Annotated in this window: 51 protein-coding genes and 1 pseudogene (1 of these 52 running past the window's edge); 16 read left to right on the top strand and 36 right to left on the bottom strand. The window is 57.1% G+C overall.

Going from position 1 to position 56,894, the window contains the following annotated elements; translation table 11 throughout:
• Window positions 1–124 carry the start of a gamma-glutamyltransferase gene (ggt, locus tag UTM25_RS20810; RefSeq protein ID WP_194401644.1) on the bottom strand. 1,622 nt of this gene lie to the left of the window's left edge, so the window shows 124 of its 1,746 coding nt (coding positions 1–124); its start codon is at window positions 122–124; its stop codon lies beyond the left edge, outside the window.
• Window positions 125–247: 123 nt separating this feature from the next.
• Here ggt and UTM25_RS20805 point away from each other — a divergent pair, with 123 nt between their 5' ends.
• Entirely contained in the window at window positions 248–625 is a 378-nt protein-coding gene (locus tag UTM25_RS20805) for a DUF2756 family protein (RefSeq protein WP_063440727.1), read from the top strand.
• Here UTM25_RS20805 and ugpQ read toward each other — a convergent pair.
• The 10 genes from ugpQ to livK all read right to left on the bottom strand — a co-directional run bounded on the left by ugpQ (window position 609) and on the right by livK (window position 10,683).
• Window positions 609–1,355, bottom strand: coding sequence for a glycerophosphodiester phosphodiesterase (gene ugpQ / locus UTM25_RS20800; RefSeq protein ID WP_194401645.1), 747 nt, complete (start codon window positions 1,353–1,355; stop codon window positions 609–611). The genes UTM25_RS20805 and ugpQ overlap by 17 nt on opposite strands.
• Window positions 1,352–2,422: a sn-glycerol-3-phosphate import ATP-binding protein UgpC gene (locus UTM25_RS20795; RefSeq protein ID WP_194401646.1), complete on the bottom strand. Its 1,071-nt coding sequence runs from the start codon at window positions 2,420–2,422 to the stop codon at window positions 1,352–1,354. Before UTM25_RS20795 ends, ugpQ begins: the two co-directional genes overlap by 4 nt.
• Before the next feature lies 1 nt (window position 2,423).
• Window positions 2,424–3,269 (bottom strand): sn-glycerol-3-phosphate ABC transporter permease UgpE, encoded by an 846-nt coding sequence (ugpE, locus tag UTM25_RS20790; protein ID WP_194401647.1) that lies wholly within the window; start codon window positions 3,267–3,269, stop codon window positions 2,424–2,426.
• A complete protein-coding gene (ugpA, locus tag UTM25_RS20785; protein ID WP_023310026.1) occupies window positions 3,266–4,153 on the bottom strand; it encodes a sn-glycerol-3-phosphate ABC transporter permease UgpA in 888 nt (295 codons plus the stop codon). The genes ugpE and ugpA overlap by 4 nt, the downstream gene beginning before the upstream one ends.
• 120 nt (window positions 4,154–4,273) lie before the next feature.
• Entirely contained in the window at window positions 4,274–5,590 is a 1,317-nt protein-coding gene (gene ugpB, locus UTM25_RS20780; RefSeq protein WP_320715281.1) for a sn-glycerol-3-phosphate ABC transporter substrate-binding protein UgpB, read from the bottom strand.
• A 257-nt stretch (window positions 5,591–5,847) separates the two neighbouring features.
• The gene (livF, locus tag UTM25_RS20775; protein WP_008500102.1) at window positions 5,848–6,561 is read right to left on the bottom strand and encodes a high-affinity branched-chain amino acid ABC transporter ATP-binding protein LivF; all 714 of its coding nucleotides are present in this window, start codon (window positions 6,559–6,561) and stop codon (window positions 5,848–5,850) included.
• Between the two features lies 1 nt (window position 6,562).
• The gene (livG, locus tag UTM25_RS20770) at window positions 6,563–7,330 is read right to left on the bottom strand and encodes a high-affinity branched-chain amino acid ABC transporter ATP-binding protein LivG (protein WP_023310024.1); all 768 of its coding nucleotides are present in this window, start codon (window positions 7,328–7,330) and stop codon (window positions 6,563–6,565) included.
• A complete protein-coding gene (locus UTM25_RS20765; RefSeq protein ID WP_194401649.1) occupies window positions 7,327–8,604 on the bottom strand; it encodes a high-affinity branched-chain amino acid ABC transporter permease LivM in 1,278 nt (425 codons plus the stop codon). Before UTM25_RS20765 ends, livG begins: the two co-directional genes overlap by 4 nt.
• Window positions 8,601–9,527 (bottom strand): high-affinity branched-chain amino acid ABC transporter permease LivH, encoded by a 927-nt coding sequence (gene livH, locus UTM25_RS20760; protein WP_320715279.1) that lies wholly within the window; start codon window positions 9,525–9,527, stop codon window positions 8,601–8,603. The genes UTM25_RS20765 and livH overlap by 4 nt, the downstream gene beginning before the upstream one ends.
• A 46-nt stretch (window positions 9,528–9,573) precedes the next feature.
• Entirely contained in the window at window positions 9,574–10,683 is a 1,110-nt protein-coding gene (livK, locus tag UTM25_RS20755; RefSeq protein WP_039264148.1) for a high-affinity branched-chain amino acid ABC transporter substrate-binding protein LivK, read from the bottom strand.
• Window positions 10,684–11,107: 424 nt separating this feature from the next.
• On the opposite strand from livK, the gene panM reads away from it, so the two are divergent.
• Window positions 11,108–11,497, top strand: a complete 390-nt coding sequence (panM, locus tag UTM25_RS20750) for an aspartate 1-decarboxylase autocleavage activator PanM (protein WP_023310021.1) — start codon at window positions 11,108–11,110, stop codon at window positions 11,495–11,497.
• A 90-nt stretch (window positions 11,498–11,587) separates the two neighbouring features.
• On the opposite strand, the gene livJ is transcribed toward panM, so the two are convergent.
• The 6 genes from livJ to ftsY all read right to left on the bottom strand — a co-directional run bounded on the left by livJ (window position 11,588) and on the right by ftsY (window position 18,573).
• Complete coding sequence (livJ, locus tag UTM25_RS20745) at window positions 11,588–12,688, bottom strand: branched chain amino acid ABC transporter substrate-binding protein LivJ (RefSeq protein ID WP_074147346.1); 1,101 nt, start codon at window positions 12,686–12,688, stop codon at window positions 11,588–11,590.
• Between the two features lie 197 nt (window positions 12,689–12,885).
• Window positions 12,886–14,151 carry a 4-aminobutyrate--2-oxoglutarate transaminase gene (locus UTM25_RS20740; RefSeq protein WP_194401651.1) on the bottom strand — a complete coding sequence of 422 codons (1,266 nt, stop codon included), beginning with the start codon at window positions 14,149–14,151 and terminating at the stop codon, window positions 12,886–12,888.
• Between the two features lie 136 nt (window positions 14,152–14,287).
• Window positions 14,288–15,145: an RNA polymerase sigma factor RpoH gene (gene rpoH / locus UTM25_RS20735; RefSeq protein WP_023310018.1), complete on the bottom strand. Its 858-nt coding sequence runs from the start codon at window positions 15,143–15,145 to the stop codon at window positions 14,288–14,290.
• Between the two features lie 251 nt (window positions 15,146–15,396).
• Window positions 15,397–16,452: a permease-like cell division protein FtsX gene (gene ftsX / locus UTM25_RS20730; RefSeq protein WP_023334142.1), complete on the bottom strand. Its 1,056-nt coding sequence runs from the start codon at window positions 16,450–16,452 to the stop codon at window positions 15,397–15,399.
• A complete protein-coding gene (gene ftsE / locus UTM25_RS20725; RefSeq protein ID WP_023310016.1) occupies window positions 16,439–17,110 on the bottom strand; it encodes a cell division ATP-binding protein FtsE in 672 nt (223 codons plus the stop codon). Before ftsE ends, ftsX begins: the two co-directional genes overlap by 14 nt.
• A 2-nt stretch (window positions 17,111–17,112) precedes the next feature.
• Complete coding sequence (gene ftsY / locus UTM25_RS20720) at window positions 17,113–18,573, bottom strand: signal recognition particle-docking protein FtsY (RefSeq protein ID WP_194401652.1); 1,461 nt, start codon at window positions 18,571–18,573, stop codon at window positions 17,113–17,115.
• Between the two features lie 127 nt (window positions 18,574–18,700).
• Between ftsY and rsmD the strand changes: the two genes are divergently transcribed.
• Both rsmD and UTM25_RS20710 read left to right on the top strand, forming a co-directional pair.
• Complete coding sequence (gene rsmD / locus UTM25_RS20715) at window positions 18,701–19,303, top strand: 16S rRNA (guanine(966)-N(2))-methyltransferase (RefSeq protein WP_194401653.1); 603 nt, start codon at window positions 18,701–18,703, stop codon at window positions 19,301–19,303.
• Window positions 19,287–19,568, top strand: a complete 282-nt coding sequence (locus UTM25_RS20710; protein WP_010436509.1) for a DUF1145 family protein — start codon at window positions 19,287–19,289, stop codon at window positions 19,566–19,568. The genes rsmD and UTM25_RS20710 overlap by 17 nt, the downstream gene beginning before the upstream one ends.
• A gap of 95 nt (window positions 19,569–19,663) precedes the next feature.
• On the opposite strand, the gene UTM25_RS20705 is transcribed toward UTM25_RS20710, so the two are convergent.
• Window positions 19,664–20,023, bottom strand: coding sequence for a DUF2500 domain-containing protein (locus UTM25_RS20705; protein WP_047743106.1), 360 nt, complete (start codon window positions 20,021–20,023; stop codon window positions 19,664–19,666).
• 129 nt (window positions 20,024–20,152) lie between these two features.
• Here UTM25_RS20705 and UTM25_RS20700 point away from each other — a divergent pair, with 129 nt between their 5' ends.
• Window positions 20,153–20,779, top strand: a complete 627-nt coding sequence (locus tag UTM25_RS20700; RefSeq protein WP_023310011.1) for a lysoplasmalogenase — start codon at window positions 20,153–20,155, stop codon at window positions 20,777–20,779.
• Window positions 20,780–20,855: 76 nt separating this feature from the next.
• Window positions 20,856–23,027 (top strand): Zn(II)/Cd(II)/Pb(II) translocating P-type ATPase ZntA, encoded by a 2,172-nt coding sequence (zntA, locus tag UTM25_RS20695; protein WP_194401654.1) that lies wholly within the window; start codon window positions 20,856–20,858, stop codon window positions 23,025–23,027.
• An 87-nt stretch (window positions 23,028–23,114) separates the two neighbouring features.
• On the opposite strand, the gene ubiA is transcribed toward zntA, so the two are convergent.
• The 5 genes from ubiA to malK all read right to left on the bottom strand — a co-directional run bounded on the left by ubiA (window position 23,115) and on the right by malK (window position 28,258).
• On the bottom strand, window positions 23,115–23,984 hold the full coding sequence (gene ubiA / locus UTM25_RS20690) for a 4-hydroxybenzoate octaprenyltransferase (protein ID WP_194401655.1): 870 nt from the start codon (window positions 23,982–23,984) through the stop codon (window positions 23,115–23,117).
• A gap of 12 nt (window positions 23,985–23,996) precedes the next feature.
• Window positions 23,997–24,494, bottom strand: coding sequence for a chorismate lyase (gene ubiC / locus UTM25_RS20685; RefSeq protein ID WP_023334136.1), 498 nt, complete (start codon window positions 24,492–24,494; stop codon window positions 23,997–23,999).
• Between the two features lie 180 nt (window positions 24,495–24,674).
• Complete coding sequence (gene malM / locus UTM25_RS20680; RefSeq protein ID WP_194401656.1) at window positions 24,675–25,649, bottom strand: maltose operon protein MalM; 975 nt, start codon at window positions 25,647–25,649, stop codon at window positions 24,675–24,677.
• A 114-nt stretch (window positions 25,650–25,763) separates the two neighbouring features.
• Entirely contained in the window at window positions 25,764–27,077 is a 1,314-nt protein-coding gene (locus UTM25_RS20675) for a maltoporin (RefSeq protein ID WP_029740620.1), read from the bottom strand.
• A 71-nt stretch (window positions 27,078–27,148) separates the two neighbouring features.
• Window positions 27,149–28,258 (bottom strand): maltose/maltodextrin ABC transporter ATP-binding protein MalK, encoded by a 1,110-nt coding sequence (gene malK / locus UTM25_RS20670; RefSeq protein ID WP_023310005.1) that lies wholly within the window; start codon window positions 28,256–28,258, stop codon window positions 27,149–27,151.
• A gap of 370 nt (window positions 28,259–28,628) precedes the next feature.
• Here malK and malE point away from each other — a divergent pair, with 370 nt between their 5' ends.
• The 3 genes from malE (at window position 28,629) to malG (ending at window position 32,394) form a co-directional block, all read left to right on the top strand.
• On the top strand, window positions 28,629–29,819 hold the full coding sequence (gene malE, locus UTM25_RS20665) for a maltose/maltodextrin ABC transporter substrate-binding protein MalE (protein ID WP_033144384.1): 1,191 nt from the start codon (window positions 28,629–28,631) through the stop codon (window positions 29,817–29,819).
• A 125-nt stretch (window positions 29,820–29,944) separates the two neighbouring features.
• Complete coding sequence (gene malF, locus UTM25_RS20660) at window positions 29,945–31,489, top strand: maltose ABC transporter permease MalF (RefSeq protein WP_063440313.1); 1,545 nt, start codon at window positions 29,945–29,947, stop codon at window positions 31,487–31,489.
• A 14-nt stretch (window positions 31,490–31,503) separates the two neighbouring features.
• Window positions 31,504–32,394, top strand: coding sequence for a maltose ABC transporter permease MalG (malG, locus tag UTM25_RS20655; RefSeq protein WP_023310002.1), 891 nt, complete (start codon window positions 31,504–31,506; stop codon window positions 32,392–32,394).
• A 97-nt stretch (window positions 32,395–32,491) separates the two neighbouring features.
• On the opposite strand, the gene psiE is transcribed toward malG, so the two are convergent.
• Window positions 32,492–32,902 carry a phosphate-starvation-inducible protein PsiE gene (gene psiE / locus UTM25_RS20650; protein WP_000202963.1) on the bottom strand — a complete coding sequence of 137 codons (411 nt, stop codon included), beginning with the start codon at window positions 32,900–32,902 and terminating at the stop codon, window positions 32,492–32,494.
• A gap of 96 nt (window positions 32,903–32,998) precedes the next feature.
• On the opposite strand from psiE, the gene UTM25_RS20645 reads away from it, so the two are divergent.
• Window positions 32,999–33,451: an acyltransferase gene (locus UTM25_RS20645; RefSeq protein ID WP_045355214.1), complete on the top strand. Its 453-nt coding sequence runs from the start codon at window positions 32,999–33,001 to the stop codon at window positions 33,449–33,451.
• Between the two features lie 77 nt (window positions 33,452–33,528).
• On the opposite strand, the gene UTM25_RS20640 is transcribed toward UTM25_RS20645, so the two are convergent.
• From UTM25_RS20640 to pgi, 5 genes are all read right to left on the bottom strand, one after another.
• Window positions 33,529–35,625 carry a YjbH domain-containing protein gene (locus tag UTM25_RS20640; protein ID WP_194401657.1) on the bottom strand — a complete coding sequence of 699 codons (2,097 nt, stop codon included), beginning with the start codon at window positions 35,623–35,625 and terminating at the stop codon, window positions 33,529–33,531.
• Window positions 35,625–36,362 (bottom strand): capsule biosynthesis GfcC D2 domain-containing protein, encoded by a 738-nt coding sequence (locus tag UTM25_RS20635; protein WP_194401658.1) that lies wholly within the window; start codon window positions 36,360–36,362, stop codon window positions 35,625–35,627. Before UTM25_RS20635 ends, UTM25_RS20640 begins: the two co-directional genes overlap by 1 nt.
• On the bottom strand, window positions 36,359–36,997 hold the full coding sequence (locus tag UTM25_RS20630; protein ID WP_194401659.1) for a YjbF family lipoprotein: 639 nt from the start codon (window positions 36,995–36,997) through the stop codon (window positions 36,359–36,361). The genes UTM25_RS20635 and UTM25_RS20630 overlap by 4 nt, the downstream gene beginning before the upstream one ends.
• A 63-nt stretch (window positions 36,998–37,060) precedes the next feature.
• Window positions 37,061–37,303: an exopolysaccharide production protein YjbE gene (gene yjbE, locus UTM25_RS20625; protein WP_008503423.1), complete on the bottom strand. Its 243-nt coding sequence runs from the start codon at window positions 37,301–37,303 to the stop codon at window positions 37,061–37,063.
• A 367-nt stretch (window positions 37,304–37,670) separates the two neighbouring features.
• The gene (gene pgi, locus UTM25_RS20620; protein ID WP_048977787.1) at window positions 37,671–39,320 is read right to left on the bottom strand and encodes a glucose-6-phosphate isomerase; all 1,650 of its coding nucleotides are present in this window, start codon (window positions 39,318–39,320) and stop codon (window positions 37,671–37,673) included.
• Window positions 39,321–39,693: 373 nt separating this feature from the next.
• Between pgi and lysC the strand changes: the two genes are divergently transcribed.
• From lysC to UTM25_RS20605, 3 genes are all read left to right on the top strand, one after another.
• Window positions 39,694–41,043 carry a lysine-sensitive aspartokinase 3 gene (gene lysC, locus UTM25_RS20615; protein ID WP_023309996.1) on the top strand — a complete coding sequence of 450 codons (1,350 nt, stop codon included), beginning with the start codon at window positions 39,694–39,696 and terminating at the stop codon, window positions 41,041–41,043.
• 93 nt (window positions 41,044–41,136) lie between these two features.
• Window positions 41,137–42,081, top strand: a complete 945-nt coding sequence (gene panS / locus UTM25_RS20610; RefSeq protein WP_029740629.1) for a ketopantoate/pantoate/pantothenate transporter PanS — start codon at window positions 41,137–41,139, stop codon at window positions 42,079–42,081.
• Between the two features lie 50 nt (window positions 42,082–42,131).
• Window positions 42,132–42,404, top strand: a complete 273-nt coding sequence (locus UTM25_RS20605; RefSeq protein WP_023309994.1) for a DUF3811 domain-containing protein — start codon at window positions 42,132–42,134, stop codon at window positions 42,402–42,404.
• Here UTM25_RS20605 and rluF read toward each other — a convergent pair whose 3' ends face one another.
• On the bottom strand, window positions 42,405–43,277 hold the full coding sequence (gene rluF, locus UTM25_RS20600; protein ID WP_023309993.1) for a 23S rRNA pseudouridine(2604) synthase RluF: 873 nt from the start codon (window positions 43,275–43,277) through the stop codon (window positions 42,405–42,407). It lies immediately after the preceding gene.
• A gap of 197 nt (window positions 43,278–43,474) precedes the next feature.
• On the opposite strand from rluF, the pseudogene UTM25_RS20595 reads away from it, so the two are divergent.
• Together UTM25_RS20595 and UTM25_RS20590 are read left to right on the top strand one after the other, a co-directional pair.
• A pseudogene (locus UTM25_RS20595) lies at window positions 43,475–43,776 on the top strand (type II toxin-antitoxin system RelE/ParE family toxin).
• Between the two features lie 6 nt (window positions 43,777–43,782).
• Window positions 43,783–44,070, top strand: a complete 288-nt coding sequence (locus tag UTM25_RS20590) for an addiction module antidote protein (RefSeq protein ID WP_194401660.1) — start codon at window positions 43,783–43,785, stop codon at window positions 44,068–44,070.
• Here UTM25_RS20590 and UTM25_RS20585 read toward each other — a convergent pair.
• Both UTM25_RS20585 and metH read right to left on the bottom strand, forming a co-directional pair.
• Window positions 44,067–45,698 carry a Na/Pi cotransporter family protein gene (locus tag UTM25_RS20585; protein WP_023309990.1) on the bottom strand — a complete coding sequence of 544 codons (1,632 nt, stop codon included), beginning with the start codon at window positions 45,696–45,698 and terminating at the stop codon, window positions 44,067–44,069. The two genes, UTM25_RS20590 and UTM25_RS20585, sit on opposite strands and share 4 nt — an antisense overlap.
• A 216-nt stretch (window positions 45,699–45,914) precedes the next feature.
• Window positions 45,915–49,598 carry a methionine synthase gene (gene metH, locus UTM25_RS20580; protein ID WP_194401661.1) on the bottom strand — a complete coding sequence of 1,228 codons (3,684 nt, stop codon included), beginning with the start codon at window positions 49,596–49,598 and terminating at the stop codon, window positions 45,915–45,917.
• Window positions 49,599–49,791: 193 nt separating this feature from the next.
• Here metH and iclR point away from each other — a divergent pair, with 193 nt between their 5' ends.
• Window positions 49,792–50,622 carry a glyoxylate bypass operon transcriptional repressor IclR gene (gene iclR, locus UTM25_RS20575; RefSeq protein WP_194401662.1) on the top strand — a complete coding sequence of 277 codons (831 nt, stop codon included), beginning with the start codon at window positions 49,792–49,794 and terminating at the stop codon, window positions 50,620–50,622.
• Between the two features lie 127 nt (window positions 50,623–50,749).
• Here iclR and aceK read toward each other — a convergent pair whose 3' ends face one another.
• The 4 genes from aceK to metA all read right to left on the bottom strand — a co-directional run bounded on the left by aceK (window position 50,750) and on the right by metA (window position 56,678).
• Window positions 50,750–52,489, bottom strand: a complete 1,740-nt coding sequence (gene aceK / locus UTM25_RS20570; protein ID WP_194401663.1) for a bifunctional isocitrate dehydrogenase kinase/phosphatase — start codon at window positions 52,487–52,489, stop codon at window positions 50,750–50,752.
• 51 nt (window positions 52,490–52,540) lie between these two features.
• Entirely contained in the window at window positions 52,541–53,845 is a 1,305-nt protein-coding gene (gene aceA / locus UTM25_RS20565; protein ID WP_029742132.1) for an isocitrate lyase, read from the bottom strand.
• 31 nt (window positions 53,846–53,876) lie between these two features.
• Complete coding sequence (gene aceB / locus UTM25_RS20560) at window positions 53,877–55,478, bottom strand: malate synthase A (RefSeq protein ID WP_194401664.1); 1,602 nt, start codon at window positions 55,476–55,478, stop codon at window positions 53,877–53,879.
• A gap of 270 nt (window positions 55,479–55,748) precedes the next feature.
• Window positions 55,749–56,678 (bottom strand): homoserine O-acetyltransferase MetA, encoded by a 930-nt coding sequence (metA, locus tag UTM25_RS20555; protein ID WP_024906663.1) that lies wholly within the window; start codon window positions 56,676–56,678, stop codon window positions 55,749–55,751.
• Window positions 56,679–56,894 lie beyond the last annotated feature (216 nt).

Raw genomic sequence — 56,894 nt, 5'->3', positions numbered from 1 at the left:
AAACATCTTCCTCAACGCCGTAAGAGACCGGAGGTGCCGCTGGCGGGTTGGCCGCCACGCTAAATGTACCTCCTGCCATCAGCGCGGCGATGGCGACCCAGCGCAAAAACGTTGGTTTCATCATTATTGTTCTCCAGGTGAAGGGATCCATATTCCCCGCTTAAGCCTGGTTCACAACTCCTAAAAAATCATCGTCATGGTGAAATCGGGGTAAACTTAAGAGAGACCTCAAAAGGAGGAAATGACAATGAAACGCTTATGGATCCTTACGGCGCTGATCCCGTTTGCCGCGCTCGCACAGCCGCTTAACACCATGAACAACCCAAACCAGCAGGGTTATGTCATCCCGAGCCAGCAGCGTATGCAGACGGAGATGATGAGCCAGCAACAGCAGCAGAAAGGGATGCTTAATCAGCAGCTTAAAACGCAGACCCAGATGCAGCAGCAAAGCCTGCAAAATCAGATGAACGCCAACACCCAGCGGGTGCAGCAGGGGCAGATGCGCGAGCAGCCGCTGCCGAATAAAAACGGCGGGATGTTAGGGGGAATGACGTCGTCAGGCAGCGGACAGCAGCACATGCTGCCGCCGCAGTCGAATGGCAGTATGCTTAATCCGCAGAACTAAAGTCCGGGCCGATCAGGTCGATTGCATCGGTACAGATGCTGTCCACGCCCCAGCGCAGCAGTTCGGCTGCGCGCTGGGGTTTGTTAACCGTGTAGACCAGAATATGCAGACCCGCGTCCTTCAGCATCTTCACCCGCGCCTCATCCAGCAGCCTGTGGTTGAGATGGATAGAAACGCACGCTAAGCGTGTCGTCAGCTCGCGCCAGTCCTCGCGCCACTCATCAAGCAGCAGCCCGCGCGGCAGCTCCGGTACGGCCGTCTGTGCGGCCTCCAGCGCATCGATTTCAAATGATGACAGCAGCGGAGCGGTCATCCCTTCCCACAGCTCGCGCGCGGCCAGGGCAATCACTTTGCCCGTCAGCGGCCCGGTGCCGGTGGTCGGTTTGATTTCGATATTGGCCATCATGCCGTGCTGGCGACAGCGATCGGCCACTTCCGCCAGCAGCGGCAGCGGTTCGCCTTTGAATTCGCCGCTGTACCAGCTTCCTGCGTCCACCTTCAGCAGATCGCGCCACGGCAGTTCACCCGCCACGCCCCAGCCGTTGCTGGTGCGTTCGAGATTATCGTCATGCAGCAGGAAAATTTCGCCGTCTTTCGACAGCTTGGCGTCGAACTCGATCATCGTGTGACCGTAGCGCGCGCCAACGTCAATTGCCGCCAGGGTGTTCTCCGGCGCCAGCTTACCGCCGCCCCGGTGGGCGACGACGTGGGGATAAGGCCAGTTGCTCATACTCGTTGTCCTGTTTCACCGTCAAACAGGTGCAGATGGTTTTCCGGCAGGTGCAGCCACAGTGTGCTGCCTGCTTTCGGACGCTCCTGATGCGCCAGGCGCACCACCATTTTTTGCTCACCCCAGCGCCCGTGCGCCAGGTTATCTGCACCCAACATCTCCAGCGTGTCCATCACCAGCGGCACGCCGCCGTCCGCCTGAGCGGTTAAAACGATATGCTCGGGGCGGATACCGAGCGTCATCTTACGCCCGGCGTAGCCACGATAGTACCAGTTGATCGGCAATGCCATCCCGCTTTCCAGCTCAAAATGCGTGCCCGTGTTGCTGATACGCCCTTCCAGCAGATTCATTGCCGGGCTGCCGATAAAGCTCGCCACAAAGCGGGTGGCCGGTTTCTCGTACACTTCCACCGGCGTGCCAATCTGCTCGGCGATGCCTTTGTTCATCACCATTACGCGCTGGGCGAGCGTCATGGCTTCAACCTGATCGTGGGTGACGTACAGAGAGGTGGTTTTCAGACGACGGTGCAGCTGCTGCAGCTCAAGGCGCATCTGCACGCGCAGCTTGGCGTCGAGGTTAGACAGCGGCTCGTCGAACAGGAATACCGCCGGGTCGCGCACGATGGCGCGCCCCATTGCCACGCGCTGGCGCTGGCCGCCGGAGAGCTCGCGCGGGCGGCGCTTCAGCAGGCCGTCCAGCTCGAGAATGCGGGCGGCTTCTTTCACGCGCTCCTCGATATGGCCTTTGCCCATCCCGCGGATCTTCAGCCCCCAGGCCATGTTCTCTTCCACGCTCATGTGCGGATAGAGGGCGTAGTTCTGGAATACCATCGCGATGCCCCTGTCTTTTGGCTCCATTTCGGTGACGCGCTGACGATCAATCCAGATATCCCCGGAGGTCACGCGCTCCAGCCCCGCCACCATGCGCAGCAGCGTGGATTTGCCACAGCCGGACGGGCCGACCATCACGATGAACTCCCCGTCCGCCACGTCGAGCGTCAGCGGCTGAATCACCTGGGTTTTGCCATCCCAGCTTTTGGTTACTGCCTGAAGTTTTAAACCTGCCATCTTATTTCTCGCTATCGACCAGGCCGCGGACAAACGCGCGCTGCATGGCTAAAACAATGACTACGGGTGGGATAAGGGTGAGCAGCATCGCCGCCATCACCTGGTTCCAGAGGGTGGTGCCTTCGCCGGTGGCGATCATGCCTTTGATGCCCGCCACGGCGGTGCCGAGGTTGACGTCCTGAATAATCAGCAGCGGCCACAGGTACTGGTTCCAGCCGTAGATAAAGGTGATCACAAACAGCGCCGCGAGGTTGGTTTTCGACAGCGGCAGCACGATGTCGCGGAAGAAGCGCATCGGCGACGCGCCGTCGATACGCGCCGCTTCAATCAGCTCGTCCGGCAGGGTCATAAAGAACTGGCGGAACAGGAAGGTGGCGGTCGCCGAGGCCATCAGCGGCAGGGTTAAGCCCGCGTAGCTGTCGAGCATCTTCAGGTTGGCAATCACCTCCACCGTCGGGAAGATACGCACCTCCACCGGCAGCATCAGGGTGATAAAAATCATCCAGAAGAAGAGGTTACGCAGCGGAAAGCGGAACCAGACGATGGCGAAGGCCGAAAGCATCGACACCGTAATTTTGCCGACCGTAATGCCAAACGCCATGATGAAGCTGTTGAGCATCATCAGCCAGAACGGCGCGCTGTTGGCGCCCACGCCCTGGGTCCAGATGGTCTTCATGTTTTCGAACAGATGTGTGCCTGGGATCAGCGTCATCGGCATGTCGAACACCGCTTTGGTGTCCAGCGTGGCGGCGACAAACGCCACGTACAGCGGGAAGAGGATGACGATAATCCCTAAAATCAGCATGGTATGGCTGAAAATCGTCAGCCCGCGACGGTTCTCAATCATTGGTAGCGCACCTTACTTTCGACATAGCGGAACTGCACCACCGTGAGGATGATGACGAGGAACATCAGTACGACCGACTGCGCGGCGGAGGCGGAGAGATCCAGACCGGCGAAGCCTTCGCGATAGATCTTATAGATAAGCGTCGTGGTCGCCTGCACCGGACCGCCTGCGGTCGCCGCGTCGATCACCGGGAAGGTGTCGAAGAAGGCGTATACGAGGTTAACCACCAGCAGGAAGAAACTCACCGGGGCGATCAGCGGCAGCGACAGCCTGAAGAAGCGACGAATGGGCCCTGCGCCGTCAATTGCCGCGGCTTCCACCAGCGAGCGCGGGATGGACTGCAGCGCGGCAAAGAAGAACAGGAAGTTGTAGCTGATCTGCTTCCACACCGAGGCGAACACCACCAGGAACATCGCCTGGCCGCTGTTCTGGGCATGGTTCCAGTCGTAGCCCAGTTCGGCCAGGAAGTGGGTAATCAATCCGCGCCCCGGGTTAAACAGGAAGATCCACAGCACGGCGGCGACGGCGGGAGCCACGGCGTAAGGCAGCAGCATCAGGGTTTGATAAATACGGCTGCCGCGCACCACGTAGTCCACCAGCGCGGCGAAAAACAGCGAGGCAACCAGACCGCTGACGGTCACCAGCGCGCTGAACTTCATCGTCGTCCAGAAGGAGTCCAGGTAGTAGCTGTCGTGGAACAGCGCAGTAAAGTTGTCCAGGCCAACAAACTGGCTGGAAAGCCCGAACGGGTCGACGCTTTGTACCGAGTACCACAGCGCTTCGCCCGCAGGCCAGATAAAGAAAATAACGGTGATGACCAGCTGCGGCGCGACCAGAAGATAGGGCAGCCAGCGGGAACGGAACACCGGACGGGATGATGACATTGAGATTTGGTTCCTGGCGATTTCTGTTTTCTCCCTCTCCCTGTGGGAGAGGGTTGGGGTGAGGGCATCAGGCCGCATTAATCCGTAGGCCCGGAACGCTGCGCGCCACCGGGCATTTTTTTACGATTTGGTCGACTGCTCAAAGCGGCGCAGCAGCTGATTTCCGCGCTCTACCGCAGAGTCCAGCGCCTGCTGTGGCGTTTTCTTCCCGCTCCACACGCTTTCCAGCTCCTCATCCACGATGGTGCGGATCTGCGGCATATTGCCCAGACGCAGGCCTTTGGTGAACGGCAACGGCGGCTTGTTCAGCATCTGACGCGTCGCGATGTCCGCGCCCGGGTTCTTGCTGTAGAAACCCTGCTCGCGGGTCAGGTCGTACGCGGCTTTGGTGATCGGCAGGTAGCCGGTCTTCTGGTGCCACTCGGCGGCGTTTTCAGGCTTGGCCAGGAAGTCGAGGAACTCGGCTACGCCTTTGTAGATGCCCTTGTCTTTACCCTGCATGACCCACAGGCTCGCCCCGCCGATGATGGCGTTCTGCGGCGCGCCCTTCACGTCAGCGTCGTACGGCATCATGCCCACGCCGTAGTTGAATTTGGCGTAGTGACGGATATCCGCCAGCGAGCCGGACGAGGCGGTGGTAATGGCGCAGTCGCCGTTGTAGAACTTCTCGGTGGATTCGTCTTTACGCCCGAAGTAGCTGAAATCGCCCTTCTTGTTCAGATCGGCAAGCAGCGCGATGTGCTTCACCTGCTCCGGCTTGTTGAACTCCAGTACCGCATCGGTGCCGTCGAAGCCGTTGTTTTTGGTCGCCACCGGCAGTCCGTGCCAGGCGCTGAAGTTTTCAATCTGGATCCAGCCCTGCCAGCCGCTGGCGTAGCCGCACTTCATCCCCGCCGCTTTCAGCTTCGCGGTGTACTCCGCCAGGTCCTGCCAGGTTTTTGGCGGCTGCTCCGGGTCTAAACCGGCTTTTTTGAAGGCGTCTTTGTTGTAGTAGAGCACCGGAGTAGAGCTGTTAAACGGCTGGGACAGCAGATGGCCGGTTTTGGAATCGGTGTAGTAACCCGCTACGGTCGGCACGAACTGCGACTCGTCGAAGTTGATGCCCGCTTCTTTGAACACTTCATAGACCGGCTTGATGGCTTTGGAAGCCATCATGGTGGCGGTACCCACTTCATAAACCTGCAACAGGGCCGGTGCGTTACCGGTACGGAAGGCGGCGATGCCCGCGCTCAGGCTCTGCTCGTAGTTGCCTTTGTACACCGGCACAATTTTGTAATCCGGATGGGTGTCGTTGAAACGCTGCGCCAGGGAGTCAACTTCTTTACCCAACTCCCCTTCCATGGAATGCCAGAACGGAATGGTGGTCACAGCCATTGCGTTCGTCGCAAAAGCCAGACCCAGTGCCAGACCCAAAGCTGTGTGTCGTAACGATGTCATTGTCATCTCTCTTATTGTGCCGGATGCGCGATATCACGCGTTTTATGCTCGCGAGGTAACATGACATGCTCGAATTACAGAAAAATAACTGTTTGTTTACAGATAAGTGACAGCCAGGCGTCAGGGGGATGATGGTTGTGTGAAGGGGGCTGGGGGTGTGGTTTGGGTGCGGTCTGGTGCCCTCACCCCAGCCCTCTCCCACAGGGAGAGGGAGAAAACATTAAAAAAGGCAACTTGCGTTGCCTTTTTGCTTTTACCTATCCGCCCAGATACGCGCTCCGCACCGCCTCGTTCGCCAGCAGCGCGTCGCCGGTATCCTCCAGCACCACGCGGCCGTTCTCCAGCACGTAGCCACGGTCGGCGAGCTTCAGCGCCTGGTTGGCGTTCTGCTCGACGAGGAAGATGGTCATCCCCTCTTTGCGCAGCTGTTCGATGGTGTCGAAGATTTGCTGAATGATGATCGGCGCCAGACCGAGCGACGGTTCGTCCAGCAGCAGCAGGCGCGGCTGGCTCATCAGCGCGCGGCCAATCGCCAGCATCTGCTGCTCACCGCCGGACATGGTGCCCGCACGCTGGATGCGGCGCTCCCACAGGCGCGGGAAGAGTTCATATACCCACTTGATGCGGGTCTGGTATTCATCACGGTGAGCGAAGAACCCGCCCATCGCCAGGTTCTCTTCCACCGTCATGCGGGAGAAGACGCGGCGCCCTTCCGGAACAATCGCCACCGCCTCGCGCATGATTCTGGCAGTCTGCCAGTCGGTAATGTCTTTACCATCGAATACAATCCGCCCGCTGGTGGCGCGCGGGTCGCCGCACAGGGTGCCGAGCAGCGTGGTTTTGCCCGCGCCGTTGGCGCCAATCAGGGTCACGATTTCCCCCTGATTGATATGCAGGCTGACGTCGTGCAGCGCCTGGATCTTGCCGTAGTGCGCGTTGACCTTGTCGAACGTTAACATCGCTTTTTCCATCTTATGCCTCACCAAGGTATGCGCGGATCACGTCCGGGTTGTTGCGGATCTCTTCCGGCGTGCCGTTTGCCAGCGGCGTGCCCTGGTTTACCACGTAGATACGGTCCGAAATGCCCATCACCAGCTTCATGTCGTGCTCAATCAGCAGGATGGTGGTGTCGTGACTATCGCGCAGCTCGGCAATCAGCTCGTCCAGCTCTTTGGTCTCTTTCGGGTTGAGCCCTGCCGCCGGTTCGTCGAGCATCAGGATTTCCGGCTGCGTCACCATGCAGCGCACGATTTCCAGGCGACGCTGGTCACCGTAGGCCAGGTTGCTCGCCTGACGGTTGGCGTGCTGCAGCAGGCCAATTCGGTCGAGCCAGGTGGCGGCGCGGTCAAGTGCTTCATCCTGCGCGCGGCGGAAGGCCGGGGTTTTAAGCAGGCCGGAGAACAGCCCGGTTTTCAGCTGCTGATGCTGTGCCACCAGCAGGTTCTCAATCACCGTCATCTCGCGGAACAGACGTACGTGCTGGAAGGTACGCACCACGCCCATGCGGGCAATCTGCTGGCCCGGCAGCCCCTCCAGGTGCTGATCGCGCAGCATGATGGTGCCGCCCGTTGGCTTGTAGAAGCCGGTCAGGCAGTTAAAGACCGTGGTTTTCCCCGCGCCGTTCGGACCAATCAGCGAGACAATCTCTTTCTTGTGCAGATCCAGATTCACGTTGTTGACCGCCAGCAGGCCGCCAAAACGCATCATCAGACCGTTAACGGATAATAATGGCTGACTCATGCCTGCTCTCCTTTCGCTTGCCCGTTCTTCAGCTTCAGCTGTGGACGGGTCATCGGCAGCAGACCCTGCGGACGCCAGATCATCATCAGCACCATCAAACCACCCAGCATCAGCATGCTGTATTCGTTAAAGTCGCGCATCAGCTCGCGCGAGACCACCAGCAGGATGGCCGCGAGGATAACGGCAAACTGCGAGCCCATCCCACCGAGCACCACAATTGCCAGCACAAAGGCGGATTCGGCAAAGGTGAACGATTCCGGGCTAACGAAGCCCTGACGAGCAGCAAACAGCGTTCCGGCGAAACCGGCAAACGCGGCGCTGATGGTGAACGCGGTCAGCTTGATGCGGGTCGGGTTCAGGCCCAGGGAGCGGCAGGCGATCTCATCTTCACGCAGCGCTTCCCACGCGCGGCCCAGCGGCATGCGCAGCAGACGGTTGATCACGAACAGGGTAATCACCACCAGCAGCAGCGCCACCAGATAGAGCCAGATCACGCGGTCGGACGGGTCATACTTCACGCCGAAGAAGTTGCTGAAGGTATCCCAGCCGCCTTCGCGGGCGGTGCGGCTGAACTCCAGGCCGAAGAAGGTCGGTTTCGGGATCTGGCTGATACCGTTCGGGCCTCCGGTCACTTCGGTGTTGTTGAGCAGCAGGATACGAACGATTTCGCCGAAGCCTAAGGTCACAATCGCCAGGTAGTCACCGCGCAGGCGCAGCACCGGGAAGCCAAGCAGGAAGCCTGCAGCGGCAGAGACCAGCCCTGCCAGCGGCAGGCAGGTCCAGAAGCCGAGACCGTAATAGTGGTTCAGCAGCGCGAAGGTATAGGCGCCGATGGCGTAGAAGCCGCCGTAGCCCAGCACCAGCAGGCCCGAGAGCCCCACGACCACGTTCAGACCGAGGCCGAGAATCACGTAGATCATGGTCAGAGTGGCAATATCCACGGTGCCGCGAGACACCACGAACGGCCACGCCACGGCAGCCACCAGCAGCGCCACGAGGAACAGCTTCTGCTTAACCGTAGAACCGTCGATTGCCGGCAGCACGAATTTCGGACCGGAGACGTTTCTCAGCGTCTTCTGGAACAGCGGACGCAGCAGCTGGAACAGGAACACCACGGCCGTACCGATAAATACCCACTGCCAGCGGATGTCAGCTGCGGTATCGACAACCAGTTTGGTGCCATTCAGCTCAAGCTGGACGCCCATAAAGACGCTGGCCAGCACGAAGAACATGGCGGCAGAGAGCAGCGCCATTGCAAAATGCATCGGTTTCATACTTTCTCTACCTCCGGACGGCCCAGAATACCGGTAGGCATCACCAGCAGAACCAGAATCAGCAGAGCAAACGACACCACGTCTTTATACTCCGTGCTCAGGTACGCCGAGGAGAGCGCTTCCGCCACGCCCAGGATCAGGCCGCCGATCATCGCGCCCGGAATACTGCCGATACCGCCCAGAACCGCCGCGGTGAAGGCTTTCATCCCGGCCATAAAGCCGATGTACGGGTTGATCACGCCGTAGAACTGGCCGAGCAGGACACCCGCCACCGCCGCCATCGCGGCGCCAATCACGAAGGTCAGGGCAATCACGCGGTCGGTGTTGATGCCGAGCAGGCTCGCCATCTTCAGGTCTTCCGCGCAGGCGCGGCAGGCGCGTCCCATACGCGAGTAGCGGATGAACAGCGTCAGGGCGAGCATCGCAATAAAGGTCACGACCCAGATAACCAGCTGCATGGTGGTGATAGAGGCCGCGAAGTTTTCGCTGGCCCCCACGATCCACTGGCCGTTAAACAGGATTGGCAGCGCCACGTCGCGCGAGCCTTCGGTCAGGCTGACGTAGTTTTGCAGGAAGATCGACATCCCGATCGCGGAAATCAGCGCAATCAAACGCTTGGAGCTGCGCACCGGCCGGTAGGCCACGCGCTCAATGCTCCAGCCGTAGGCGCTGGCAATCACGATCGCGCCGACAAACCCGGCGGCGACCAGCAGCCAGCTGCTGTCGATGCCCATCATCATCAGGGCGGCGATAATCATGAAAGAGACGTAGCTACCGATCATGTACACCTCGCCGTGGGCAAAGTTGATCATGCCGATAATGCCGTAAACCATCGTATAGCCGATGGCGATCAGCGCGTAGGTGCTTCCCAGCGTAACGCCGTTAAACATCTGCTGCAGGAAATAGAGAAACTGCTCGGACATATGCAAACCTTTTTATACCCGCCCGTCATGCCGGGCGGTGGGATAATTATTTGGCGGCCGAGGATGAACCGTCGGCGTGCCACTTAAAGACACCAAACTCAAATCCCTTCAGATCGCCTTTCTCATCCCAGTTCAGCGGCCCAATCACGGTGTTCGCCCCGTGCGCTTTTAAATCTTTAACCAGATCCAGCGGTTCTTTGCTGCCGGAGCGATCCAGCGCGGTGGCCAGAGACTGTACGGCCGCGTAGGTGATCCAGACGTACGGACCACTCGGATCTTTCTTCTGCGCCTTGAGCGCATCCACGATAGCCTTGTTGGCCGGATCCTGGTCATAGCGTTTTGGCATCGTCACCAGCATGCCTTCGGCAGAATCCCCCGCGATATTTGACAGGGAGGCATTGCCCACGCCCTCTGGCCCCATAAACTGGGTTTTCAAACCAGTGGCGCGCGCCTGACGCAGCATCTGTCCCATCTCCGGGTAATAGCCGCCGTAGTAAACGAAATCGATATTCTCTTTTTGCAGACGGGCAATCAGCGCGGAGAAGTCTTTCTCACCGGCGGTAATGCCGTCGAAGAAGACGATGTTCGCGCCGCCTTTTTTCAGACCGTCCTGCACGGAGCGCGCCAGGCCTTCGCCGTACTGCTGTTTGTCATGAATAATGGCAATGCGCTGTGGCTTAACGGTCTCGAGGATGTATTTGGCGGCGGTGGGGCCCTGCGAGGAGTCCAGACCGGCGGTACGCATAATGTGCTGGTAGCCGCGCTGGGTCAGTTCAGGGTTCGTTGCGCCAGGGGTGATCATCAGAATGCCTTCGTCTTCGTAGATATCAGACGCCGGCTGCGTGGAGGATGAGCACAGGTGGCCGATCACATACTGAATACCGTCGTTGACGATTTTGTTGGCGACCGCGACGGCCTGTTTAGGATCGCAGGCGTCGTCATATTCCACGCCCACCAGCTTGTCGCCTTTGATGCCGCCCTTAGCGTTGATGTCTTTGATGGCCTGGCGCGCGCCGTTGAACTCCATGTCACCCCACTGGGCAACAGGGCCGGACATCGCCCCCACTACCGCAACCTTAATGTCGTCTGCCATAGCGGCATGCGAGATCGACAGTGCGACCATCCCCGCGATTAACGTCTTCGCGTTCCTTTTCATCTCTGAATCCCCATTCGTGATGTCGTGTTTATATTTTGTTTTATTATGGTTAAAAAGCATTCTGTACTTTTAATGAACAACGCTATTTTTACCAGTGCCTTTAATGGTTTAGCGCAGGTTTTTGTCAAAAACCAGACTAAAATCTCTATTTTTCAGGCGATTAAGCAAAGATAATATTCTGAAATCAGGCAGAGATAAACAAATAAAAGTGCAGTTTGCAGCATAAAATAACGGCACAAAGCGCCGAATAAATCACTACCAATCAGGTTAAAATTCTGCTTATTTTTCGATCCATGTGTTTTCAAACTGCCCATCGCGTTGCCAAAAAACTAATCACCTGGTTAATGAGAATAAAAAGAGGAAGCCGCTGGGTGAATAAATTGAGTACACTGCCCCTACTCAATCTGATTTGGACAAGTGGCTAATGAAACTGACTATCGTGCGTCTGGTGACCTTTAGCGACCAGGATCATATCGACCTGGGCAAGATCTGGCCGGAATATTCCCCTTCGTCTCTACGCGTTGATGAGACCCACCGCATTTATGCCGCGCGTTTTAACGAACGCCTGCTGGCTGCGGTTCGCGTAACCCTGAGCGGTACAGAGGGAGCGCTGGACTCGCTGCGCGTTCGTGACGTCACCCGTCGTCGCGGTGTGGGACAGTATTTAATTGAAGAAGTGATCCGCGAAAACCCGAGCGTGACCTCATGGTGGATGGCTGACGTGGGCGTGGAAGACCGCGGCGTGATGGCGGCGTTTATGCAGGCGTTAGGGTTTACGGCGCAGGAGAGCGGGTGGGAAAAGCGCCAGGGCTGATTTGTGCTGCCTGATGCCCTCACCCCGGCCCTCTCCCACGGGGAGAGGGAGAAAACATTAAAAAAGGCAACTTACGTTGCCTTTTTGCTTTTATTTTGCGTCTGTCGCCGTACCGTTAGCATGCCAGTCAAACACGCCGAACTCGAAGCCCTTCAGGTCACCCTTCGCGTCCCAGGAGAGTGGCCCCATGACGGTCTGGACCGTGTTTGCTTTCAGCCAGGTGGCAATCTCAGCCGGATCGGCTGACTGGTTCAGGCCCGCCTGCAGAGACTGCAGCGCCGCGTAGGTGGTCCAGACGAACGCGCCGCTTGGATCCTGTTTCTTCGCCTTGATGGCATCTACGATAGGTTTGTTCGCAGGGACCTGGTCGTAGTTCTTCGGTTTGGTTACCAGCAGGCCTTCGGCTGATTCACCCGCAATATTAGACAGGGAAACGTTCGCTACGCCTTCCGGCCCCATAAACTGGGTTTTCAGGCCCGCAGCGCGCGCCTGGCGCAGGATCTGGCCCATTTCCGGGTGGTAGCCACCATAGTAAACGAAATCAATATTCTCTTTCTTCAGACGCGCTACCAGGGTGGAGAAGTCTTTCTCACCGGCGGTGATCCCGTCGAAGAACACCACGTCGGCATTCGCTTTCTTGAGGTTATCCTGCACTGAACGCGCCAGACCTTCACCGTACTGCTGCTTGTCATGAACGATGGCAATGCGCTTCGGCTTCACTTTTTCAACGATGTATTTCGCCGCGGTTGGGCCCTGGTCAGAGTCCAGGCCGGTGGTGCGCAGGGTCAGCTTGTAGCCGCGCGCGGTCAGCTCTGGTGCGGTCGCTGCCGGGGTGATCATCAGAATACCTTCGTCTTCGTAGATGTCAGACGCTGGCTGAGTAGAGGAAGAGCACAGGTGACCAATAACGTATTTGATCCCGTCGTTCACCACTTTGTTCGCGACCGCGACCGCTTGTTTCGGGTCACAGGCATCATCATATTTTACGATCTGCAGTTTTTCGCCTTTGATACCGCCCTTAGCATTAATGTCTGCAACCGCCTGTTCAGCGCCGGTAAATTCCTGGTCGCCGTACTGTGCTACCGGACCGGACATTGCGCCAACTACAGCCACCTTGATGTCTGCCTGTGCCATGGTGCTGAATGCCAACGCGATACATCCTGCCAGTAACGCTTTACCCTTCATGTTCATCCTGAGATTCCCCATTATTATGGTTATTACGATTGTTGTGATGTTGTTGTGCAGCGCTTTATGTCAGTTATAGGTGTGCTGTCCGCGCTTTTTCAGCATACTCTGCTAAAACATACCCGATTTTTATGATTTTGGAATAGCTAATTTGAAATGAATATATGATAAGCCCGGCAGGGATTTTCGCCGGGCATATGGCTTTAACGTGTCAGCGACGCGGAGATAATGTCCAGCGCTTTACGGAATTGCGCTTCAGGAATAGTCAGCGGGTAGAGGAAACGAATGACGTTGCCGTAGACGCCGCAGCTCAGCAGCAGCAGCCCTTCCTGCAACGCGCGCTCCTGCACCTGGCGGGTAAATTCCGGCGAAGGCTGCCCCGTTTGCGGGTCGTTAAACTCCACCGCCACCATCGAGCCCTGCGCGCGAATGTCAGCGATATACGGGCAGCGTTCCTTCGCCTTATTCAGCACTTCCACCAGGTGGTGGCCAAGATGCGCCGAGCGCGTGCAGAGATCCTCTTCATCAATCACGTCGAGCACGGCATGTGCCGCCGCAATCGCCAGCGGGTTTCCGGCGTAGGTACCGCCCAGCCCGCCAGGCGCGGGTGCGTCCATCACCTCCGCACGGCCAGAAACCGCCGAAAGCGGCATCCCGCCCGCCAGGCTTTTCGCCATGGTGATCAGATCGGGCTTAACGCAGTGGTGTTCCATCGAGAACAGCTTGCCGGTACGGGCAAAGCCGCTTTGCACCTCGTCGGCAATCAGCAAAATACCGTGGGTGTCGCACAGGGCGCGCAGCGCCTGCATAAAATCAGCTGGCGCAATGTTGAAACCGCCCTCTCCCTGAACCGGTTCGAGAATAATGGCCGCGACCTGGTCGGGTGCGATATCCGCTTTAAAGATGCGTTCCAGGCTTTTCAACGCTTCCGCCGTGCTGACGCCGTGCAGTTCATTCGGATACTGCGCGTGATACACCGAACCGGGGAACGGGCCAAAGCCGATCTTGTACGGCGCAACTTTGCCGGTCAGCGCCATGGTCATAAAAGTGCGGCCGTGGAACGCGCCGCCAAAGGTGATAAGGCCAGGACGTTTGGTGTACGCCCGGGCAATTTTGACCGCGTTTTCGACCGCCTCTGCCCCCGTGGAGAAGAACGCGGTTTTGGCCGGACCGTCAACGGGCACGCGCTGGTTGATGCGCTCGGCAAGCGCCACATAGCCTTCGTACGGCACAATCTGGTACGCCGTATGGGTAAACGCGTGGAGCTGTTTTTCAATAGCGGAAATGACTTTTGGATGGCGATGGCCGGTATTCAGCACCGCGATCCCGGCGGCGAAGTCGATGTACTCGTTGCCTTCCACGTCCCACACCGTGGCGTTTTCAGCTTTATCGGCATAGAAGTTACACATCACGCCGATGCCGCGCGGCGTCGCCTGTAAACGCCGGTCGTTCAGTTCGTTATTTTTCACCCTGTCCCCCTGAGAAAGTCGCCTGCTTAGCGCATCAGTAAGTGTTTGCCAGGGGGAGGGAATTCGCCAGAGCGGGCGCTAAAAAAACAAAACCCCCGGACTTTCATCCAGGGGTTCTCGGTGTACTTCGCGAAAATTACGCTTCGATAGCGGCGCGAAGTTTTTTCATGGCGTTCTTTTCAAGCTGACGGACACGTTCCGCAGAAACGCCGTAGCGGTCGGCCAGCTCCTGCAGCGTGGACTTGTTGTCTTCGTCCAGCCAGCGGGCGCGGATAATATCCTGGCTACGCTCGTCGAGGCCTTCCATCGCATGGGTCAGCTTGTTCGCGGCCTGATCTTCCCAGTTATCCTCTTCGATGCCGTCAGCAAAGTTAGAGGTTTTATCCTGCAGATACAGAACCGGCGCCATCGGCTGGCTGTCAGATGCGTCGTCGTCGGAGGACATATCAAAGGTCATGTCCTGCGCGGCCATACGGGATTCCATCTCACGCACGTCTTTGCTGGTTACGCCCAGCTCGCGCGCCACCATTTCCACTTCATCCTGGTTGAACCAGCCCAGACGCTGCTTGGCTTTACGCAGGTTGAAGAACAGTTTGCGTTGCGCTTTTGTCGTGGCGACTTTCACGATACGCCAGTTGCGCAGCACGTATTCATGAATTTCTGCTTTGATCCAGTGCACAGCGAAGGAGACGAGTCGCACACCCACTTCCGGGTTAAAGCGACGCACAGCCTTCATCAGGCCGATGTTACCTTCCTGAATCAAGTCCGCCTGCGGCAGGCCATAGCCCGCATAGTTACGAGCAATGTGAACAACAAAGCGCAGGTGAGACAGGATCAGCTTTTTCGCTGCTTCCAGATCGCCCTGGTAATGCAGCTTTTCAGCAAGCTCCTTTTCTTCCTCGGCCGTTAACATCGGCCAGGTGTTCGCAGCCCGGATATAAGATTCCAGGTTACCAACAGGGGCTAAAGCTAAAGTTTGCATTTCTTTGGTCATTCATTCCTCTCAATGTTTCTTCTGGTCCAGGTTGTCCCCGTCAGGCAACAACCATGCCAAAGCGTTTGAGCAACGAGATTAGCATTCACTCTTTTATCAGACAGTGATTTTATCCACAAGTTCCAGGTGCAACGGTGAATAAATTACGCACAAATTGTGACATGAAGATGATAACAGGGGAAGCGACAACAAGGACGCTTTCCCTGCAGAGCGAACTTATCGGTGCAGGGAAAGATTATATCACGCTTTTATTAGTCGGGAGTAAAGTGACGTAAATGTTGAACGGTTGCCAGCCAGGCTGCCACCCACCCAATCATCGAACAAACCAGCAGCAGCAACAGGCACTCATCGAAGCCTAAGCCACTGATATCAAACTTCGTTCCGAAAACCTGCGCCACTTCAGTCACGGCGGAAGAAAGCCGCATCACCAAAATTTCTGACAATATCAGTGAAAGAAATGCGCCAGAAAAACCGAGCAGTGCGCCACCGTAAAGGAACGGTCGGAGGATGAAACCATCCGTTGCACCAATCAGTTTCTGCACGTTAATGGTATCGCGACGGGCGAAAATGCTCAGGCGCACGCTGTTACCGATGACGAGGAAGACCGCCGCCACCATCAGCACGCCAATCATCGCCGCGACGCGTCCGACCAGCCCGGTCAGGGCAGAGAGACGCGCAAACCAGCTGTCGTCCATGCGCACTTCATCAATGCCCTTAATGCGCGTGATGCGATCGCGCAGGGTGTTAAGCGAATCGGTCCCCTGGAAATCCAGCTTCGGGATCACCACCGCAACGGCGGGCAGCGGGTTCTCTTCGAGCATATCCAGCGCGCCGCCAAAGCCAGACCAGTTACGGAACTCGCCCAGCGCGTCTTCACGTGATAGATAGTTGACCTTCTCCACGCCCTGCTCGGCCTGGATTTGCCCAACCACCTGCGCCGCGGCGTTATCGTCGAGCGCTTTATCCATATAGACCGTGATCTGCGGGGACGGATAATACTGCGAAGCCGCCTGGTTGACGTTTTTATAGACCATATAGCAGACGCTTGGCAGCGTCAGGGAGATGGCAATTACCATCACCGTCAGGAACGTCGCCAGCGGTTTGCTTTTCAGGTCCTGCAGCGCGCCGTGGAAGGCGTAGCGCACCTGCTCGTTAAACACGTTGGTTTTACGGGAGGCCGGTTTTGGCGCGGCCTTCTGGCGCTTCGGCGCATTACGATTGCCGTCACCACCGCCCTGCGGCTTACGGAAACGGTCAAACCGGTTCCCGAACTGCCGAATCTGGTTCATTGCATCACGCTTGTTCACCGTGGCCTCCGTGCAAATGCCCGTCGCTCAGGGTCAGCATGCGGTACGAACGACGGGAAATGAGCCCGATGTCGTGCGTCGCCATCAATACCGTGACCCCTACGCGGTTGAATTCCTCAAACAGACGCAAAATCCCTTCGGACAGGGCATCGTCCAGGTTACCGGTCGGTTCGTCCGCCAGCAGTACGGCAGGCTTGTTCACCACCGCGCGGGCGATGCCCACGCGCTGCTGTTCACCGCCGGACAGCTGGATCGGGAAGTTCTTCGCTTTGTCCAGCAGCCCGACCTTATCCAGCGCCGCAGAAACGCGACGGCGGATATCGTCATAGCTGGCGCCGGCAATAATCAGCGGAATGGCCACGTTATCGAAAACGGTGCGATCCATCAGCAGGTGGTGATCCTGGAAAATCATGCCGATCTGACGACGCAGGAACGGCACTTCGCGGTTTTTCAGGCGGCTGATCTCATGACCGCCGAAAAAGATTTTCCCGGCGCTTGGCCGCTCGATCCCACAGATAAGCTTGAGCAGGGTACTTTTCCCCGCGCCGGAATGGCCGGTCAGGAATGCCATCTCGCCCGGCTGCAGGTGGAATGTCACCCCCTGCAGCGCTTGTCTCCCACCGAGATAGGCCTTGCTGACGTGTTCAAAGCGAATCATTGTTAGTCCTCTCGGGCAAATAATGCCTCAATAAAGTCGTCCGCTTTAAACGGACGCAAATCCTCAATACGCTCGCCCACACCGATGTAGCGGATAGGAATGCCGAACTGATCGGCCACGGAGAAGATCACCCCGCCTTTCGCGGTGCCGTCCAGCTTGGTCAGCGCGATCCCGGTCAGTCCTACCGCTTCAGTGAACAGCTTCGCCTGGCTGATGGCGTTCTGTCCGGTGCTGGCATCAATGGTCAGCATAATTTCATGCGGCGCGTCTTCGTCCAGCTTCTTCATGACGCGGACGATTTTCTTCAACTCTTCCATCAGGTGCGATTTGTTCTGCAAACGCCCTGCGGTATCGGCAATCAGCACGTCCACGTTGCGCGCCTTCGCCGCCTGGATGGCATCGAAGATCACGGACGCGGAATCCGCGCCGGTATGCTGGGCAATCACCGGAATGTTGTTGCGCTGGCCCCAAACCTGCAGCTGCTCAACCGCCGCCGCACGGAAGGTATCCCCCGCCGCCAGCATCACCGATTTGCCCTGCTGCTCGAATTGACGCGCCAGCTTGCCGATGGTGGTGGTTTTACCCACGCCGTTCACGCCAACCATCAGAATAACAAATGGCGTTTTGCCTTCAATATTAAGCGGTTCGTCAACTTTTGCGAGAATTTCACCCATCTCGTCTTTCAGCAGGCCGTACAGCGCTTCGGCGTCGCGCAGCTGTTTGCGGCTCGCCCCTTCGGTCAGGTTGGCGATGATCTTACGGGTGGTTTCCACGCCAACGTCCGCAATCAGCAGCTGTTCTTCCAGCTCTTCAAAGAGATCGTCGTCGATCTTTTTGCCGCGGAACAGACTGATAAATCCGGAACCTAAGTTTTCTTTGGTTTTGAGCAGGCTGCGCTTCAGGCGCGCGAAGAAACCTTCTTTGGTCGGTTTTTCCTGCTCCTGGACGATCTCTTCTTCGGCCTGCTCTTCTACCGGCACGACGATGACCGCTTCTTCCGCGGCTTGTGCTGCCAGCGCCTGAGCTTCCAGCTCTTCGTCGGTCAGCTCTGACTCGAGTACCGCTTCTTCTTCCACCGCCTCAACAATTTCAACGGTTTCCGCTTCCGCCTGCCACTCTTCGGCAGACACCTCTTCGGCTTTCACCTCTTCCGGCAGCGGCAGCTCTTCATGTTCGATAACGGCCTGTGGCGCTTCGGTAATGTCCTCAACGATAATCGGTTCTGGCTTCTCGCTCTCCTGAACCTGTTCCGTGACTTCAACCACCTCTTGTGCAAAGGATTCAATCTCTTCTTTGCTGTGCGCTGTCTCTTCCGCGTCGACAACCGCGGCGGTTTCTACAGGCGTTTCAGGCTGTGACTGCTCTTCAACGGCTTTTTGCTCTTCGGTTTTCTGTTCTGTTTCTTGCTCTTTTTCACCGAAGCCCAGCCAGGAAAAGAAGCCACGTTTTTTTTGTTTTGCCATCTGCGACTACACTCCTCGCGGCGCTATATACATGGAAGCTAAAAAAATGATGAAATAGTCTAACACTTTACTTAATTGACATCACCGCCCGCAATCGCAGGCCAATTGTTAACAGAGCTTTCCTGAGATGAAGAAACCCAACCGTGCCCCGGCCGGTCAAATTCGTATTATCGGCGGTCAGTGGCGAGGCCGGAAATTACTGGTGCCGGACAGCCCCGGTTTACGCCCTACTACCGACCGCGTGCGCGAGACGCTGTTTAACTGGCTGGCCCCGTCAATGGTAGACGCCCACTGCCTGGACTGCTTCGCCGGAAGCGGGGCGCTGGGGCTTGAAGCGCTGTCGCGCTATGCCGCCAGCGCCACGCTGCTGGAGATGGAGCGCGGCGTTGCGCAGACGCTGCAGCAAAATCTGGCGACGCTAAAGGCGAGCAACGCCAAAGTTGTGAACACCAACACGCTGAGTTTTCTTGCGCAGAAAGGCACGCCGCATAACGTGGTGTTTGTCGATCCGCCGTTCCGCAAGGGGCTGCTGGAAGAGACGTTATCCCTGCTGGAGCAAAACGGCTGGCTGGCGGATGACGCGCTAATTTACGTTGAAAGCGAAGTGGAAAACGGTTTACCGCCGGTTCCCGCCCACTGGGATCTGCACCGCGAAAAGGTCGCTGGTCAGGTGGCCTATCGTCTTTATCACCGTCTGGCACAAGGAGGCTCCGATGCCGGTACTGATTAACCTGGGACGTTTGCTGATGCTGGGCGTCTGGGCATTTTTGATTTTAAATCTGGTGCACCCGTTCCCGCGCCCGATGAATATTTTCGTTAACGTCGCGCTGATTTTCACGTCGTTCATGCACGCCCTGCAGATGGTGATGCTGAAAAACGGTCTGCCGAAAGACGGCCCGCAGATGACGGGCTGGCAGCAGCTGCGCGTGTTTATTTTCGGCGTGTTTGAGCTGCTGGTATGGATGAAGAAGTTTAAGGCGCAGGTGAAGAAGTAAGGTGCGGCCTGATGCCCTCACCCTAACCCTCTCCCACAGGGAGAGGGAACGATTACACCCTCTCCCCTTGGGAGAGGGCCGGGGTGAGGGGAAAATTACCGCTCCGGTTCAAACCCTTCAAACCGCGACCCTTTGTAGCTCAACGTCCCTTTCTCCCCCACCGTCAGCTGATGGTACTGCTGCGCCTCCAGGCGGAAGGTTATCTCCAGGCCGCCCGCTTCCGGCCTAAAGCTCGCTTCATAGCGCATTGCTGTGCCCGCAGGCGTCACCTGCTGCTGGCGCGAGCGTCGGTCGTTGAGTGGTTTCTCGCGTTTGTTGGTCACCTCCACGCGCTTTTGCATCAGCGGCGCGGCATCGTTATCCGCCTTCTCGCGGCGCTGCTGCACGAAACGGAACGAGGCGGCAATGACGATAATCGCCACCACGATAATGAAAAAAAGCGGCATCTTGCTCATTCGACAATCCCATCAGATTTTGCGGAATTCAGGATACCTTGCCTCCCCCGCCATTGCCAAACGCCCGCCCGCGTCACTACACTGGATCAGAAACTGATTATTCAGACTTAACAGATACAGGGAGTTAATATGCTTTGGTCATTTATCGCTGTCTGTTTTTCCGCATGGCTTTATGTCGATGCGTCGTACCGCGGTCCTACCTGGCAGCGCTGGTTGTTTAAACCGGTCACGCTGTTGCTCCTGCTGCTGCTGGCCTGGCAAGCGCCGATGTTTAACGCCGTCAGCTATCTGGTGCTCGCCGGGCTGTGTGCATCCCTGATAGGCGATGCCTTAACCCTGCTGCCGCGCCAGCGCCTGCTCTACGCCGTTGGGGCGTTCTTCCTGTCTCATCTGCTCTATACCATCTACTTTGCCAGCCAGATGACGCTCTCCTTCTTCTGGCCGCTGCCGCTGGTGCTGCTGGTGATTGGCGCGCTGCTGATTGCGGTGATCTGGTCACGTCTGGAAGAGATGCGTTTGCCGGTCTGTACCTTTATCGCAATGACGCTGGTGATGGTGTGGCTGGCGGGCGAGCTGTGGTTCTTCCGTCCGACCGCTCCGGCGATGTCCGCGTTCTTCGGCGCCGCGCTGCTGCTGATCGGGAATATCGTGTGGCTGGGCAGCCACTATCGCCGCCGCTTCCGGGCGGATAACGCGATAGCCTCCGCCTGTTACTTTGCCGGGCATTTCCTGATTGTGCGTTCGCTGTATATCTAAATAGCGCTTGACTCTGGAGTCGACTCCAGAGTGTATGCTGCGGTTAATGAGAAAATTATCATTGCCGGAGACTGCCATGTCGACTCCAGAAATACCTAAAAAAGTTCCTCAATTCTCGGCACTTAAGCTCAGCCCGGCTCCGTCGAAAGACGACTGCTGCTGCGAAGGCGCGTGCGAAACGCCAACTCAACCCCTTCCTGAAAGCGGGAACCGCTTCAGCTGGGTCGTCAACGGCATGGACTGCGCGGCCTGCGCCCGCAAGGTGGAAAACGCCGTCAAGCAGGTGCCGGGCGTGAGCCACGTTCAGGTGCTGTTTGCCACCGAAAAGCTGCTGGTCAGCGCCGATATCGACGTCAGCAAACAGGTTGAAGCCGCCGTCAGCAAGGCGGGCTATACCCTGCGCAGCGAAACGGCGCCCGTTGAAAAAGCCTCCTCACTGAAAGAAAACCTGCCGCTCATTACCCTCATCATCATGATGGCCCTGAGCTGGGGTCTGGAGCAGATTAACCATCCGTTCGGCAATCTGGCGTTTATCGCCACCACGCTGGTCGGGCTGTTCCCGATTGCCCGTCAGGCGCTGCGCCTGATGAAAAGCGGCAGTTGGTTTGCAATCGAAACGCTGATGAGCGTGGCGGCAATCGGCGCGCTGTTCATTGGCGCGACGGCAGAAGCGGCGATGGTGCTGCTGCTGTTCTTAATAGGCGAACGCCTTGAGGGCTGGGCGGCGAGCCGGGCGCGTAAAGGGGTCAGCGCGCTGATGGCGCTGAAGCCGGAAACCGCCACTCGCGTGATAAACGGCACGCGTGAAACGGTCGCCATCACTACGCTGCGCCCGGGCGACGTGATTGAGGTGGCCGCAGGGGGGCGTCTGCCCGCAGACGGCGCGCTGCTTGCCGCCACCGCGAGCTTTGATGAAAGCGCCCTGACCGGGGAATCCATTCCGGTAGAGCGTGCCGCGGGTGAAAAAGTGCCTGCTGGTGCCACCAGCGTCGACCGTCTGGTGCAGCTCACCGTGCTTTCAGAGCCGGGCGACAGCGCCATCGACCGTATCCTTAAGCTGATTGAAGAGGCAGAGGAACGCCGCGCGCCGGTCGAACGCTTTATCGATCGCTTCAGCCGGATTTATACCCCTGCCATCATGCTGGTTGCCCTGCTGGTCACCGTCGTCCCGCCGCTGTTATTTGGCGCGCCGTGGGAGGGCTGGATTTATAAAGGGCTGACGCTGCTGCTGATTGGCTGCCCGTGCGCGCTGGTGATTTCCACCCCGGCTGCGATTACCTCAGGTCTGGCGGCGGCGGCGCGTCGCGGCGCGCTGATTAAGGGCGGCGCGGCGCTGGAGCAGCTGAGCCAGGTTCAGCATATCGCCTTCGATAAAACCGGTACGTTAACCGTGGGTAAGCCGCAGGTGACCGGCGTGTATCCGCAGGACATCAGTGCAGATGAACTGCTGACCCTGGCCGCCGCCGTTGAGCAGGGGTCCACTCACCCGCTGGCGCAGGCGATTGTGCGAGAAGCACAGTCGCGCGGGCTGGACATCCCTCCGGCAACCGCCCAGCGGGCGCTGGTCGGGTCAGGGATTGAGGCCATCGTTGACGGTAAAAAGGTACTGATTGTCACGGCGGGCAAGTCTTCTAATCCAGAGGTTGAGGCGTTAGAACAGACCGGACAAACCGTCGTGACCGTTATGCAGGACGGCGTCGCGAAAGGGATGCTGGCACTGCGCGATACCCTGCGCGATGACGCCAAAGACGCCGTGGCGGCGCTGCACAAGCTGGGCGTGCAGGGCGTTATTCTTACCGGCGATAACCCTCGCGCGGCGGCAGCGATTGCCGGTGAGCTGGGGCTGGAGTTTAAAGCCGGACTGTTGCCTGCGGATAAGGTCAGCGCCGTGACGGCGCTGAACGCTCGCGCGCCGCTGGCGATGGTCGGTGACGGGATTAACGATGCCCCGGCGATGAAAGCGTCTACCATCGGTATAGCGATGGGCAGCGGCACCGACGTGGCGCTGGAAACGGCCGACGCGGCATTGACGCACAACCGCCTGACCGGGCTGGCGCAGATGATTAGCCTGGCGCGCGCGACGCGGGCCAACATCCGTCAAAACATCGGCATTGCGCTCGGGCTGAAAGGAATTTTCCTCGTGACGACCCTGCTCGGCATGACCGGATTGTGGCTGGCGGTGCTGGCGGATACCGGGGCAACGGTACTGGTGACGGCGAACGCGCTTCGGCTGCTGCGTCGCCGATAAAAAAAGCCCGGTGGCGCTAACGCTTACCGGGCCTCCATGTCCTGCTAACTCGTAGGTCGGGTAAGGCGAAGCCGCCACCCGACTTTTTTATAAGAAATAGCTCATCGCCAGGCCTAAAAAAAGCACCAGACCGACGTAGTTATTGTTCATAAACGCTTTAAAACAGGCGTCACGTTCACGCCTGGCGATCAACTTCTGCTGATAAGCAAACAGCAGTCCCGCCACCAGCACGGACCAGTAAAACTCCCAGTTCAGCCCGTTCAGGCGACCGATCGCAACCATCAGCGCCAGTACCGCGACCTGCAGGAGACCGATAATCAGCTTGTCCTGACGACCAAAGAGGATGGCGGTGGATTTGATGCCAATCTTCAGGTCATCGTCGCGGTCTACCATCGCGTATTGCGTGTCATACGCCACGGTCCAGAGAATGTTCGCCAGGAACATCAGCCAGCAGCTGAGCGGTAAGGACTCACCAACCGCCGCAAACGCCATCGGAATCGACCAGCCAAACGCCGCGCCCAGCACCACCTGAGGCAGGTGGGTATAGCGCTTCATAAACGGATAAACCCAGGCTAACGCCAGCGCCGCAACGGAAAGCAGAATGGTCATGGTGTTAAGGGTTAACACCAGCAGGAAAGAGAGCAGCACCAGAACAATGAACAGCACGCGGGCTTCTTTCCCGGTGACCTGCCCGCTGGGTAACGGACGACCGGCAGTACGCTTAACATGACCGTCGAATTTACGATCGGCATAGTCATTCACCACGCAGCCCGCCGCGCGCATCAGCCAGACGCCGGCAACGAACACGGCCAGGATCCACAGCGGCGGCACGCCCGGCGTGGCGAGCCACAGCGCCCACAGGGTCGGCCACAGCAGCAGTAACGCGCCAATGGGTTTATCGGTACGCATTAAGCGGTGATACGCCAACAGCTTATTCTGCGTCAGGCTCCACTCCATTTTTTCTTCCTCTTAGTACAACGGTGATGCCGGTAAAAAAAGCTCCGTCAGTATTAACGGTTTACCGCTCAGGCGAAGGCGGGAACGACGCCCCCAGAGTTCGGCATCACGACCAATCTCAATAAAATCCCGGGTAAGCTCAGACGAGGTGAAAAGGTAGCGCCCCAGCGGCGTTTTCCCCAGACGTTGCAGCGCCAGCTCTGGTCCGGAAAGGGTGGACTCGGGTACCACCGTCCGCCCGGCAAGCCAAGGCTCACCATCAGCACAGAGTAAAATTTCGCGCAGCCAGTAACGTGGCTCTTGCGGCAGCAGCGGCAGCTCGCTGGCGATCTCATCGCCAGAGACAAACCCTTCCTGAATCAGGGTCACCGTGACCGTTTTACCCTGTTGCTCAAAACGTTTCGTCATGGAATCTTCCAGCAACAACCAGTCCAGTTGCTGCGGATCAAGCGCAGGTATTTGGTCGAAATAGCGCAGCGCACGCAGTTGCGTTAGCGCAGGGTGTGACATGCCAGACTCTCCGATACATAACGTAATGGCATTGTATCGCAGAAACACGGATTGAGGGGGGCCAAACGTTATTTAACGATCACGATCGCAACACGGGCGCAACAGCCTGGCGGCTACGAAAAAAAGTGCGCCCACTCAGGCGCACCAAACTACTAACAAATCAGCACTGTGGGGAAACGGTTACCCCTTGCCTTTTACACTGCTGATAAAGGTGGAACGGGCAGTGGTTGAACCTAAACGTTCGGCTTCATCAAGCAGTTTCAGCGCTTTATCGACATCGCCGCGCTTCACCGCCTGCTTAATGGCGTTGTTGAAGTACTCTTCGGTGTCGTTCAGTACCGGCTCGGCTTTCTTCGCCGGGGCAGGTGCTGCGGTCGCTACCGGTGCGGTTGCCGTGGCAGCTGGCGCGGTTGCCGTGGCAGCTGGCGCGGTATAAACAGGTGCAGCAGTGTTACCTACGGTGACAGGGCCGGTGCCGGAGGAGCCAAACAGCGGGCCGACCAGCACGCTGGACGCATTGTTAGTTGAGACTTTCAGTTTGAGCAGGCCGTCGGTGACGTGGCGCGCTAACGGATCCGGGATATCCGGAACAGAGTTACCCGTTCCTTTGGCGTAGGCTTTTGCCGGATCGATAAGCTTAGTGGTCTGCTGTAGATCTTTTTCAGTCGTGAAAACCAGAACATAAATCTTCTGCTGTCCCAACGCTGGCGTCAGGCGCATTTTTCCTTCCAGACGGTCGGCGCTCATGACGCCAGGCTCCTGGTAGCTAAAGTACTCGCTTGGGAAGAAGGCAGACGGCGTCAGATTCTGATCCAGAATCAGCACGTTCGGTGCAAATACGCTGGTTTGCTTGTTCACTTCGCTGGTCAGCGTCAGGGTTAGCTCGCCAATGTTAGCCGGCACGCTGTAGGCGGCAACCGGCCCGGTGATACCCGGTACGTTCAGCTGCTGGCCGCCCGTAGAAAGCTGTGTCGACTGGGTTTTGGATTGATCAACTGGCGTCCACGTCAGCTGCTGGAGGGCCGCCGCCGGGATAGCCGGCGCAGCGCTGGTATTTTGTGGTACGAAATTCACGTCTGCAAAGGAGACCGCCGGAACACAGGCCATCAGCCCCGCAGAGAGGCACAGCGCGACGAGACTTTTCTTCATTTTCATTGTTATTACCTCTGATAGCGTGAGCACTGCGGTGGCCAGGCAATAGCGCGCAGCACCCTAAGGATAGAGGGGCTTACGCCCCTCTTTTTAGGTCATTACGTCAGGTCTAACGAATTACCACCAGATTTCCATCTGGGCACCGAAGGTCCACTCATCAGAGTCGCCGCGGCTGAAGGTTTTTGCGGACGTGTCGCTGTACGCAATACCAGAGTCATAGCCTGCACCGGAGTCGCCGTTCGCGTAGCCCCATTTCTCATCCCATTTCGCGTAGGTTGCGAAGACACGGATAGCCGGACGGGACCAGATGCTATCGCCAGCCTGCCATTGCTGTGCCAGGGTAATTTTGTACTGGCTGTTAGTGTCGTCAGTTTTCTGAGACTTGACGTTGTCGTAGCCCACTTCCAGCAGGGTGCTCATGATTGGCGTCCATTTGTACATAGGACGAACACCGACAGTCCACCATTTGGTGCCGTTGTTGTTATCCAGGTTGATGTCCTGGTACATACCCACGTACATCAGATCCCAGGAGTCGCCCAGAGAGATCGCACCGTGGTCCAGCACACGCCACATGTCGCCGTTGTTGTTGATGCTACCACCTTCCGCACGGCCCTTGCCGTTGGAGGTCATAGAGTCAGTTGCGTACTGCAGCACAAATTTGTTAAAGCCCTTCAGCATGCTCTGGGTATGTTCAGCAGTGAACATCCAGCCGTCTTTAGACGCGCCAGGCTGCAGGTAGTAATCATCAGGAATATTGGTGTGACCATAATCAACACCGAACTCCAGCGTACCGCCTTCGTTGACCTGCATCTGTGCTAAACGGACGTCGAAGACATCGTTCGGTACCAGGTTGTCATAAATACGGTTACCCAGCGCGTCACGATCGGCAAAGGTCGCTGAGCCGCCCGCTTCAGAAGAACGGGTTGCGGCCAGAGAGAGCTTACCGAAGCCCAGGTCGATGTTTTCGATACCCGCACCAGGACCTGAAATATCCCAGTAGTAGAAGTCGATCATGTGAACGTCATGACGCTGATAGAAGCGCTTACCGGCCCAGATGGTGGAACCTGGCAGTGCTTCAATGAGGTTTTTACCCTGCACGTTAGCTTCACGGAAGGCCGGGCTGGTGGATTCCCAGTCGTTCTGCTGAGAAACGGAATACGCGACGTTGGTGTCGAAGTAGAAGCTCTTATCGCCCTCTTTCCACACTTCCTGGCCCAGTTTCAGTTCAGCGTAGGTCTCACATTCGTTACCGAGACGGTATTTACTTTGAGCACCTGTTGCCTGGAAGCATTGCTGCTCACCGCCACTCCCGGTCCAGCCAATACCGGAACGAGCATAACCTTTAAAGTCCACGGCGCCTGCCTGGGCAGACAGGATGCCTGCCGCAATGGCGATTGCCAGAGGGACTTGTTTGCGCAGAGTAATCATCATTCTATCTCCTGAGATCATTGCTTTTCTTTGAACACTTCACCTGTCGGTTTCGTGTCTTCTTTTGGGATTGCTTAAACGCCTGGCTCTTTGTGCAACCGACGACATGCAGTGCCATCCTCACGGAACAGATGGCAACGCTCTGGCGGCAAGCCGATAGCGAATGTGGCACCCTCTTCTACCAACACCACGTCGTTCTGGCGGTAGACCAGGTTCTGACGGATGGCGGGGATCTGGATATGAATCTGTGTTTCGTGACCAAGCTGTTCGACGACCTGAACGTCACCTTCCAGGGTCACATCAGCGATGTGGCTCGGCAGCAGGTGCTCAGGACGAATACCGAGGGACATGTTTGCCCCGACCTGTACGTTGGCGCTGTCGACCGGTAGCCAGACCTGCTGGCGGTTTGGCAGCTCCACCTGTACCTGTTCAATGGCTGTCGCGGTCACTTTGACGGGCAGGAAGTTCATCTTTGGCGAGCCAATGAAGCCCGCAACAAAGCGGTCTGCCGGGTAGTGGTACAGCTCCAGCGGTTTACCCACCTGCGCCACGCGGCCGGCATCCAGCACCACGATTTTGTCGGCGAGGGTCATCGCTTCCACCTGATCGTGGGTGACGTAAATCATCGTGCGGCCAAGACGCTTGTGCAGACGGGAGATTTCAATGCGCATCTGGACGCGCAGGGCGGCATCCAGGTTAGAGAGAGGTTCATCGAGCAGGAACACGCGCGGTTCGGCCACCAGCGTACGGCCAATCGCCACACGCTGACGCTGACCACCGGAAAGCGCTTTTGGTTTACGCTCCAGCAGGTGGGCCAGCTGTAACACTTCCGCCACCTGCGTCACGCGCTGGTTAATGACTTCTTTCTTCGCGCCGGCCAGCTTCAGGCCAAAGGACATATTTTCGGCAACGGAAAGGTGTGGATAGAGTGCATAAGACTGGAACACCATACCGACGCCACGTTCGGCAGGCGGGATGTCGTTCATTCGGGTATCACCAATCAGCAGGTCGCCGCTGGTAATCGTTTCAAGACCGGCAATCATACGCAGCAGAGTAGATTTACCACAGCCTGATGGGCCAACAAACACCACGAATTCGCCTTCGTTGATGTCCAGATTGATGTCTTTCGACACCACAACGTCACCCCAGGCTTTCGTTACATTACGCAGCTGTACGCTCGCCATGCCCTTCTCCCTTCGTTACAACCTGTCACCGACAGAAACATTCAAGATAAGTTCACTATGGGGTATCCATTACTTTCCCGAATCCTCCACCCCCCGCCTTTTTTATGGGGGAGGAGGCGGGAGGATGAGGGAGCAGGCTCTGCGACCGCCGCGGGCGGGCTGAGGCAAAATTCGTGAAGCCGCCTGCAAAATTCGGTGGGTTTTTATGTGCGCCAGCACTCATAACTTAAATTTATGCAACGGAGATCACACAAACGGGGGGTGGGGCGTAGGGGTTGGGAGGATGGAAAGAGGATGTCAAATAAGGAGACTGAGTCACGTTGAACCACCTTATGTATCCACGAGCACATCACCAAAAAGGATGGCAGATATGAATATCAAGACTGGCGCACGCGTTTTCGCATTGTCCGCCCTTGCAGCAATGATGGTTTCCGCCCCAGCGCTCGCCAAAATTGAAGAAGGCAAGCTGGTTATCTGGATTAACGGCGATAAGGGCTATAACGGCCTTGCCGAAGTGGGCAAAAAATTCGAAAAAGATACCGGCATCAAAGTTACCGTAGAACACCCGGACAAGCTGGAAGAGAAGTTCCCGCAGGTTGCAGCAACCGGCGACGGCCCGGACATCATCTTCTGGGCGCATGACCGTTTCGGGGGTTACGCGCAGTCTGGCCTGCTGGCAGAAGTGACGCCAGATAAAGCCTTCCAGGACAAGCTGTTCCCGTTCACTTGGGATGCCGTTCGCTATAACGGCAAGCTGATCGCTTACCCTATCGCGGTTGAAGCCCTGTCTCTGATTTACAACAAAGACCTGGTACCAAACCCACCGAAAACCTGGGAAGAGATCCCGAAACTGGATAAAGAGCTGAAGGCGAAAGGTAAATCCGCCCTGATGTTCAACCTGCAAGAGCCGTACTTCACCTGGCCGCTGATTGCTGCCGACGGCGGTTACGCGTTCAAGTTTGAAAACGGCAAATATGACGTGAAAGACGTGGGCGTGGACAACGCTGGCGCGAAAGCGGGTCTGACCTTCCTGGTGGATCTGATCAAGAACAAACACATGAACGCGGATACCGACTACTCCATCGCGGAAGCGGCGTTCAACAAAGGCGAAACCGCGATGACCATCAACGGTCCGTGGGCCTGGACCAACATCGACAAGAGCAAAGTCAATTACGGCGTGACGCTGCTGCCAACCTTCAAAGGCAAGCCGTCTAAACCGTTCGTTGGCGTGCTGAGCGCAGGTATCAACGCCGCCAGCCCGAACAAAGAGCTGGCGAAAGAGTTCCTGGAAAACTACCTGCTGACCGATCAGGGTCTGGATGAAGTGAACAAGGACAAACCGCTGGGCGCCGTCGCGCTGAAATCCTTCCAGGATCAGCTGGCGAAAGACCCACGTATCGCGGCCACCATGGATAACGCCCAGAAAGGCGAAATCATGCCGAACATCCCACAGATGGCTGCGTTCTGGTACGCCACGCGTACCGCGGTCATCAACGCTGCAAGCGGTCGTCAGACTGTCGATGCCGCGCTGAAAGATGCTCAGGGTCGTATTACTAAGTAATGACGTAGTCCCCTCTCCCTTTGGGAGAGGGTTAGGGTGAAGGTTGGCGCTATCCGCACGCCCTCACCCCGGCCCTCTCCCCCAGGAGAGGGAGAAAAGATCAAACGTTGTAGAGGAAAAACCCCATGGATGTCATTAAAAAGAAACGCTGGTGGCAAAGCGACGCGCTGAAGTGGTCAGCGATAGGTCTGCTGTGTCTGCTGGTGGGTTACCTTGTTGTTTTAATGTACGTACAAGGGGAATATCTGTTCGCCATCATGACGCTGATTTTAAGCTCTGCTGGCCTGTATATTTTCGCTAATCGTAAAGCCTATGCCTGGCGCTATGTCTACCCGGGCGTGGCCGGGATGGGGCTGTTTGTCCTGTTCCCGCTGATTTGTACCATCGCCATTGCGTTTACCAACTACAGCAGCACCAACCAGCTTGCGCAGGAACGCGCGCAGCAGGTCCTGCTGGATCGCTCATATCAGGCAGGCAAGACCTTTAACTTCGGCCTGTATCCTGACGGTAACGAGTGGAAGTTAGCGCTTACTGACGAAGCAAACAGCAAATACTATGTCTCCGACGCGTTCAAATTTGGCGGCGAGCAGAAGCTGGCCTTAAAAGAGGCACAGGCCCTGCCGGAAGGTGAACGTGCCAACCTGCGCGTCATTACCCAGAACCGTCAGGCGCTGACCCAGCTCACCGCCGTGCTGCCAGACGAAAGCAAGGTGACCATGAGCTCGCTGCGCCAGTTCTCCGGCACGCAGCCACTGTATACCCTGGCGGACGACGGCACGCTGACCAACAACCAGAGCGGCGTGAAATATCGTCCGAATAACGACATTGGTTTCTATCAGTCCATTACTGCCGACGGCAAATGGGGTGATGACAAGCTCAGCCCGGGCTATACCGTCACCATCGGCTGGGACAACTTTACCCGCGTGTTTACCGACGAAGGCATTCAAAAACCGTTCTTCGCCATCTTCGTCTGGACGGTGGTCTTCTCGGTGCTGACGGTGATCCTGACCGTGGCTGTGGGCATGGTGCTGGCCTGTCTGGTCCAGTGGGAATCCCTGAAAGGCAAAGCGATTTACCGCGTGCTGCTGATCCTGCCGTATGCCGTACCGTCGTTTATCTCGATTCTGATTTTCAAAGGGCTGTTTAACCAGAGCTTCGGTGAAATCAACATGATGCTGAGCGCCCTGTTCGGCATCAAACCGGCCTGGTTCAGCGACCCGACCACCGCTCGCTCGATGATTATCATCGTGAACACCTGGCTCGGTTATCCGTACATGATGATCCTGTGCATGGGCCTGCTGAAGGCTATCCCGGACGATCTGTACGAAGCCTCGGCGATGGACGGCGCGGGCCCGTTCCAGAACTTCTTTAAAATTACGCTGCCGCTGCTCATTAAGCCGCTGACGCCGCTGATGATTGCCAGCTTCGCCTTTAACTTTAACAACTTCGTGCTGATTCAGCTGTTGACCAACGGCGGCCCGGACCGCCTTGGCACCACGACGCCAGCAGGTTATACCGACCTGCTCGTGAGCTACACCTACCGTATCGCCTTCGAAGGCGGCGGCGGCCAGGACTTCGGTCTGGCGGCAGCGATTGCCACCCTGATCTTCCTGCTGGTAGGCGCTCTGGCGATTGTGAACCTGAAAGCCACACGTATGAAATTTGATTAAGGAGGGCATCAATCATGGCTATGGTACAACCCAAATCTCAGAAGTTGCGCCTCCTGGCGACGCACTTAGGCCTGCTGATTTTCATCGCGGCGATCATGTTCCCGCTGCTGATGGTTATCGCCATCTCCCTGCGTTCGGGTAACTTCGCGACGGGGAGCCTGATCCCGGACGAAATCTCCTGGGAGCACTGGAAGCTCGCGCTGGGCTTCAGCGTGGAACACGCGGATGGCCGCGTCACACCGCCGCCATTCCCGGTGCTGCTGTGGCTGTGGAACTCGGTGAAAATCGCAGGCATTACCGCCATTGGTATCGTGGCGCTTTCCACCACCTGCGCCTACGCCTTCGCCCGCATGCGTTTCCCGGGCAAAGCGACGCTGCTGAAAGGGATGCTGATTTTCCAGATGTTCCCGGCCGTGCTGTCGCTGGTGGCGTTGTATGCCTTGTTTGACCGTCTGGGCCAGTACGTACCCTTTATCGGCCTGAACACCCACGGCGGCGTGATCTTCGCCTATCTTGGCGGTATCGCACTGCATGTATGGACCATTAAAGGCTATTTCGAAACTATCGACGGCTCGCTGGAAGAAGCGGCCGCGCTGGATGGCGCAACCCCGTGGCAGGCGTTCCGCCTGGTGCTGCTGCCGCTGTCGGTGCCGATTCTGGCGGTAGTGTTTATCCTGTCGTTTATCGCTGCGATCACCGAAGTACCGGTTGCCTCACTGTTACTGCGTGATGTGAACAGCTACACCCTGGCCGTAGGTATGCAGCAATACCTCAACCCACAAAACTACCTGTGGGGCGACTTTGCCGCGGCGGCCGTACTTTCCGCCATCCCGATTACCGTGGTGTTCCTGCTGGCGCAGCGCTGGCTGGTCAACGGACTGACGGCGGGCGGTGTGAAAGGTTAAGTTTCATTTTGTTATGCCACTGCAACCCTCAACTTTAGACGTATTGTATTGACCCAACTTGTGACTGTTGTTAGGCGCTCTTCGGAGCGCCATTTTTTTATTCGCGTTTCAGCCGCTTCGAGTTGCACAGCCAGAGGGTGATCACCAGCAGCAGGATCGCTGCCGAGTAGATCAGCACGTCGAGCGGGGATTTATGATCGACGATGATCAGCCGCACTATCGCAGTGATCCCAATGTAGACAAAATAACGCAGCGGGAAATGAAATCCGGACTGAAAGTACTTCACAATCAGGGCGATAAATTCAAAGTAGAGAAAGTAGACCACCAGGCCTTCCACCAGCGCATATTTGCTGGTTTGTTCAGGGGCGAACAGTACATCCGCAAGATGCACCGTCTCTTTACCCAAAAAGACGACCAGTATCAGGCCAAGGCTCAACAGACCGAGGTTCAGCACGGTCTGGAGGATCGTTGAGATAAACTCAACGCGCGGGCGAGTCAGGGATGTCATACAGCACCTCATTCTCCAGGGCGAGATTCCTGTATAACGCAAAAATGTGACGGGGATCTATATTTTTTAATTATGTTTTATGTAGGAAGAAAACCGATGGAGCGTAAACAAACCGGGGTTCGCAACGTGACCTGTGGCGACAATGTGATCGTATATGAACCTGCTAACCTTTACGACTGTGTGCTGGGCAATGGCGTATTCGTCGGCCCGTTTGTTGAAATCCAGGGCAATACGCGCATCGGTGACGACTGCAAAATCCAGTCGCACACCTTCATCTGCGAGTATGTCACTATTGGTCAGCGTTGCTTTGTTGGCCATGGCGTGATGTTTGCCAACGATATGTTTCGGGAGGGGAAACCGAACGCCGACCGAGAGAGCTGGGGCCATATTACCGTGGGGAATGATGTTTCGATAGGCAGTGGAGCGACCATTCTGGCGGTATCCATCTGCGACGGTGCGGTGATTGGTGCAGGGAGCGTGGTAACAAAATCGATCGTCGAGAAAGGTGTCTATGCCGGGAACCCGGCGAGGCTACTGCGCCGCTTGTGATTCGCCCGGTGGCGCTGCGCTTACCGGGCCTACAAAATAGCAGGCCGGGCAAACGCGGTGCCGCCCGGCGTGAAGCATCAGCGGAAGTTAATGTTCTTATCGCTCGTCATGTCATACAGCTGGAACTTACGTCCAAGCTGCTGACCCCCGTCACGCGTCAGCGGCGTCCAGCCAATCGCCGCGCGGCTGCGGGTTGGGCCTGACGAGAACAGATCCAGCGGAATCGACACGTAGACCCCTTTAGTGAAGTCCCCTTCCCCGTATTCGTCCGGCGAAACGTTAGTAATGGTGGCGTAGCCGCCCACCACGACGCCGCTGTCGAAGTGTTTAGAGATATCGAGCGTGCCGCCCTTATCGCCCGCCAGGTACTGGCCGACGCTGGCTTTCACCAGCACGTCAGGGGCGAACGACGGCGTCCAGTAGGCGGTCAGATGGCCCGTTTTGACGCTGTAGTCGGTGAACTTCATCATGTCCTGCGCGCTGCGCCAGTCACGCTGCTTGACGTAGTTGGCATCCACCCCGAACGCCCAGTTGCTGTCGACAGGACGATAAAGCACTTCCGCCCCCGCGCCGCCGTACATGGTTTCCAGATACCCGCCGTACACCTGGCCGTAGAAGCCGTTGCCGAAGTACTGGAAGTAGTTGGCCTGCAGGTTATTCACGTAGGCATCGTTCTGCACGTATTCACGCACGCGGGTACGCACGCGCGGCAGCGTCGAGTCTTTTGGCGGGTTGGTGTAGTTGAATTTGTCGTAGTTGTTGGCGATGTTGCCGAACAGGCTGCCGGTGGTCAGCAGGTGGTCGGTGACCCATAGATCCGCCGTCGCCATCACGCCCAGCTGATACATGTAGAAGTTTTCAGGCCCGCCCACGGACTGGTTCAGCACTGGATCAATATGGAAATCGAAGCGCGATTTGTCGATATACCAGCCCTGCTCGGTGGTTTCCGGCACGATCGGCTCTACGCGTTTTTGCACCAGCTCGGTCTCATGCCCGAGCGGCTCGCCTTCCAGATGGCGCTTGAGGCTGGCAACGTCCGTTTCGGTTGTGACCTGCGGCAGGTTGAGACGGTTCTCCGTCACGCGGATCGTGCGGATCCCCTCCGGCAGATCGTTCATCACGATCCGGTTGGCGCGTTCGATCCCTTCCCGTGAGTCGCGGTATTTTACCTGCTCGCCGGTGACGTAAAGCGTGTCGCCCTTGGTCTGAATCTTCGGATCCGCCAGGCCGGCATTGTATTTCAGCAGCGTCAGCTGGTTTGCCACCACGGAGTGCTGCAGAATCGCATCCTGCGGCTCCGGCTGGTATGCAGGGCGCGCGTTATCATTGTAGTGAGGCCGCATGTCGTTAAAGTTGGTGCGCAGCGTGAAGCCAAACATCACCGTATTGCCGCGCTCGTAGCTGAGGTTAACGTCGGCCCAGTCGGTGACGCGATAAATGGCGCCGACGTTAAACTTGCTCTTCTGCTCAATCTTCCCGGCGAAGTCCTGCGAGTAGTCATTCCCTTCATATTCCAGCTTCAGGCGTAATGGCTGCCAGGGCGTTTGATACTCTACGCCGCCAAACAGCGATGCCGGGCCGTGGAACATCTGATCCCCGTTGATGGAACCGGCTTTTTTGTAGCTGTTATCGCGATAGCAATATTTGTCGCTGTAGGAGCAAAACGGGTTTTTCACGTTACCGCTGGTGCCGAGATAGCCCCATCCCAGGCCGAGCGAAAAGTCGAACGGGCCCCAGGCTTTGCTGGCCACGATGTATTCCGCATCAAACAGACCGGTACCACCGATATCTTTGGCGCCCACGGACACCTGCGGCATCCAGTAGCTCTCTTCCCACAGGCGCAGCTTGACGTCGAAGGCTTTATCTTTGTAGGTCTGATCGCCGGAGAACGCCTCAACGCTGCTGTATTGTTTCGTACGCACGTCGGTATAGCGCAGCGTGGTTTCAAGCCACGGGAACAGCTGTACCGAGGCGGAGTAGTAACGATACTGGTCGTTATCACGGTAGTTAAGGCTAATTTCCCCTTCGCGCGCCATACGCGCGGTGGGCGTTTGCAGTAAACCGACGCCGCCGAAGTCTGACTGAGACGGGCCAATGGGTGCCGGATACGTTTCTGCATGGCAGGCGGCGCTTACGCAGAGCGCCAGCATGCTGTAAAGATAGGTTTTTTTCATTATTCCGGTATCCGCTGAATCAGGGAGTGAAGGATATCGGCATTAAGCCCGTCATACGCCTTCGTCCAGAAATGGTCGGCAAAACCGACAAAAATGATGCTGCCAGGCATAGGTTCGATATGCCGTTTATTCCAGTAAGCGACGGGGGCTTTCTGCGTGTGCCCGTCAGGGTAAACCACCCAGGCGTAGCTGTTATCGGCACCGCTCAGCAGGCTCTGCTCGTCGAGGTAGCTCGCCACGTCACGGCCGGGCGTAAAGGGCTTTTTACCCGGGCTGCTGATTAGCCCTATCACGGTCACCGTCGTCGGCTTCACCGGCAGCCAGAGCGTATATTCCCCTTCAAGCGTGGGGTTGCCCTTTTCCGTGACGCGCACTTCATCGGGATCAAGATTCACGTTCTGACGGCCCGTCACCTTCAGCGCCTGCAGCTGCTGGCGAACGCTGTTAATCGCCGCCGCGTCGTCGCCATCTTCCTGCTCCGCTAACCCCGTCAGCCTGGCAAGGAGCGCCTTGTGCTGTTGTTCCGCTTCAGCGGTCTTCTGACGTTCAGCAATCACTGCCCCCGGCCACCAGCTGTTGGCGAGCCTTGGCTGTCCGACGAGATCGAGCAGATGCTCAGCGTGGGTTAAGGTTTTGGGTTTTTCACTGTCCGGCGTGTAGACCTTCACCGTCCCTGCGGACCATGCCAGCGGCGCGGCAAAACTGGCGATAAGCGCAACGTGGATGAGCGTTTTCATGATTTCGCCGCCTTGATCAGGGTGGTTTTCACCGGGAAGAATCCGGCACCGAGATACTGCAGTGACTGGCGGATCTGTCCTTCCTCGTCGATCCAGAAGCGGTTGTGCCAGGTGGCCTGGTCGGTGGTGACTTCTTCATCCAGCACGCGAACCTGCGTTTCGTCGCTGCCGACTTTCACGCTGTCCGTACCGTCCCAGCGGAAGGTCGAGCGTGCCGTGGCGTAACGCACCTGCTTATGTTCGGTCCATCCCATCGTGCGCATCCAGCTTGCGCCGTCGGCGATCTGGTTCGGCGCGATCAGCGGATCGGCAGCAATATTATTCACTTCCAGCAGGTTGTCGCCGCCCAACAGGGTTTTCACGATACGACCATGCTGCGTCACGATGGTGGCCTGATCCTGCGTCACCCATTTCTGCTGCCCGTTTTCATCGAAAGCGAGCACCACAAACAGCTGCGGGCCATCGTTAAGCTGCATGTACTGACTGGCATAGGGCATGTTTTGAAGTTCGTCATCGGTCAAATGCACGCCCGGTGTGCCGAACATGCTTTCCCACAGTGAGTTTCCCAGCCCTTTGGTGGTGGCCGAGCACGCCTGCAGCAGCAGGCAAATCAGAATGATTGCAGGTCGCTTCACGACTCTTCTCCGAAGGGGCGAAATAACCACACCGAAGTGTGGTTATGATTAAAACACCCGCTATTACTGGGTGCTGGTTGTCGTGGTGGTCGTGGTTCCGGTATTGGAGCCATCACCGCCACCGGTTGCCGCCAGCGCGACACCCACGGCTGAACTTACGGTGCTGGCGCTGGCTGCGGTAGAACTTCCCGCAGACGCAGACGTCGCAGCCGAACCTGCTGCTTCCCCGACCTGAACCGGAGCTGCATAGACAGATGTCGCCGCAAGCGCAGATATGGCAAAAATGCCATACAGTACTTTCTTCATAACAATTTCCCTTCAATGAATGAATGGAGATTTGCCCGAAAAGAATTTCAGGCGGAATCGAGTATACACAACTAGTGCCGTGGGTTTGCCGTAAGGGGAAATAGGGAGAGGGTTTTCGGACTAATGGTTAAAATGGAAATGAAAGACAAATAGCAGTAATATATAATTTATAAAAATCAATAATTTATAATATAAAAATATTAATGAATTACTGCGTATTTTCTTAAAATAAACCCCAGCAATTAACGGGTTAAGCGTCTTTTTCGGATTAAACTCAGATCCAGAATTTGAGTTAACTAACAGACATCAGGAATTATCCGATAAAAAAATGCCGGCATTAAGCCGGCACGTTTTCATGACGTTTTAATTACGCGCGCCATGCTTTATAACGGTTAATCAAACCATTTGTCGAGCTGTCATGGCTGGCAATCGCTTTATCGTCACCCAGCTCTGGCAGAATACGGTTTGCCAGCTGTTTGCCCAGTTCAACGCCCCACTGGTCAAAGGTGAAGATGTTCAGGATGGCGCCCTGCGTGAAGATCTTGTGCTCGTACAGGGCAATCAGCGCGCCCAGGCTGAACGGCGTGATTTCACGCAGCAGGATGGAGTTGGTTGGACGGTTGCCTTCGAACACTTTGAACGGCACAACGTGGTCCAGGGTTGCCGGATCTTTACCCTGGTCACGGTATTCCTGTTCAACCACTTCGCGGGATTTACCGAACGCCAGCGCTTCGGTCTGCGCAAAGAAGTTCGACAGCAGCTTCGGATGGTGGTCGGACAGCGGGTTATGGGTGATAGCCGGGGCGATGAAATCGCACGGTACCATTTTGGTGCCCTGGTGGATCAGCTGGTAGAAGGCATGCTGACCGTTGGTGCCCGGCTCGCCCCAGATGATTGGGCCAGTCTGGTAATCCACCGCGTTGCCGTTACGGTCAACGTATTTACCGTTGGATTCCATGTTGCCCTGCTGGAAGTAGGCTGCGAAGCGGTGCATGTACTGGTCGTACGGCAGGATCGCTTCGGTTTCAGCGCCGAAGAAGTTGTTGTACCAGATACCGATCAGCGCCAGCAGCACCGGCAGGTTTTTCTCTGGTGCGGTCGTGGAGAAGTGTTTATCCATCGCGTGCGCGCCGGAGAGCAGCTCAACGAAGTTGTCGAAGCCCACGGACAGGATGATGGACAGACCGATCGCAGACCACAGGGAATAGCGGCCGCCGACCCAGTCCCAGAACTCGAACATGTTCGCGGTATCAATGCCGAACTCGCTGACCGCTTTGCCGTTGGTAGACAGCGCCGCGAAGTGTTTCGCCACGTGCTTGTTGTCGCCTGCGGTTTTCAGGAACCAGTCGCGCGCGCTGTGGGCGTTGGTCATGGTTTCCTGAGTGGTGAAGGTTTTGGACGCAACCAGGAACAGGGTGGTTTCCGGGTTCACGTTCTTCAGCACTTCGGCGATGTGGGTGCCATCGACGTTAGACACAAAGTGCATATTGAGGTGGTTTTTATACGGGCGCAGCGCTTCGGTCACCATGAACGGGCCGAGGTCAGAACCGCCGATACCGATGTTCACCACGTCGGTGATCGCTTTGCCGGTGTAGCCTTTCCAGCTACCGGAGATGATCGCTTCGGAGAAGGTTTTCATCTTTTCCAGCACCGCGTTCACTTCCGGCATGACGTCTTTGCCGTCAACGATGATTGGCGTATTGCTACGGTTACGCAGGGCCACGTGCAGCACGGCACGGTCTTCGGTACGGTTGATCTTCTCGCCGGAGAACATGGATTTGATGGCGTCGGCAAGCTCAGTTTCTTTCGCCAGATCCTGCAGTTTTGCCAGCGTCTCTTCGGTAATGCGGTTTTTGGAGAAATCCACCAGCATCAGGTCGTCGAAGGTCGCGGAGAACTTAGAGAAACGATCGGCATCCTTCGCGAACAGATCCGCGATGGTGACGTCTTTCATTTCATCAAAATGTTTCTGGAGTGCCTGCCAGGCAGCGGTCTGCGTTGGGTTGATGTTTTTCATTAGCAATACTCTTCTGATTTGAGAATTGTGACTGCGGTCGATTGTAGCGCCTGCAAATAAAAATTGTGATGGTTTTTATGCCATTGCCCTGGCCTGCATCAAACACAGGTGAAAAGACCCGAAAAGTATAGCTGCTGAAGCGCCCCCCGGGGCGGCGAAATGTCGGTCAAAAAGCCCTAAAACGGAGCATAAAATCTGGCGCTGTTATAAGTCCTGTTTCTCAGGGGTACCCCCCCATAAAAAATCCGCATAATCCCAGCATTGACAGGACCTCCCCCGCATTTTATTTATAGGGCCGTATTTTGCGCCTGCACCTGTTTTCGTTTCACTCTTGTGCCAAGGTCGCTTATTCATTCCCTGACACGAGGTTGTTATGACGAGTTTTGTGGTCGCCAAATTTGGCGGCACCAGTGTGGCCGATTACGATGCCATGAACCGCAGCGCCGATGTGGTGCTGGCCGATCCGAATACCCGCCTGGTGGTGCTGTCTGCATCCGCCGGCGTGACGAACCTGCTGGTTTCTCTGTCTGAAGGACTGGAAGCGACAGAACGTTTCGTGAAGCTGGATGCACTGCGCAAAATTCAGTTCGACATCCTTGAGCGTCTGCAGAACCCGAACGTCATCCGCGAGGAAGTGGAGCGTCTGCTGGAAAATATTACCACCCTGGCAGAAGCTGCCTCTCTGGCCACTTCCACCGCCCTGACCGACGAACTGGTCAGCCACGGCGAGCTGATGTCCACCCTACTGTTTGTCGAAATCATGCGCGAGCGTAACGTTCAGGCGCAGTGGTTTGACGTGCGTAAAGTGATGCGTACCAGCGATCGCTTTGGTCGTGCCGAGCCGGACGTTGAGGCGCTGGCGGAGCTGACCAATCAGCAGCTGGCACCACGCCTGGCAGACGGTATCGTGATTACCCAGGGCTTTATCGGCAGTGAAGCGAAAGGCCGCACTACCACGCTTGGCCGCGGCGGCAGCGACTACACCGCCGCGCTGCTGGGCGAAGCCCTGCATGCAACGCGCGTGGATATCTGGACTGACGTTCCGGGCATTTACACTACCGACCCGCGCGTCGTTTCCGCGGCTAAACGTATTGATGTGATCGCCTTTGAAGAAGCGGCGGAAATGGCCACCTTCGGCGCAAAAGTGCTGCACCCGGCAACGCTGCTACCGGCAGTGCGCAGCGATATTCCGGTCTTCGTGGGTTCCAGTAAAGATCCGAAAGCAGGCGGGACGCTGGTCTGCAAGAAAACGGAAAACCCACCGCTGTTCCGCGCCCTGGCGCTGCGTCGTCGCCAGACGCTGGTGACGCTCCACAGCCACAATATGCTGCATTCCCGCGGTTTCCTGGCGGAAGTGTTTGGCATTCTGGCGCGCCATAATATCTCGGTGGATCTGATCACCACCTCTGAAGTGAGCATTGCGCTAACGCTGGACACCACCGGCTCGACCTCCACCGGCGACACGCTGCTGACGCAGTCGCTGCTGATTGAGCTGTCTGAGCTGTGCCGCGTGGAAGTAGAAGAAGACCTGGCTCTGGTTGCCATCATCGGCAACAAGCTGTCGCGCGCCTGCGGCGTGGGTAAAGAAGTGTTCGGCGTGCTCGACCCGTTCAGCATCCGCATGATCTGCTACGGCGCATCCAGCTACAACCTCTGCTTCCTGGTGCCTGCCGATCAGGCCGAGCAGGTCGTGCAGAAACTTCATCAGAATTTGTTTGAATAAAATTCGTTAGCACGATAAACAATACCTATAAGCCGGGCACAGACCCGGCTTTTTCATAACTAAACAACACGACAATACTGCAAGGAATCCACTATGTTATCCGCCGTTACGCGGCTGTTCCCGTTATGGGCGCTGCTGCTCTCCGTACTCGCGTATTACACCCCCGCTACGTTCACGGGCATTGGTCCGTGGGTCGCCACGCTACTGATGCTGATCATGTTCGGTATGGGCGTGCATCTGAAAATCGACGACTTTAAACGCGTGCTGTCTCGCCCTGCGCCCGTCGCGGCAGGGATCTTCCTGCACTACCTGGTAATGCCGCTTGCGGCGTGGCTGCTGGCGATGGCCTTTAAGATGCCGCCCGATCTCTCCGCCGGGATGGTGCTGGTGGGCAGCGTGGCCAGCGGCACGGCGTCCAACGTCATGATCTACCTGGCGAAAGGCGACGTGGCGCTCTCCGTCACGATCTCGTCCGTTTCGACGCTGGTGGGCGTCGTTGCCACACCGCTGTTAACCCGCCTGTACGTGGACGCGCATATTCAGGTGGACGTGATGGGCATGCTGCTCAGCATTCTGCAGATTGTGGTGATCCCGATTGCGCTGGGGCTGGTCATTCACCATCTTTTCCCGCGCGTGGTGAAGGCCGTTGAGCCGTACCTGCCCGCGTTTTCGATGGTCTGCATTCTGGCGATCATCAGCGCCGTGGTGGCGGGTTCCGCATCGCACATTGCCTCCGTGGGCTTTGTCGTGATCATCGCCGTGGTGCTGCATAACACGATTGGCCTGCTGGGCGGCTACTGGGGCGGGAAGCTGTTCGGTTTTGACGAATCGACCTGCCGCACGCTGGCAATCGAGGTAGGCATGCAGAACTCCGGCCTGGCGGCGGCGCTCGGTAAAATCTACTTCTCCCCGCTGGCGGCCCTGCCTGGCGCGCTGTTCTCCGTCTGGCATAACCTCTCCGGCTCGCTGCTGGCGGGCTACTGGTCCGGCAAACCGATTGATGAACAAACGAAAAAAGATGCGGTGAAGCAGGGTTAATTTGCGCGGCTTGCTTTACACTGAAGCCTCTCTATCAGGAGGCTTCAGCAATGGCTACACCACGTTTGACCCAGAAAGACATGACGGAAGCCGAGCAGCGCGAACTGAAAACGCTTCTCGACCGCGCCCGTATCGCCCATGGCCGCACGCTGACGAACGCCGAAACCAATCAGGTGAAAAAAGAGTACATCGATAAGCTGATGGCGCAGCGTGACGCCGCGGCGAAAAAAGCCCGCAAGCTGAAAAAAGAGCAGGCTTATAAACCCGATGCAGAGGCGACATTTTCCTGGTCGGCCACAACGTCTACCCGTGGAAGGCGCTAATCAGCGCCCTTTCTTTTTGCGCCCCGGCTGGGTAAAGCGTTTTCCGTTACCCGGCTTGCCTCGCCCCTTATCTTCCGCCTGCGGCGCCTTCACCACCGGGCGCTTAATCGCCTGGGTTTTCGGTTTTGCTTTGGCCTTCGGCTTCGCTTCGGACGAGGAATTCTCGATAAGCTTGAAGAGTTCAATCAGCTCGTCATCCGTTAAATCGCGCCACTCGCCCAGCGGGATGCCTGACAGGCTGACGTTCATGATGCGCGTGCGTTCCAGCTTCGTCACTTCATAACCGAAGTGCTCGCACATACGGCGGATCTGGCGGTTCAGGCCCTGAACCAGCGTAATGCGGAACGCGAACGGCGCTTCTTTCTTGACCTTACACTTCTTCGTGACGGTGCCGAGGATCGGCACACCGGCGCCCATGCCGCGAATAAATTCGTCCGTGACAGGCTTATTCACCGTCACAATGTACTCTTTCTCGTGGTCATTACCGGCACGCAGAATTTTGTTGACCAGATCGCCGTGGTTGGTGAGGAAAATCAGCCCCTGTGAGTCTTTATCCAGACGGCCAATCGGGAAGATGCGGCTGCTGTGGTTCACGAAATCAACGATGTTGTCCCGCTCACCGTCTTCCGTGGTGCTGACAATCCCAACCGGTTTGTTCAACGCGATAAACACCAGGTCTTCAGCATCACGCGGTTCGATGACCTGACCATTCACTTTAACCACATCGCCAGGGACCACCTGGTCGCCGATGGTGGCGCGTTTGCCGTTAAGAAACACGTTACCCTGTTCAATGTAACGGTCAGCCTCGCGACGTGAGCAGATCCCGCTCTCGCTAATGTATTTGTTTAATCGGGTTGATTGAGTTGGCAGCATAGTTTCTCCTGTGAAGGGCGAAATATACCTTAGGTATGGGCCGAAAAAAAAGATTAGCTGACGGTAACTGAAGCGGGTTTTTTAGTTTGCGAGACGCTTTCAGGATTTAGCGTCAGGCCATTTATCCTTGAGCTAACTCCTTTTAGCTTTACTCTCCAGAGACAACTATTTGTAGTTTATAAATCACATGGAGTAATATGAAGGAGATAGTTCAGACAGAATCCTTCCAACGCTGGGAGCAAAACTTAAAAGATCGGCGAGCGAAGACCATTATCGCTTCCCGCCTCTTTCGGTTGGCAAATGGTTTAGCGGGCGACATTAAACCCGTTGGAGAAGGTATAAGTGAGCTGAGGATCCACTATGGTCCGGGCTACAGAATCTATTTTAAAGACCAGGGAATTGCATCATCGTGCTGTTGTGTGGTGGTGACAAAAGCAGCCAGGCCAGAGACATACTTATGGCAAAAATGCTGAGCAATGTATCCCAATGGCAGGAGTGAATGAGCATGCATAAATTAACATCCTACGATCCAGAAAACGCGCTGGTGGATGATGAAGAAATCGCCGTGTTTATGGCTGATGCCTTAGAAACGGGCGACTCAGCGTATATTGCTAAAGCGCTGGGCGTCATCGCGCGCGCGAAAGGAATGTCAACCATTTCACAGCAAACTGGCCTATCACGAGAGCAACTGTATCGATCGTTCAGTGATAAAGGAAACCCAACGCTTAAAACCACTCTGGCGGTCATGAAAGCATTGGGTCTTGGGCTAACAATCAAACACTCCGGAGATTAATACTCATCCCGCTCGTCGTCTTCATCCGGCTGTTCCATCACGCTGTACGCCACCGCGCAGAACAACGAGTTGAGACGCTTCATATCCCCCAGCAGCCCCAGATGCAGGGAGCTGGTCTCGATACTCTGCACGTTCTGCTGGTGCAGACGCTCAACGTGGGCATGCGAGTAGCGGCGGTTCAGAATACGGAAACGATGCTTGTTGCGACGCAGGCGGCGCGCGCTCGGCACGTCGCTGGAGAAGAAGACCAGCATCGCCAGCTTGAGGTTGCTGACCAGCTGTTCGTGCAGCGCTTCCAGCTCCTTCAGGCCTTCACCTGAAAACGCACGGCGCGCGGCAAGGGATTTGTCGGCGATCTCGCTGCCCATACGCTCCACGATATCCGAGGCCTGCTCAAGGTTAAGCGACATCTCGATAATTTCCGCCCAGCGGCGGGACTCCTCCTCCGCCAGCTCGTCCTGCGGCATACGCGCCAGGTAAAGCTTAATGGCGGTATAGAGCACGTTGATATCGTCCGCCAGTCTGCGCAGTTCTTTCTCTTCACGCGGCTCGCCGTGCATCACCTTTTGCAGGCCTTCGAGCATGGTTTCCATTGCGTCGCCCATGCGCAGCGTCTCGCGCGCGGCGTTCGCCAGCGCCAGCGCCGGGGTATCCAGTGCGGAGGTATCCAGGTGCTTCGGCTTCAGGCGCGCATCCAGCTCCGGTTCGTCCTGAATGAGGCGTTCGCAGAAGCGGGCCATCGGCGCGGCAAACGGCACCATCGCCAGGCAGCGCACCAGGTTGTAGAACACGTGGAAATAGATCACCAGCTCCGCCTTCGGCAGCGGTAGGTTGTCCATCAGGTTCGCCAGCGGGTGAACGAACGGCAGAATAATCAGGCTGCCCACCAGCTTAAACAGCAGGCTGCCGAGGGCCACGCGGCGGGCTGCGGCGTTGGCCGCGCTGTTATTGAGCATCGCCAGCAGGCCGGAGCCGAGGTTGGCCCCGATCACCAGACACAGCGCCACCGGGAAGGAGATCGCCCCTGTGGCGGTTAAGGTCGCCGTCAGAAGAACCGCCGCCAGGCTGGAGTAGCTGACGATGGCAAACACCGCGCCAATCAGCGCGTCAAGCATAATGTCCCCGGTCAGGGAAGCGAAGATGACCTGCACGCCGTTGGCCTCGGTGATTGGCGTGACCGCCTGCACAATCAGCTCCAGCGCCAGCAGGATCAGCCCGAGGCCAATACCTACGCGCCCGAGCTGTCCGGCGCGCGTCTGCTTGCGGCCGAGGAAGAAGATGACGCCGATAAAAATCAGCAGCGGCGACAGCCAGGAGAGATCGAAGGTCAGGATACGCGCCATCAGCGCGGTACCTACATCCGCCCCCAGCACAATCACCAGCGCCGGGGCCAGCGCCACCAGATCCTGCGCCACAAAGGAGGTGACAAGCAGGGTCGTGGCGTTACTGCTCTGAACCAGCGCCGTTACGCCAATGCCCGCGCAGAAGGCGAGCGGCTTCTTCTCAACGCTGCTGCTGAGAACGGTACGTAAGCGCGCGCCAAATACGCGCATCACGCCGGTACGGACGATATGGGTGCCCCATACGAGCAGTGCGACTGCAGAGAGCAGGTGTAACAACGTCAGCACGGAAGTTTTTCCTCCTTATCGTTATGTGTTTTCCTGAGGTTTGTTGCGCATTGTCTTGCCGGATGGCGGCTACGCCTTATCCGGCCTACGCGCAGGTCCGGTAAGCGCAGCGCCACCGGGCAAAAGATAAGAACCTTCTTCCAGTATAAGGGTTTAAACGTAAGAAAGAGACAGGGCGCCCAATGAGCGCCCTGTTTGTTGTAAGGAAAAGTGATTTTAGTCGGCGTCGTAGCCGAGATTTGGCGCCAGCCAGCGCTCCACTTCAGACACGCTCATCCCTTTGCGCAGGGCGTAATCTTCAATCTGATCCCGCTGCAGCTGCGCCACGGCAAAGTACTTGCTGTCCGGATGGCTGAAGTACCAGCCTGAGACGGACGCGCCTGGCCACATGGCGAACGACTCGGTGAGCTTCATGCCGGTATGGGCTTCCACATCCAGCAGTTTCCAGATAGTGCCTTTTTCGGTGTGCTCCGGACAGGCCGGATAGCCCGGCGCCGGGCGAATCCCCTGGTAGTTTTCGCGGATCAGATCCTCATTGCTGAGGTTTTCATTCGCCGCGTAGCCCCAGTGCACCTTACGTACGCGCTCGTGGAGATACTCGGCAAAGGCTTCCGCCAGGCGGTCGGCAATCGCTTTCACCATGATTTTATTGTAATCATCGTGCTGCGCTTCGAACGCGTCCGCCAGCGCGTCTTCTTCCAGACCGCCGGTCACCGCAAAGGCGCCGATATAGTCGGCTTTACCACTCAGCTTCGGCGCGACGAAATCGGCCAGGCAGTAGTTGGCAAAGCCCACTTTCTCCGTTTGCTGGCGCAGATGGCGGCTGACCGCCAGCACGTGGGTGCGGGTTTCATCGCGATAAATTTCGATGTCGTCGCCCACGCGGTTCGCCGGGAACAGGCCCACCACGCCTCGCGGGTTGAGGCTTTTCTCTGCGCTCAGCGTGTCGAGCATGTCGTTGGCATCTTTAAACAGGCGCTTCGCCTCCTCCCCGACCACCTCATCTTCCAGGATGCGCGGATATTTGCCCGCCAGCGACCAGGTCATAAAGAACGGCGTCCAGTCGATGTAGTTACGCAGCGTCTCGATGCTGGCCGTCACGTCCTGCACGCCCAGACGATGTGCCACCGGTGGCGTGTAGCTGGACCAGTCGAAGGCCAGATCGTTGTCGCGCGCCGCCTGAAGCGAAACAGGCGGGGTGCGCGGCTTCTTACGGCCGTGCTGGATGCGAACGGTTTCGTACTCTTTGCGGGTGCGCGCCACAAAATCGTCGCGCTGGGTGTCGGAGAGCAGCGCGGAGACCACGCCCACGGTGCGCGAGGCGTTCTGCACGTACACCGTCGGGCCACTGTAGTTCTGCTCGATTTTCACCGCCGTGTGCGCTTTCGAGGTGGTCGCCCCGCCAATCAATAGCGGAATGGTGAAGCCCTGCCGCTCCATCTCTTTTGCCACGTTGACCATTTCGTCGAGCGACGGCGTAATCAGGCCGGAGAGGCCAATCAGGTCGGCGTTCACTTCGCGCGCGGTCTTGAGGATTTTGTCCGCCGGGACCATCACGCCGAGGTCGATAATTTCGTAGTTATTACACTGCAGCACTACGCCGACGATGTTCTTGCCGATGTCGTGCACGTCGCCCTTCACGGTGGCGATAACCATCTTGCCGTTGCTGGAACCTTTCTCTTTGCTGGCTTCGATGTAGGGCTCAAGATACGCTACCGCCTGCTTCATCACGCGGGCGGATTTCACCACCTGCGGCAGGAACATTTTGCCCTCACCGAACAGATCGCCGACCACGTTCATGCCGTCCATCAGCGGGCCTTCGATCACCTCAATCGGGCGGTCTGCCTGCTGGCGCGCCTCTTCGGTATCGAGCTCGATAAATTCGGTGATGCCTTTTACCAGCGAGTATTCCAGACGCTTTTTCACGTCCCAGGAACGCCACTCGGCCTGCTGAACGTTTGCCGCCTCATCCGATTTGCTGCCGCGGTATTTCTCCGCCAGGTCCAGCATGCGCTCGGTGGCGTCGTCGCGGCGGTTAAGAATTACGTCCTCTACGGCGTCGCGCAGCTCGGCAGGGAGGTCGTCGTAAATCGCCAGCTGGCCGGCGTTAACGATCCCCATGTCCATGCCGTTGCGGATGGCGTAGTAGAGGAACACGGCGTGGATCGCTTCGCGCACCGGGTCGTTACCGCGGAACGAGAACGACACGTTCGACACGCCGCCGGAGATCAGCGCGTGCGGCAGCTCGCGCTTGATGTCCTCACATGCCCCGATAAAGTCCTGGGCATAGTTGTTGTGCTCTTCAATACCGGTCGCGACGGCGAAGATATTTGGGTCAAAGATAATGTCTTCCGGCGGGAAGCCCACCTCTTGGGTCAAAATCTTGTACGCGCGGCGGCATATCTCAATTTTGCGCTCGCGGGTATCGGCCTGGCCCACTTCGTCAAAGGCCATCACCACCACGGCGGCACCGTAGCGGCGGACCATCTTCGCGTGGTGGATAAAGATATCAACGCCCTCTTTCATCGAGATAGAGTTGACGATGCCTTTACCCTGAATGCACTTCAGCCCTTTTTCGATGACCTCCCACTTGGAGGAGTCAATCATGATCGGCACGCGGGCGATGTCCGGCTCACCGGCGATCAGGTTGAGGAAACGCACCATCGCCGCTTCGGCGTCGAGCATCCCCTCGTCCATGTTGATATCGATAATCTGCGCGCCGCTTTCCACCTGCTGGCGGGCAACGTCCAGCGCTTCGCTGTATTTCTCTTCTTTGATCAGGCGCTTGAACTTTGCAGAACCGGTGACGTTAGTACGCTCACCCACGTTCACAAACAGGCTGTCGTCGCCGATGGTCAACGGCTCAAGGCCGGACAGACGACAGGCAACCGGAAGCTCGGGCAGCCTGCGCGGCGGCAGCCCGGCCACGGCGTTGCTCATGGCCGCGATGTGCTCCGGCGTGGTGCCGCAGCAGCCACCGACGATGTTCAGGAAGCCAGACTCGGCCCACTCGCGGATTTGCGCCGCCATGGTGTCGGCATCGAGATCGTATTCACCGAACGCGTTCGGCAGACCGGCGTTCGGGTGGGCGGTGACGTAACATTCCGCGATACGGGAAAGCTCCTGTACGTACTGGCGCAGTTCATCCGGCCCCAGCGCGCAGTTCAGGCCAAAGGAGAGCGCTTCGGCGTGACGCAGGGAGTTATAAAACGCTTCGGTTGTCTGACCGGACAGGGTACGGCCGGAGGCGTCGGTGATGGTGCCGGAAATCATGATCGGCAGGTCAACGCCCAGCGCCTCAAACTCCTCTTTCACCGCGTAAATCGCGGCTTTGGCGTTTAGGGTGTCGAATACGGTTTCAATCAGGATCAGATCGGAACCGCCTTCCACCAGCGCTTTGGTCGATTCACGGTAGGCCGCGACCAGCTGATCGAAGGTGATATTACGAAACGCCGGGTCGTTGACGTCCGGTGAAATCGACGCGGTGCGGTTCGTAGGGCCAAGCACCCCGGCAACGTAGCGAGGCTTTTCCGGCGTGCGGGCCGTCCACTCGTCGGCGCAGGCGCGCGCCAGCTTCGCGGCTTCCAGGTTGATTTCCGCCGACAGGGATTCCATCTGGTAATCCGCCATGGCGATGGTTGTCGAGTTGAATGTGTTGGTTTCAACGATATCCGCACCCGCTTCGAAGTAGGCGTTGTGGATATCCTTAATAACGGACGGCTTGCTGAGCACCAGCAGGTCGTTGTTACCTTTGAGGTCGCAGGGCCAGTCGGCAAAGCGCTCGCCGCGGAAATCGTCTTCACTCAGACGATAGCCCTGGATCATGGTGCCCATGCCGCCGTCCAGCACCAGAATTCGTTCATTTAACTGCGCACGCAGTTGCTCTACTTTGCTGCTCACACTTGCTCCCGACAACGCTCAACAAGGCCAAAAGGCTGCGTTCCATACTGGCACAATCTCGCAGGGTCGAAAAGCCGCACAGCGGTAACATGAGACATGTTCACCATCACTCCTCCGATCAGTCAGGATAACGGTTGCAAATTCACCAAATAAAACGAAAATGATTTCCACGATACAGAAAAAGGAGATCGTCATGGTCGCGACCGTTCCCGCTAAACGCGGCAGAAAACCTGCTGCCACCGCCGCCGCCGCACAACAGGGCGGACAGGTTCAATCGCTCACGCGCGGTTTGAAGCTGCTGGAGTGGATAGCCGAGTCGCACGGCAGCGTGGCCCTGACGGAGCTTGCCCAGCAGGCTGGCCTGCCGAACTCCACGACGCATCGCCTGCTGACCACCATGCAGCAGCTGGGCTTTGTCCGCCAGGTCGGCGAGCTGGGGCACTGGGCGGTGGGCGCGCATGCGTTTATCGTCGGCAGCAGCTTCCTGCAGAGCCGCAACCTGCTGGCGATTGTGCACCCGATTCTGCGCAAGCTGATGGAGGAGTCCGGCGAGACGGTCAACCTGGCGGTGCTGGACCAAAGCGATCATCAGGCGATTATCATCGACCAGGTTCAGTGTACGCAGCTGATGCGTATGTCCGCACCGATTGGCGGCAAGCTGCCGATGCACGCCTCCGGGGCGGGGAAAGCGTTTCTCTCGCAGCTAAGCGAAGAGCAGGTGACGGGACTGCTGCACCGTAAAGGGCTGCACGCCTATACTCACGCCACGCTGGTGTCGCCCGTGCATCTGAAAGAAGATCTGGCCCTGACCCGCAAGCGCGGCTATTCGTTTGATGATGAAGAACATGCCCTGGGCCTGCGCTGCCTCGCGTCCTGCATTTTTGACGAGCACCGCGAGCCGTTTGCCGCCATCTCCATCTCCGGTCCGATTTCGCGGATGACCGACGACCGCGTGACCGAGCTGGGCGCGCTGGTGATTAAGGCGGCGAAAGAGGTGACGCTGGCGTATGGTGGGATTCGTTAAGTTGGGTTCCGGCGAACACTCGAACCGAAGGCCCAAGCGCAGCGCCACCGGGCGATGGGGTTGCACTGCGGCCTGATGCCCTCACCCCGGCCCTCTCCCACAGGGAGAGGGAGAAAACATGATGCCCTCATCCTGCGAGAGAGGGTGCAAACCTAATGCAAAACCTCTGCTTGCGGCGGTAAGCGTACACATCTTCCACATGCCCGTTTTTGATCCGCGTTTGCAGTCCGCGCCAGTAGCTGGCGCGGAATAGATCCTCATGCATTTCTTCGAATAGCGGCCCGATGCGCGGGTCGGCGCACAGCCAGTGGCGAAACTCCTCCGGAAACACATCGCCCGGCGAGACGCTGTACCACGGCTCGCCGGAAAGCTCATCTTCCGGGTAGCGGGGCGGTGGTATATCGCGGAAGTTCACCTCGGTCATGTAGCAAATTTCGTCGTAATCGTAGAACACTACCCGCCCGTGACGGGTGACGCCGAAGTTTTTAAACAGCATGTCGCCCGGGAAAATATTGGCGGCGGCAAGCTGGCGAATCGCGTTGCCGTATTCTTCAATGGCATCCCGCAGTGCCTGACCTTCGGACTGCTCAAGCCAGATATTCAGCGGCACCATGCGGCGCTCAATGTAGAGATGGCTAATCACAATTTTGTCACCCAGATCGGTGATTTTCGCGGGCGCTTCCTGCATTAACAGCGCCATGAGCGCCGGGTCGATCTGCTGTTTATCCAGCACAAAGTTTTCGAACTCCTGGGTATCCGCCATGCGCCCGACGCGGTCGTGCTCTTTGACCAGCTGATAGCAGGCGCGAACGTGCGCGGCGGTCATCTCTTTCTGCGGCGCGAATCTGTCTTTAATCACCTTAAAGACCCGGTCGAAACCCGGCAGCGTAAAGACCAGCATCACCATACCGCGAATGCCGGGCGCTTCGATAAACTGCTCATCGGCGGCGGTGACATAGCGCAGGTACTCCCGGTAGCTTTCCGTTTTGGCGTGCTTCTGGCAGCCAATGGCCATATACAGTTCGGCGGTGGTTTTGCCCGGCAGGATTTCGCGCAGCCACTCCACCAGCGCGGCAGGCAGCGGGGCGTACACCATGAAATAGGAGCGGGCGAAGCCAAACACGATGCTGGCCTCGGCGCTGGTGGTCAGGCAGGTATCGACAAACAGTTCCCCGTCGTCGGTACGGTGAATGGGCAGCAGAAACGGCACAATGGCGGTCGGCGTAACCAGCTTGCCGACCAGCCAGGCGGCTTTATTGCGGTAGAAAAGCTCGTTGGCCACCTGCAAATGGCTATGGCTAAGCACCTCCGCGCAGAAGGTTTCGTTGAGATACGCGTGGATATAACCGATATCCCGGGTTTTATTCTCCCAGGGCAGGCGCAGCGGCAAATCCGTTAGCACTCGGTGCAGGAGTTTTTCCCATCCGCGATCGGGAAAGAAATCTTTCGCCAGCGGACGGGGAATGGTTCGAAAGCGCCGCTCTGGCTGAGAGCTGAAGATAAATAACCGCTCAGGAGATAGTGAGCGGTGGTCAAATAACCGGCAATAGACGGAGTTGAAAAAGCTCTCCGCAATCTCGAAGCGCGGGTAATCGGGTAACAAATGGGTGTAGTGCTCCTTCACGCGCAGTAAAAATTCCGCGTCCGGGCTTTTACCGTCGGTAATACAGCGCAGCTGCTCCACCACCAGACCCACGTGGTGGTCATAGAGATGGATACGCTGCTTCATGGCCTGCTGAACCGCATGCCAGTCTGCATGTTCGAAGCGCTGCTGCGCGCCGGATGTCACTTCAAGAAAACGACCATACTGGGCATCGAAGCCCTGCAAAATAGTTTGGGCAATCAGCAATTCCAGGCCACGCGACATATATTCCCCCTCACCCCAACCCTCTCCCCGAGAGGGGAGAGGGGGAAAAGTTTAGAACTGTGCTTCTTCCGTTGAACCCGTTAAGGCAGTGACGGAGGAGGTGCCGCCCTGAATAATCGTGGTCACATTGTCAAAGTAGCCGGTCCCCACCTCCTGCTGGTGAGACACGAAGGTGTAACCGTCTTTGCCCGCGGCAAATTCCGGCTGCTGCACCTTCTCAACGTAGTGCTTCATGCCCTCACCCTGCGCATAGGCGTGCGCCAGGTCGAACATGTTGAACCACATGCTGTGGATACCGGCCAGGGTAATGAACTGGTATTTGTAGCCCATGTCGGACAGCTGCTGCTGGAAGCTGGCGATGGTTTTGTCATCCAGCTTTTTCTGCCAGTTGAATGACGGCGAGCAGTTATAGGCCAGCAGCTTGCCCGGGTATTTCGCGTGAATGGCGTCGGCAAAGCGTTTTGCCAGCGCCAGATCCGGCGTGGAGGTTTCACACCAGACCAGGTCCGCGTACGGCGCATACGCCAGGCCGCGGCTGATCGCCTGTTCAATGCCGGCATGGGTGCGGTAGAAGCCTTCGCTGGTACGCTCGCCGGTGATGAATTCGCTGTCGTACGGGTCGCAGTCAGAGGTGATCAGGTCCGCCGCGTCCGCATCGGTACGGGCAATGACCAGCGTTGGCACGCCGAGCACGTCAGCAGCCAGACGCGCGGCAACCAGCTTCTGAATCGCTTCCTGAGTCGGAACGAGCACCTTACCGCCCATGTGCCCGCATTTCTTCACTGACGCCAGCTGATCTTCGAAGTGAACGGCCGCTGCACCGGCCTCAATCATCGATTTCATCAGCTCGAAGGCGTTCAGCACGCCGCCGAAGCCTGCTTCCGCATCCGCGACGATCGGCAGGAAGTAGTCAGTAAAGCGCGGATCGCCAGGTTCGATACCTGCGGCCCACTGGATCTGATCCGCACGGCGGAAGGTGTTGTTGATCCGATCCACCACCGACGGCACGGAGTTAGCCGGATAGAGCGACTGATCCGGGTACATGCTGGATGCCAGGTTGGCGTCCGCCGCGACCTGCCAGCCGGAGAGGTAAATCGCCTCAATACCGGCCTTCGCCTGCTGCAGCGCCTGACCGCCGGTCAGCGCGCCGAGGCTGTTGATGTAGCCCTTTTTAGAGCCACCGTGCAGCAGCTTCCACATTTTCGCCGCACCGTTCTGTGCCAGCGTGCATTCCGGATTGACCGAGCCGCGTAATTTCACCACTTCCTCCGCGCTGTAAGGACGGCGGATGCCTTCCCAGCGAGGTTGTGTCCACTCTTTCTTTAACTCTTCGATTTGTTGGGTACGGGTTTTCATGTGCAGATGCTCCATATTGTTATGTGGTGAGTTACGCCAGGAAGCGGTAGCCCGGCAGGGTCAGGAAGTCGATTAAGTCATCTGATGTGGTGATTTGCTCCATCAGGCGCGCAGCGTCGTCAAAACGTCCGCTGCTGAAGCGGTGTTCGCCCAGCTCGTCCTGGATCACCCGCATCTCTTCGGCCAGCATCTGGCGGAACAGAGATTTGGTCACCGGCTTACCGTTGCTGAGCGTTTTTTGATGGTGGATCCACTGCCAGATGGAGGTACGTGAGATCTCCGCCGTCGCGGCATCTTCCATCAGGCCGTAGATAGGTACACAGCCGTTGCCGGAGATCCACGCTTCGATGTACTGGACCGCGACGCGGATATTGGCACGCATGCCCTCTTCCGTACGCTCGCCCGCGCACGGTGCCAGCAGCTGTTCTTCAGCCGTTGGGGCATCGTCTTCACGCGTGACGAACAGCTGATTTTTATTGTCGCCGAGAACGCGGTTGAAGACCTCCATCGCCGTATCGGCCAGGCCGGGATGGGCAATCCACGTGCCGTCGTGACCGTTACGGGCTTCAAGCTCTTTATCGGCTTTCACCTTGTTGAGCACCTGATTGTTCCGCTCTGCGTCTTTGCTCGGGATAAAAGCCGCCATGCCGCCCATCGCAAAGGCGCCGCGCTTGTGGCAGGTTTTGATCAGCAGACGCGAGTAGGCGCTCAGGAACGGTTTATCCATGGTCACGACCTGGCGATCCGGCAGCACGCGATCGGGATAGTTTTTCAGGGTTTTGATGTAGCTGAAAATATAGTCCCAGCGTCCGCAGTTCAGGCCGACGATGTGGTCGCGCAGGGCGTGCAGAATTTCATTCATCTGGAACACGGCAGGCAGCGTTTCAATCAGCAGGGTGGCCTTGATGGTACCGCGCGGCAGATTGAAACGATCTTCCGCGTAGCTGAAGACCTCGCTCCACCAGGCCGCTTCCTGCCAGGCCTGCGTTTTTGGCAGATAGAAATAAGGGCCGCTGCCTTTTGCCAGCAGATTCTTGTAGTTGTGGAAGAAATAGAGCGCGAAATCAAACAGGCTGCCCGGAATGGCTTCCCCACGCCAGGTGACATGTTTTTCAGGCAGGTGCAGGCCGCGTACGCGACAGATCAGCACCGCCGGGTTCGGTTTGAGCTGGTAAATTTTGCCGGCTTCGTTGGTATAGCTGATGGTGCCGTTCACGGCGTCGCGCAGGTTGATCTGCCCCTCGATGACCTTACGCCAGTCCGGCGCCAGTGAGTCTTCAAAATCGGCCATAAAGACTTTAACGTTGGCGTTCATGGCGTTGATCACCATTTTGCGCTCTACCGGACCGGTGATCTCAACGCGACGATCCTGTAAATCTTCAGGGATGCCGCGGATTTTCCACTCACTGCGACGAATGGAAGCGGTTTCCGAAATGAAGCCAGGCAACTTGCCATCGTCAATTTCCTGCTGCTGATGAATGCGTGCCGCCAGCAGCTTATTACGCTGCGGCGTAAAGCGAGTCACCAGTTCAGTCAGAAATTCTACCGCTTCCGCCGTCAAAACCTGCCGTTCTTGCTCGCCATACGGCTGGGTAAAGGCCAGTTCATCGACCGTCGTTGCCTGTTGAGTCATTACTCTGCTCCTCATCAAAGATCCAAAATCACGCCCCCGATGCGAACGAAAGATCGTTGGGTAGTTTTCGCTCAGCAGAATTAAGACTATCTATATTTTTTCTAAAATCAAAAACAATTTCCATTTTAATTAATAATTGCAATTAATTAATTGATTTTATTGAGATTAAAGTTTAATTGAACGGTGAGTGACATTTCGGAAATAAAAAAGGCACCCGAAGGTGCCTGATTTGAATAGCTGAAACGCTTTAGGATCGTTTAGTGCAGAAGATTACTCCAGCGTCGGATTCATGTGACGCAGATCGTATGGCGTTATCTGGTAGACGTAATAGTTGAGCCAGTTAGTGAAAAGCAAATTCCCGTGGCTGCGCCAGGTTGCTCTCGGTTTGTTTTGCGGGTCGTCTTTCGGGAAATAGTTGTACGGTACATCCGGATTTAGACCCGCTTCGACATCACGGAAATACTCTGACGCAAGGGTATGCGGATCGTACTCAGGATGCCCGGTCACGAATGCAATGCGTTTATCTTTGCTGGCAAACAGATAAGCATCTCCATCTTCCGTTTCGGCCAGGATCTCCAGATCGGTGTAATCACGAATCAGCTGGGCCGGGAAATCGGCGTAGCGAGAATGCGGGGCCAGGAAAGAGTCATCGAAACCACGCGTCAGCAAAGCGTGCGGGTGAAGAATGTGGTGTTCGTAGACGCCGGAGAGCTTTTCAGTGCGGGTTTGCTTGGGGATGCCATAAAGAATATTCAGCGCGGCTTGTACCGCCCAACAGACAAACAATGTGGACGTGACGTGATCTTTTGCCCACTCCAGAACCTGTTTGATCTGCGGCCAATAGGCGACATCATTAAATTCAACCAGACCGAGCGGCGCGCCGGTCACGATCAGTCCGTCGAAGTTTTCCCCCTGAATATCATCGAAGTTACAGTAGAAGTTGTTCAGATGCTCAGAAGGCGTGTTACGTGACTCACGGGCATCGATTCGCAGCAGCTGAATATCAACCTGCAGAGGGGAGTTCGACAGAAGACGCAGGAACTGGTTTTCTGTTTCGATCTTTTTTGGCATCAGATTGAGAATAAGCACCTTCAGCGGGCGAATTTCCTGACCTGTCGCACGCGAAGCCGTCATGACGAAGACGTTTTCTTCACGCAAGAAATTGACGGCTGGTAGCTCGTCCTGCACCCGAATCGGCATAACTTTATATCCTCACAGCATACGTATAAACGTTTAGACATCCAGACAGCTAACGATACCGAGAAATGGTTTGAATGTCGAGTCTGCAAGCAGAAGGTGAGAAAGTTTCAAGGAGGGGATGGGTGCGGTTTCACTTGCCCGATGGCGCTGCGCTTACCGGGCCTACAAAGCCACTCGGCATGATTTCTGACGCACAAAGCAAAAAACCCCGCACCT

Source organism: Enterobacter sp. 61D5 (assembly GCF_034107965.1).
Lineage (GTDB): Bacteria > Pseudomonadota > Gammaproteobacteria > Enterobacterales > Enterobacteriaceae > Enterobacter > Enterobacter cloacae_M.
This window is presented reverse-complemented; position numbering and strand designations above follow the sequence as displayed.

What these genes read in the sequence shown, in the direction of transcription:
- UTM25_RS20805 (WP_063440727.1), top strand. Translation starts at nt 248, where the DNA reads ATGAAACGCTTATGGATCCTTACGGCGCTGATCCCGTTTGCCGCGCTC.
- ugpQ (WP_194401645.1), bottom strand. Translation starts at nt 1,355, where the DNA reads ATGAGCAACTGGCCTTATCCCCACGTCGTCGCCCACCGGGGCGGCGGT.
- UTM25_RS20795 (WP_194401646.1), bottom strand. Translation starts at nt 2,422, where the DNA reads ATGGCAGGTTTAAAACTTCAGGCAGTAACCAAAAGCTGGGATGGCAAA.
- ugpE (WP_194401647.1), bottom strand. Translation starts at nt 3,269, where the DNA reads ATGATTGAGAACCGTCGCGGGCTGACGATTTTCAGCCATACCATGCTG.
- ugpA (WP_023310026.1), bottom strand. Translation starts at nt 4,153, where the DNA reads ATGTCATCATCCCGTCCGGTGTTCCGTTCCCGCTGGCTGCCCTATCTT.
- ugpB (WP_320715281.1), bottom strand. Translation starts at nt 5,590, where the DNA reads ATGACATCGTTACGACACACAGCTTTGGGTCTGGCACTGGGTCTGGCT.
- livF (WP_008500102.1), bottom strand. Translation starts at nt 6,561, where the DNA reads ATGGAAAAAGCGATGTTAACGTTCGACAAGGTCAACGCGCACTACGGC.
- livG (WP_023310024.1), bottom strand. Translation starts at nt 7,330, where the DNA reads ATGAGTCAGCCATTATTATCCGTTAACGGTCTGATGATGCGTTTTGGC.
- UTM25_RS20765 (WP_194401649.1), bottom strand. Translation starts at nt 8,604, where the DNA reads ATGAAACCGATGCATTTTGCAATGGCGCTGCTCTCTGCCGCCATGTTC.
- livH (WP_320715279.1), bottom strand. Translation starts at nt 9,527, where the DNA reads ATGTCCGAGCAGTTTCTCTATTTCCTGCAGCAGATGTTTAACGGCGTT.
- livK (WP_039264148.1), bottom strand. Translation starts at nt 10,683, where the DNA reads ATGAAAAGGAACGCGAAGACGTTAATCGCGGGGATGGTCGCACTGTCG.
- panM (WP_023310021.1), top strand. Translation starts at nt 11,108, where the DNA reads ATGAAACTGACTATCGTGCGTCTGGTGACCTTTAGCGACCAGGATCAT.
- livJ (WP_074147346.1), bottom strand. Translation starts at nt 12,688, where the DNA reads ATGAACATGAAGGGTAAAGCGTTACTGGCAGGATGTATCGCGTTGGCA.
- rpoH (WP_023310018.1), bottom strand. Translation starts at nt 15,145, where the DNA reads ATGACCAAAGAAATGCAAACTTTAGCTTTAGCCCCTGTTGGTAACCTG.
- ftsE (WP_023310016.1), bottom strand. Translation starts at nt 17,110, where the DNA reads ATGATTCGCTTTGAACACGTCAGCAAGGCCTATCTCGGTGGGAGACAA.
- ftsY (WP_194401652.1), bottom strand. Translation starts at nt 18,573, where the DNA reads ATGGCAAAACAAAAAAAACGTGGCTTCTTTTCCTGGCTGGGCTTCGGT.
- rsmD (WP_194401653.1), top strand. Translation starts at nt 18,701, where the DNA reads ATGAAGAAACCCAACCGTGCCCCGGCCGGTCAAATTCGTATTATCGGC.
- UTM25_RS20710 (WP_010436509.1), top strand. Translation starts at nt 19,287, where the DNA reads ATGCCGGTACTGATTAACCTGGGACGTTTGCTGATGCTGGGCGTCTGG.
- UTM25_RS20705 (WP_047743106.1), bottom strand. Translation starts at nt 20,023, where the DNA reads ATGAGCAAGATGCCGCTTTTTTTCATTATCGTGGTGGCGATTATCGTC.
- UTM25_RS20700 (WP_023310011.1), top strand. Translation starts at nt 20,153, where the DNA reads ATGCTTTGGTCATTTATCGCTGTCTGTTTTTCCGCATGGCTTTATGTC.
- zntA (WP_194401654.1), top strand. Translation starts at nt 20,856, where the DNA reads ATGTCGACTCCAGAAATACCTAAAAAAGTTCCTCAATTCTCGGCACTT.
- ubiA (WP_194401655.1), bottom strand. Translation starts at nt 23,984, where the DNA reads ATGGAGTGGAGCCTGACGCAGAATAAGCTGTTGGCGTATCACCGCTTA.
- ubiC (WP_023334136.1), bottom strand. Translation starts at nt 24,494, where the DNA reads ATGTCACACCCTGCGCTAACGCAACTGCGTGCGCTGCGCTATTTCGAC.
- malM (WP_194401656.1), bottom strand. Translation starts at nt 25,649, where the DNA reads ATGAAAATGAAGAAAAGTCTCGTCGCGCTGTGCCTCTCTGCGGGGCTG.
- UTM25_RS20675 (WP_029740620.1), bottom strand. Translation starts at nt 27,077, where the DNA reads ATGATGATTACTCTGCGCAAACAAGTCCCTCTGGCAATCGCCATTGCG.
- malK (WP_023310005.1), bottom strand. Translation starts at nt 28,258, where the DNA reads ATGGCGAGCGTACAGCTGCGTAATGTAACGAAAGCCTGGGGTGACGTT.
- malE (WP_033144384.1), top strand. Translation starts at nt 28,629, where the DNA reads ATGAATATCAAGACTGGCGCACGCGTTTTCGCATTGTCCGCCCTTGCA.
- malF (WP_063440313.1), top strand. Translation starts at nt 29,945, where the DNA reads ATGGATGTCATTAAAAAGAAACGCTGGTGGCAAAGCGACGCGCTGAAG.
- malG (WP_023310002.1), top strand. Translation starts at nt 31,504, where the DNA reads ATGGCTATGGTACAACCCAAATCTCAGAAGTTGCGCCTCCTGGCGACG.
- psiE (WP_000202963.1), bottom strand. Translation starts at nt 32,902, where the DNA reads ATGACATCCCTGACTCGCCCGCGCGTTGAGTTTATCTCAACGATCCTC.
- UTM25_RS20645 (WP_045355214.1), top strand. Translation starts at nt 32,999, where the DNA reads ATGGAGCGTAAACAAACCGGGGTTCGCAACGTGACCTGTGGCGACAAT.
- UTM25_RS20640 (WP_194401657.1), bottom strand. Translation starts at nt 35,625, where the DNA reads ATGAAAAAAACCTATCTTTACAGCATGCTGGCGCTCTGCGTAAGCGCC.
- UTM25_RS20635 (WP_194401658.1), bottom strand. Translation starts at nt 36,362, where the DNA reads ATGAAAACGCTCATCCACGTTGCGCTTATCGCCAGTTTTGCCGCGCCG.
- yjbE (WP_008503423.1), bottom strand. Translation starts at nt 37,303, where the DNA reads ATGAAGAAAGTACTGTATGGCATTTTTGCCATATCTGCGCTTGCGGCG.
- pgi (WP_048977787.1), bottom strand. Translation starts at nt 39,320, where the DNA reads ATGAAAAACATCAACCCAACGCAGACCGCTGCCTGGCAGGCACTCCAG.
- lysC (WP_023309996.1), top strand. Translation starts at nt 39,694, where the DNA reads ATGACGAGTTTTGTGGTCGCCAAATTTGGCGGCACCAGTGTGGCCGAT.
- panS (WP_029740629.1), top strand. Translation starts at nt 41,137, where the DNA reads ATGTTATCCGCCGTTACGCGGCTGTTCCCGTTATGGGCGCTGCTGCTC.
- UTM25_RS20605 (WP_023309994.1), top strand. Translation starts at nt 42,132, where the DNA reads ATGGCTACACCACGTTTGACCCAGAAAGACATGACGGAAGCCGAGCAG.
- rluF (WP_023309993.1), bottom strand. Translation starts at nt 43,277, where the DNA reads ATGCTGCCAACTCAATCAACCCGATTAAACAAATACATTAGCGAGAGC.
- UTM25_RS20590 (WP_194401660.1), top strand. Translation starts at nt 43,783, where the DNA reads ATGCATAAATTAACATCCTACGATCCAGAAAACGCGCTGGTGGATGAT.
- iclR (WP_194401662.1), top strand. Translation starts at nt 49,792, where the DNA reads ATGGTCGCGACCGTTCCCGCTAAACGCGGCAGAAAACCTGCTGCCACC.
- aceK (WP_194401663.1), bottom strand. Translation starts at nt 52,489, where the DNA reads ATGTCGCGTGGCCTGGAATTGCTGATTGCCCAAACTATTTTGCAGGGC.
- aceA (WP_029742132.1), bottom strand. Translation starts at nt 53,845, where the DNA reads ATGAAAACCCGTACCCAACAAATCGAAGAGTTAAAGAAAGAGTGGACA.
- aceB (WP_194401664.1), bottom strand. Translation starts at nt 55,478, where the DNA reads ATGACTCAACAGGCAACGACGGTCGATGAACTGGCCTTTACCCAGCCG.
- metA (WP_024906663.1), bottom strand. Translation starts at nt 56,678, where the DNA reads ATGCCGATTCGGGTGCAGGACGAGCTACCAGCCGTCAATTTCTTGCGT.